This window comes from Pseudomonas sp. GL-R-19, assembly GCF_019956375.1.
GTDB lineage: Bacteria > Pseudomonadota > Gammaproteobacteria > Pseudomonadales > Pseudomonadaceae > Aquipseudomonas.
In genome coordinates this window covers 1-54,936 of record NZ_JAHBDJ010000009.1, presented here as the reverse complement: position 1 = coordinate 54,936, position 54,936 = coordinate 1, and the positions used below count along the sequence as shown (strand labels likewise).

57 protein-coding genes and 1 pseudogene (1 of these 58 only partly in view) are annotated in these 54,936 nt (G+C 60.5%); 31 read left to right on the top strand and 27 right to left on the bottom strand.

What is annotated here, in order from left to right; genetic code table 11:
* Window positions 1-369, bottom strand: the 5' portion of a protein-coding gene (locus KGA83_RS05470; RefSeq protein ID WP_108217877.1) for a GNAT family N-acetyltransferase. 57 nt of this gene lie to the left of the window's left edge; the window shows 369 of its 426 coding nt (coding positions 1-369); it begins with the start codon at window positions 367-369; the stop codon falls past the left edge of the window.
* 166 nt (window positions 370-535) lie between these two features.
* On the opposite strand from KGA83_RS05470, the gene KGA83_RS05465 reads away from it, so the two are divergent.
* Window positions 536-1,123 carry an NUDIX domain-containing protein gene (locus KGA83_RS05465; protein ID WP_108217878.1) on the top strand — a complete coding sequence of 196 codons (588 nt, stop codon included), beginning with the start codon at window positions 536-538 and terminating at the stop codon, window positions 1,121-1,123.
* 27 nt (window positions 1,124-1,150) lie between these two features.
* Here the strand turns inward: KGA83_RS05465 and KGA83_RS05460 are convergent, their stop codons facing one another.
* Entirely contained in the window at window positions 1,151-1,663 is a 513-nt protein-coding gene (locus tag KGA83_RS05460) for a methylated-DNA--[protein]-cysteine S-methyltransferase (RefSeq protein WP_223528972.1), read from the bottom strand.
* A 136-nt stretch (window positions 1,664-1,799) separates the two neighbouring features.
* Here KGA83_RS05460 and ggt point away from each other — a divergent pair, with 136 nt between their 5' ends.
* Both ggt and KGA83_RS05450 read left to right on the top strand, forming a co-directional pair.
* The gene (gene ggt / locus KGA83_RS05455; RefSeq protein WP_108217880.1) at window positions 1,800-3,527 is read left to right on the top strand and encodes a gamma-glutamyltransferase; all 1,728 of its coding nucleotides are present in this window, start codon (window positions 1,800-1,802) and stop codon (window positions 3,525-3,527) included.
* Between the two features lie 69 nt (window positions 3,528-3,596).
* The gene (locus tag KGA83_RS05450) at window positions 3,597-4,130 is read left to right on the top strand and encodes a cysteine hydrolase family protein (protein ID WP_108217881.1); all 534 of its coding nucleotides are present in this window, start codon (window positions 3,597-3,599) and stop codon (window positions 4,128-4,130) included.
* Window positions 4,131-4,224: 94 nt separating this feature from the next.
* Here KGA83_RS05450 and KGA83_RS05445 read toward each other — a convergent pair whose 3' ends face one another.
* Window positions 4,225-5,127 (bottom strand): LysR family transcriptional regulator, encoded by a 903-nt coding sequence (locus KGA83_RS05445; RefSeq protein WP_108217882.1) that lies wholly within the window; start codon window positions 5,125-5,127, stop codon window positions 4,225-4,227.
* Between the two features lie 199 nt (window positions 5,128-5,326).
* Between KGA83_RS05445 and KGA83_RS05440 the strand changes: the two genes are divergently transcribed.
* The 7 genes from KGA83_RS05440 (at window position 5,327) to KGA83_RS05410 (ending at window position 14,812) form a co-directional block, all read left to right on the top strand.
* On the top strand, window positions 5,327-6,826 hold the full coding sequence (locus KGA83_RS05440) for a purine-cytosine permease family protein (protein WP_108217883.1): 1,500 nt from the start codon (window positions 5,327-5,329) through the stop codon (window positions 6,824-6,826).
* The gene (locus tag KGA83_RS05435) at window positions 6,823-7,665 is read left to right on the top strand and encodes a nitrilase family protein (protein WP_108217884.1); all 843 of its coding nucleotides are present in this window, start codon (window positions 6,823-6,825) and stop codon (window positions 7,663-7,665) included. Before KGA83_RS05440 ends, KGA83_RS05435 begins: the two co-directional genes overlap by 4 nt.
* Window positions 7,666-7,752: 87 nt before the next feature.
* Window positions 7,753-8,772 carry a helix-turn-helix transcriptional regulator gene (locus KGA83_RS05430; RefSeq protein WP_411741902.1) on the top strand — a complete coding sequence of 340 codons (1,020 nt, stop codon included), beginning with the start codon at window positions 7,753-7,755 and terminating at the stop codon, window positions 8,770-8,772.
* A 201-nt stretch (window positions 8,773-8,973) separates the two neighbouring features.
* Window positions 8,974-10,770: an amidohydrolase gene (locus tag KGA83_RS05425; RefSeq protein ID WP_223529034.1), complete on the top strand. Its 1,797-nt coding sequence runs from the start codon at window positions 8,974-8,976 to the stop codon at window positions 10,768-10,770.
* A gap of 18 nt (window positions 10,771-10,788) precedes the next feature.
* The gene (locus KGA83_RS05420; RefSeq protein WP_223528966.1) at window positions 10,789-12,528 is read left to right on the top strand and encodes an amidohydrolase; all 1,740 of its coding nucleotides are present in this window, start codon (window positions 10,789-10,791) and stop codon (window positions 12,526-12,528) included.
* Window positions 12,529-12,636: 108 nt separating this feature from the next.
* Window positions 12,637-13,377 (top strand): TorF family putative porin, encoded by a 741-nt coding sequence (locus KGA83_RS05415; protein WP_108217888.1) that lies wholly within the window; start codon window positions 12,637-12,639, stop codon window positions 13,375-13,377.
* A gap of 46 nt (window positions 13,378-13,423) precedes the next feature.
* Window positions 13,424-14,812 (top strand): purine-cytosine permease family protein, encoded by a 1,389-nt coding sequence (locus KGA83_RS05410; protein ID WP_223528963.1) that lies wholly within the window; start codon window positions 13,424-13,426, stop codon window positions 14,810-14,812.
* Between the two features lie 120 nt (window positions 14,813-14,932).
* Here KGA83_RS05410 and KGA83_RS05405 read toward each other — a convergent pair whose 3' ends face one another.
* The 7 genes from KGA83_RS05405 to KGA83_RS05375 form a co-directional block, all read right to left on the bottom strand.
* Complete coding sequence (locus KGA83_RS05405; protein WP_223528960.1) at window positions 14,933-15,649, bottom strand: L,D-transpeptidase; 717 nt, start codon at window positions 15,647-15,649, stop codon at window positions 14,933-14,935.
* On the bottom strand, window positions 15,646-16,404 hold the full coding sequence (locus KGA83_RS05400) for a M15 family metallopeptidase (protein WP_223528958.1): 759 nt from the start codon (window positions 16,402-16,404) through the stop codon (window positions 15,646-15,648). The genes KGA83_RS05405 and KGA83_RS05400 overlap by 4 nt, the downstream gene beginning before the upstream one ends.
* Window positions 16,405-16,437: 33 nt before the next feature.
* Complete coding sequence (gene lipA / locus KGA83_RS05395; RefSeq protein ID WP_108217892.1) at window positions 16,438-17,427, bottom strand: lipoyl synthase; 990 nt, start codon at window positions 17,425-17,427, stop codon at window positions 16,438-16,440.
* A 142-nt stretch (window positions 17,428-17,569) separates the two neighbouring features.
* Entirely contained in the window at window positions 17,570-18,826 is a 1,257-nt protein-coding gene (glyA, locus tag KGA83_RS05390) for a serine hydroxymethyltransferase (protein WP_223528955.1), read from the bottom strand.
* A 30-nt stretch (window positions 18,827-18,856) separates the two neighbouring features.
* Window positions 18,857-19,240, bottom strand: a complete 384-nt coding sequence (gene gcvH / locus KGA83_RS05385) for a glycine cleavage system protein GcvH (protein ID WP_223528952.1) — start codon at window positions 19,238-19,240, stop codon at window positions 18,857-18,859.
* 387 nt (window positions 19,241-19,627) lie between these two features.
* A complete protein-coding gene (locus KGA83_RS05380) occupies window positions 19,628-21,136 on the bottom strand; it encodes a sigma-54-dependent transcriptional regulator (protein ID WP_108217896.1) in 1,509 nt (502 codons plus the stop codon).
* A 68-nt stretch (window positions 21,137-21,204) separates the two neighbouring features.
* The gene (locus KGA83_RS05375; RefSeq protein ID WP_008049321.1) at window positions 21,205-22,119 is read right to left on the bottom strand and encodes a LysR family transcriptional regulator; all 915 of its coding nucleotides are present in this window, start codon (window positions 22,117-22,119) and stop codon (window positions 21,205-21,207) included.
* 151 nt (window positions 22,120-22,270) lie between these two features.
* On the opposite strand from KGA83_RS05375, the gene speB reads away from it, so the two are divergent.
* The 5 genes from speB (at window position 22,271) to KGA83_RS05350 (ending at window position 29,087) form a co-directional block, all read left to right on the top strand.
* Window positions 22,271-23,272, top strand: coding sequence for an agmatinase (gene speB / locus KGA83_RS05370; protein WP_223528949.1), 1,002 nt, complete (start codon window positions 22,271-22,273; stop codon window positions 23,270-23,272).
* 53 nt (window positions 23,273-23,325) lie between these two features.
* A complete protein-coding gene (locus tag KGA83_RS05365; protein WP_223528946.1) occupies window positions 23,326-24,837 on the top strand; it encodes an aldehyde dehydrogenase family protein in 1,512 nt (503 codons plus the stop codon).
* Window positions 24,838-25,167: 330 nt separating this feature from the next.
* Window positions 25,168-26,742, top strand: a complete 1,575-nt coding sequence (locus KGA83_RS05360; RefSeq protein WP_108217899.1) for a purine-cytosine permease family protein — start codon at window positions 25,168-25,170, stop codon at window positions 26,740-26,742.
* A gap of 32 nt (window positions 26,743-26,774) precedes the next feature.
* Window positions 26,775-28,463 (top strand): choline dehydrogenase, encoded by a 1,689-nt coding sequence (betA, locus tag KGA83_RS05355; RefSeq protein ID WP_223529031.1) that lies wholly within the window; start codon window positions 26,775-26,777, stop codon window positions 28,461-28,463.
* A gap of 165 nt (window positions 28,464-28,628) precedes the next feature.
* Window positions 28,629-29,087 (top strand): GNAT family N-acetyltransferase, encoded by a 459-nt coding sequence (locus KGA83_RS05350; RefSeq protein ID WP_223528945.1) that lies wholly within the window; start codon window positions 28,629-28,631, stop codon window positions 29,085-29,087.
* Between the two features lies 1 nt (window position 29,088).
* Here KGA83_RS05350 and KGA83_RS05345 read toward each other — a convergent pair whose 3' ends face one another.
* The gene (locus tag KGA83_RS05345) at window positions 29,089-29,406 is read right to left on the bottom strand and encodes an NIPSNAP family protein (protein ID WP_108217901.1); all 318 of its coding nucleotides are present in this window, start codon (window positions 29,404-29,406) and stop codon (window positions 29,089-29,091) included.
* 230 nt (window positions 29,407-29,636) lie between these two features.
* Between KGA83_RS05345 and KGA83_RS05340 the strand changes: the two genes are divergently transcribed.
* Together KGA83_RS05340 and KGA83_RS05335 are read left to right on the top strand one after the other, a co-directional pair.
* A complete protein-coding gene (locus KGA83_RS05340) occupies window positions 29,637-30,299 on the top strand; it encodes an ATPase (protein WP_223528942.1) in 663 nt (220 codons plus the stop codon).
* A gap of 67 nt (window positions 30,300-30,366) precedes the next feature.
* A complete protein-coding gene (locus tag KGA83_RS05335; protein ID WP_223528939.1) occupies window positions 30,367-30,705 on the top strand; it encodes a YgdI/YgdR family lipoprotein in 339 nt (112 codons plus the stop codon).
* Window positions 30,706-31,032: 327 nt separating this feature from the next.
* On the opposite strand, the gene ppk2 is transcribed toward KGA83_RS05335, so the two are convergent.
* The gene (gene ppk2 / locus KGA83_RS05330) at window positions 31,033-31,950 is read right to left on the bottom strand and encodes a polyphosphate kinase 2 (protein WP_223528936.1); all 918 of its coding nucleotides are present in this window, start codon (window positions 31,948-31,950) and stop codon (window positions 31,033-31,035) included.
* Between the two features lie 177 nt (window positions 31,951-32,127).
* Between ppk2 and KGA83_RS05325 the strand changes: the two genes are divergently transcribed.
* The 5 genes and pseudogenes from KGA83_RS05325 to KGA83_RS05305 all read left to right on the top strand — a co-directional run.
* Window positions 32,128-33,057 carry a Ppx/GppA family phosphatase gene (locus KGA83_RS05325; RefSeq protein WP_223528933.1) on the top strand — a complete coding sequence of 310 codons (930 nt, stop codon included), beginning with the start codon at window positions 32,128-32,130 and terminating at the stop codon, window positions 33,055-33,057.
* Window positions 33,058-33,080: 23 nt separating this feature from the next.
* A complete protein-coding gene (locus KGA83_RS05320) occupies window positions 33,081-33,524 on the top strand; it encodes an arsenate reductase ArsC (protein WP_223528930.1) in 444 nt (147 codons plus the stop codon).
* Between the two features lie 62 nt (window positions 33,525-33,586).
* Complete coding sequence (locus tag KGA83_RS05315) at window positions 33,587-33,988, top strand: DUF1801 domain-containing protein (protein ID WP_223528927.1); 402 nt, start codon at window positions 33,587-33,589, stop codon at window positions 33,986-33,988.
* A 191-nt stretch (window positions 33,989-34,179) separates the two neighbouring features.
* Window positions 34,180-34,569, top strand: coding sequence for a c-type cytochrome (locus KGA83_RS05310; RefSeq protein WP_223528925.1), 390 nt, complete (start codon window positions 34,180-34,182; stop codon window positions 34,567-34,569).
* Between the two features lie 2 nt (window positions 34,570-34,571).
* Window positions 34,572-34,685: pseudogene (locus tag KGA83_RS05305) on the top strand (agmatine deiminase family protein); the annotation flags it as partial.
* A 135-nt stretch (window positions 34,686-34,820) separates the two neighbouring features.
* On the opposite strand, the gene KGA83_RS05300 reads toward KGA83_RS05305, so the two are convergent.
* From KGA83_RS05300 to KGA83_RS05255, 10 genes are all read right to left on the bottom strand, one after another.
* Window positions 34,821-35,249 carry a nuclear transport factor 2 family protein gene (locus KGA83_RS05300; protein WP_223528923.1) on the bottom strand — a complete coding sequence of 143 codons (429 nt, stop codon included), beginning with the start codon at window positions 35,247-35,249 and terminating at the stop codon, window positions 34,821-34,823.
* Window positions 35,242-35,985 (bottom strand): SGNH/GDSL hydrolase family protein, encoded by a 744-nt coding sequence (locus tag KGA83_RS05295; protein ID WP_223528921.1) that lies wholly within the window; start codon window positions 35,983-35,985, stop codon window positions 35,242-35,244. The genes KGA83_RS05300 and KGA83_RS05295 overlap by 8 nt, the downstream gene beginning before the upstream one ends.
* A 27-nt stretch (window positions 35,986-36,012) precedes the next feature.
* A complete protein-coding gene (locus tag KGA83_RS05290; RefSeq protein WP_007988375.1) occupies window positions 36,013-36,213 on the bottom strand; it encodes a helix-turn-helix transcriptional regulator in 201 nt (66 codons plus the stop codon).
* Window positions 36,210-36,584: a hypothetical protein gene (locus KGA83_RS05285; RefSeq protein ID WP_223528919.1), complete on the bottom strand. Its 375-nt coding sequence runs from the start codon at window positions 36,582-36,584 to the stop codon at window positions 36,210-36,212. Before KGA83_RS05285 ends, KGA83_RS05290 begins: the two co-directional genes overlap by 4 nt.
* A gap of 139 nt (window positions 36,585-36,723) precedes the next feature.
* Window positions 36,724-37,296: a chorismate mutase gene (locus KGA83_RS05280; RefSeq protein WP_223528917.1), complete on the bottom strand. Its 573-nt coding sequence runs from the start codon at window positions 37,294-37,296 to the stop codon at window positions 36,724-36,726.
* A gap of 80 nt (window positions 37,297-37,376) precedes the next feature.
* Complete coding sequence (locus KGA83_RS05275) at window positions 37,377-37,667, bottom strand: hypothetical protein (RefSeq protein ID WP_223528915.1); 291 nt, start codon at window positions 37,665-37,667, stop codon at window positions 37,377-37,379.
* Window positions 37,668-37,843: 176 nt separating this feature from the next.
* Window positions 37,844-39,004 (bottom strand): iron-containing alcohol dehydrogenase, encoded by a 1,161-nt coding sequence (locus KGA83_RS05270; RefSeq protein WP_223528913.1) that lies wholly within the window; start codon window positions 39,002-39,004, stop codon window positions 37,844-37,846.
* Between the two features lie 3 nt (window positions 39,005-39,007).
* On the bottom strand, window positions 39,008-40,399 hold the full coding sequence (locus KGA83_RS05265) for an aldehyde dehydrogenase family protein (protein WP_223528911.1): 1,392 nt from the start codon (window positions 40,397-40,399) through the stop codon (window positions 39,008-39,010).
* Window positions 40,400-40,406: 7 nt separating this feature from the next.
* Complete coding sequence (locus KGA83_RS05260) at window positions 40,407-41,780, bottom strand: glutamine synthetase family protein (protein WP_223528909.1); 1,374 nt, start codon at window positions 41,778-41,780, stop codon at window positions 40,407-40,409.
* 244 nt (window positions 41,781-42,024) lie between these two features.
* Window positions 42,025-43,614 (bottom strand): winged helix-turn-helix domain-containing tetratricopeptide repeat protein, encoded by a 1,590-nt coding sequence (locus tag KGA83_RS05255; RefSeq protein ID WP_223529028.1) that lies wholly within the window; start codon window positions 43,612-43,614, stop codon window positions 42,025-42,027.
* A 261-nt stretch (window positions 43,615-43,875) separates the two neighbouring features.
* On the opposite strand from KGA83_RS05255, the gene KGA83_RS05250 reads away from it, so the two are divergent.
* The 4 genes from KGA83_RS05250 to KGA83_RS05235 all read left to right on the top strand — a co-directional run bounded on the left by KGA83_RS05250 (window position 43,876) and on the right by KGA83_RS05235 (window position 47,859).
* Entirely contained in the window at window positions 43,876-44,628 is a 753-nt protein-coding gene (locus KGA83_RS05250; protein ID WP_223528907.1) for an SDR family oxidoreductase, read from the top strand.
* 44 nt (window positions 44,629-44,672) lie between these two features.
* Window positions 44,673-45,086 (top strand): cupin domain-containing protein, encoded by a 414-nt coding sequence (locus KGA83_RS05245; RefSeq protein ID WP_223528905.1) that lies wholly within the window; start codon window positions 44,673-44,675, stop codon window positions 45,084-45,086.
* Window positions 45,087-45,181: 95 nt separating this feature from the next.
* A complete protein-coding gene (locus KGA83_RS05240; protein ID WP_223528903.1) occupies window positions 45,182-46,279 on the top strand; it encodes an HlyD family secretion protein in 1,098 nt (365 codons plus the stop codon).
* Window positions 46,276-47,859: a DHA2 family efflux MFS transporter permease subunit gene (locus KGA83_RS05235; protein ID WP_223528901.1), complete on the top strand. Its 1,584-nt coding sequence runs from the start codon at window positions 46,276-46,278 to the stop codon at window positions 47,857-47,859. The genes KGA83_RS05240 and KGA83_RS05235 overlap by 4 nt, the downstream gene beginning before the upstream one ends.
* A gap of 69 nt (window positions 47,860-47,928) precedes the next feature.
* Here KGA83_RS05235 and KGA83_RS05230 read toward each other — a convergent pair whose 3' ends face one another.
* The 4 genes from KGA83_RS05230 to KGA83_RS05215 form a co-directional block, all read right to left on the bottom strand.
* On the bottom strand, window positions 47,929-48,447 hold the full coding sequence (locus tag KGA83_RS05230) for a phage infection protein (RefSeq protein ID WP_108217919.1): 519 nt from the start codon (window positions 48,445-48,447) through the stop codon (window positions 47,929-47,931).
* 248 nt (window positions 48,448-48,695) lie between these two features.
* Window positions 48,696-49,388, bottom strand: coding sequence for an RES family NAD+ phosphorylase (locus tag KGA83_RS05225; RefSeq protein WP_223528899.1), 693 nt, complete (start codon window positions 49,386-49,388; stop codon window positions 48,696-48,698).
* Window positions 49,382-49,786 (bottom strand): hypothetical protein, encoded by a 405-nt coding sequence (locus KGA83_RS05220; protein ID WP_223528897.1) that lies wholly within the window; start codon window positions 49,784-49,786, stop codon window positions 49,382-49,384. The genes KGA83_RS05225 and KGA83_RS05220 overlap by 7 nt, the downstream gene beginning before the upstream one ends.
* Window positions 49,787-50,688: 902 nt before the next feature.
* Window positions 50,689-50,826 carry a hypothetical protein gene (locus tag KGA83_RS05215; RefSeq protein ID WP_177413232.1) on the bottom strand — a complete coding sequence of 46 codons (138 nt, stop codon included), beginning with the start codon at window positions 50,824-50,826 and terminating at the stop codon, window positions 50,689-50,691.
* A 294-nt stretch (window positions 50,827-51,120) separates the two neighbouring features.
* Between KGA83_RS05215 and KGA83_RS05210 the strand changes: the two genes are divergently transcribed.
* The 4 genes from KGA83_RS05210 to KGA83_RS05195 all read left to right on the top strand — a co-directional run bounded on the left by KGA83_RS05210 (window position 51,121) and on the right by KGA83_RS05195 (window position 53,860).
* Window positions 51,121-51,315 (top strand): hypothetical protein, encoded by a 195-nt coding sequence (locus KGA83_RS05210; protein WP_108217923.1) that lies wholly within the window; start codon window positions 51,121-51,123, stop codon window positions 51,313-51,315.
* 55 nt (window positions 51,316-51,370) lie between these two features.
* On the top strand, window positions 51,371-51,556 hold the full coding sequence (locus KGA83_RS05205) for a hypothetical protein (RefSeq protein WP_108217924.1): 186 nt from the start codon (window positions 51,371-51,373) through the stop codon (window positions 51,554-51,556).
* A 259-nt stretch (window positions 51,557-51,815) separates the two neighbouring features.
* The gene (locus KGA83_RS05200) at window positions 51,816-53,588 is read left to right on the top strand and encodes an S-type pyocin domain-containing protein (protein ID WP_108217925.1); all 1,773 of its coding nucleotides are present in this window, start codon (window positions 51,816-51,818) and stop codon (window positions 53,586-53,588) included.
* On the top strand, window positions 53,588-53,860 hold the full coding sequence (locus KGA83_RS05195) for a hypothetical protein (RefSeq protein WP_108217926.1): 273 nt from the start codon (window positions 53,588-53,590) through the stop codon (window positions 53,858-53,860). Before KGA83_RS05200 ends, KGA83_RS05195 begins: the two co-directional genes overlap by 1 nt.
* Window positions 53,861-54,117: 257 nt before the next feature.
* On the opposite strand, the gene KGA83_RS05190 is transcribed toward KGA83_RS05195, so the two are convergent.
* Complete coding sequence (locus KGA83_RS05190) at window positions 54,118-54,390, bottom strand: hypothetical protein (RefSeq protein ID WP_223528894.1); 273 nt, start codon at window positions 54,388-54,390, stop codon at window positions 54,118-54,120.
* Between the two features lie 296 nt (window positions 54,391-54,686).
* On the opposite strand from KGA83_RS05190, the gene KGA83_RS05185 reads away from it, so the two are divergent.
* On the top strand, window positions 54,687-54,936 hold a 250-nt coding region (locus tag KGA83_RS05185), incomplete at its 3' end, for an MATE family efflux transporter (RefSeq protein ID WP_263292507.1).

Here is a 54,936-nt window from a genome sequence, read left to right as displayed (position 1 = left end):
AATGTGTCCGATCTCGCTGTAGCCGCATTTCTTGTAGAACTCCGGGGCCTGGAATTCAAAGGTGTCGAGCCACAGCCCGACGCAGCGTCGTTCCCGCGCCAGGTCCTCGGCCATCTGCATCAGTTTCGAACCCAGGCCCTGTCCCCGGGCCTGTTCCGGCACCACCAGCAAGTCGATGTACAGCCACTGGTAAAACAATCGGCCATGCAGACCGCCGAGAATCTCGTCGTTGTCGTTGCGCACCAGCAAGGCGATGTGCTCAGGCACGTTACCTTCGGCCTTCGAGCCGTTGTAGGCGCGCAGCGGTTTGAGGATGGCCAGGCGTTGTTCTTCCGTGGGGTTTTGCGACAGTTCGATACGCAGGTTCATGGCTATATCCATATGGCATTGAAGCCGCAGCCTATCCCGGTCGCAGCGATTGTTCCATCTCCGGAAAAGTTGAACCGTCGCCAACGCGCAGTTTGCCTGGGGGGGCAAAGGCTGTCCGTTTTCACTTAACATGTGCACCCTCAGACAAATAACAGGACGCGTTGTCATGTCGAACACAGCCGAGCGGGTGAACATCCTTGAGTCTCAGGTGTTGTCCCAAGACTGGTACCTGCTCAGGAAAATCACCTTCGATTACCAACGCAACAACGGCGAGTGGCAACGCCAGACCCGGGAGGTATACGACCGGGGCAATGGCGCGGCGATTCTCTTGTACAACCGCGAAAAGAGAACCGTGGTACTGACCCGGCAGTTTCGCTTGCCGGTGTTCGTCAACGGCCACGATGGGTTGTTGATCGAAGTGGCGGCGGGGCTGCTGGAAGGCGCGGCGCCTGAAGACCGCATCCGTGATGAAGCCGAGGAAGAAACGGGTTACCGCGTGCACCATGTGCAGAAGGTGTTCGAGGCGTACATGAGCCCCGGCTCGGTGACGGAAAAATTGCACTTCTTCATTGCCGAATACGACGCGAAGTCGAAAGTCAGCGACGGTGGTGGGCTGGAGGCGGAAACCGAAGAGCTGGAAGTGCTTGAGTGGGCGTTCGAGGACGCGCTCGAAGCGTTTTACCGTGGCGAAATCTGCGACGCCAAGACCATCATGCTGTTGCAGTATGCCGCGATGAAAAACCTCTTCAATTAAACGCAATCTCCCTACAAAATCAAAAGATCAAAAGCCTGGCAGGCGTGCCGTGCCGGGCCATTGCTCGCCCTCCAGTGTCAGCAACAACTCCTTCGCCTCAAGTCCCCCGGCAAACCCGGTGAGCTTGCCCGACGCACCAATCACCCGGTGACACGGCGCCACGATCGAAATCGGGTTCTTGCCATTCGCCGCACCCACCGCCCTGACCGCCGCCGGGTTGCCGATCTGCTCGGCGATCTGGCTGTAGCTGCGGGTCTCGCCGAACGGGATGGTCAGCAGCGCCGCCCAGACCTTCTTCTGAAATTCCGTGCCGGCAAAATCCAGATCCAGTTCGAAGCGATCGCGGGTGCCGGAAAAATATTCGCGCAACTGCGCAGCCGTGCGCATCAGGATCGGATTGTCCGGCGCTTCGCTCATCGGGCCGAGGCGCACCCGGCCGGGATTGTCGTTTTCCCAGAGGATGGCCGCCAGTCGTGAACCGTTCGCCACCAGCTTCAACAGGCCCACGGGTGAAGCCACGGTGGTGCAGGTATAGGTCATGCCAAGGCTCGCGCAAAATTGCTGAACAGGCGTTAAGGATACTGTCTCGACGGGGAGGCGCAATACGTAATCCCGACCATACTTGGCAACGGCTTTTGAAATGTTTCCCTGTTTAATGACAAGAAGAGACCGACTGATGAAGTACGAACCTTTTGCCAAATCGCTGATTGCGACCTCGTTGGCGCTCAGCTGTCTGATCGCCCATGCCGCCTCCGTGGCCCCGGCTACCGGGGAAAACGGCATGGTGGTCACGGCCCAGCACCTGGCCAGCCACGTGGGCGTGGATGTACTGAAGAAAGGCGGGAATGCCGTGGATGCGGCGGTCGCGGTCGGCTATGCGCTGGCGGTGGTGTACCCCGCGGCAGGCAACCTCGGCGGTGGCGGTTTCATGACCATTCAACTGGCGGACGGGCGCAAGACCTTCCTCGACTTCCGTGAAAAAGCCCCGCTGGCCGCTACCGCCAACATGTACCTGGACAAAGAGGGCAACGTCGTTCCCGATTTGAGTACCCGTGGCCACCTGGCCGTGGGCGTGCCGGGCACCGTTTCGGGCATGGAACTGGCGCTGTCCAAATACGGTACCAAACCGCGCAAGGAAATCATCGCCCCGGCCATCAAGCTGGCCGAAGACGGTTTCGTGCTGGAGCAGGGTGATGTCGATCTGCTGGACTACGCCACTGACATGTTCAAAAAGGACATGAAGGATTCCGGCTCGATCTTCTTGAGCAAAGGCGAGCCGATGCAGGTCGGGCAGAAACTGGTGCAAAAGGACCTGAGCAAAACCCTGCGGGAGATCTCCGAGAAAGGCGCCGATGGTTTCTATAAAGGTTGGGTGGCCGACGCCATCGTCACCTCCAGCCAGGCCAACAAGGGCATCATCACCCAGGCCGACCTCGACAAATACAAGACCCGCGAACTGGCGCCCATCGAATGCGACTACCGTGGCTACCACGTGGTCTCGGCACCGCCGCCGAGCTCCGGCGGCGTGGTGATCTGCGAGATCATGAACATCCTTGAAGGCTATCCGATGAAGGACCTGGGCTACCACTCGGCCCAGGGCATGCACTATCAGATCGAGGCGATGCGCCACGCCTATGTGGACCGCAACAGCTACCTGGGTGACCCGGATTTCGTGAAGAACCCGATCGCCCATCTGCTGGATAAAAACTACGCAACCAAGCTGCGCGAAGCGATAAAGCCACAAAAAGCCGCGGTATCCAGCGAACTCAAGCCCGGTGTAGCGCCCCATGAAGGCAACAACACCACCCATTACTCCATCGTCGACAAGTGGGGCAACGCGGTGTCGGTGACCTATACCCTCAACGACTGGTTCGGTGCCGGCGTGATGGCGAGCAAGACCGGGGTCATCCTCAACGATGAAATGGACGACTTCACCTCGAAAATCGGCGTGCCGAACATGTACGGCCTGGTGCAGGGCGAGGCCAATGCCATCGCCCCCGGCAAGGCGCCGTTGTCGTCCATGAGCCCGACCATCGTCACCAAGGACGGCAAAGTGGTGATGGTGGTCGGTACGCCGGGTGGCAGCCGGATCATCACCGCGACCTTGCAGACCATGCTCAACGTGATCGACTACGGCATGAACATCCAGGAAGCGGTGGATGCACCGCGGTTCCACCAGCAATGGCTGCCGGAGGAAACCAACCTGGAAGCCTTCACCACCAGCCCGGACACGGTGAAAATCCTCGAAAGCTGGGGGCACAAGTTCGCAGGTCCACAGGATCCCAACCACCTGGCGGCGATCCTGGTCGGCGCGCCGTCCCTGGGCGGCAAACCGGTCGGCAAGAACCGTTTCTACGGGGCGAACGACCCGCGGCGTAACACCGGGTTGTCGCTGGGTTACTGAGGGTTGTGTCTGGAGGGGGACGGGATTATGTTCGTCCCCTGATCACTCGGCATATCAAGGAAGGAAATCATGACCACTGCGTTGTTAATCATCGACGTTCAACAGGCTTTGTGTTCCGGTGAATACGAGTGTTTCGAGATCGGACGGGTTATCGACACCATCAATGACCTTTCTGCCCGGGCGCGCAAGGCGGGAGCGCCCGTGGTACTGATCCAGCACGAAGAAACCGGCAGTCCGCTGGCGCATGGCGCTGCCGGCTGGCAACTGGCCGAAGGGCTGCAAACCTCGCCCAAGGACCATCGCGTGCGCAAGACCACCGGGGATTCGTTCTACCAGACCAATCTGCAAAAACTGTTACCGGAAGAGGACTTCGAGCGCCTGGTCATCTGCGGCCTGCAGACCGACTATTGCGTCAATGCCACCGTGCGCCAGGCGCTGAAACTGGGCTACGACGTGGTGCTGGCGGGCGACGCCCATTCCACCGTCGACAACGGCAACCTCAGCGCCGAAGACATCATCGCCGAGCACAACAAGGACCTGGCGCACCTGACCGGTTCCGTGGCGCGGATCGATGTGATCCCGGCCAAAGACATCCATTTCTGAACCCACAACATCCCCCCCTGTGGGAGCGAGCCTGCTCGCGATGGCGTCATTACAGTCAGCATTGATGTCGGCTGACCCACCGCTCTCACAGGATCTACGGCGCTCCGAAAATCTCCATCAGCTCATTGAGAAACGCACTCACCAGGTCCCGCTGGCGCGATGAATGCCTTACGGCCGCATGGAAGCTCACCTCATAGCGCAACAGGTCCGGGTTCAGCGGGTGTAACTGCCCCAGCTGTTCATGGCGGGTCGCGTAATGCTGCGGCAGAAACCCCAGGTGCTGGCCGGACAGAATCAGCAGGGCCGCGCCGTCCATGCTGTCGGTGAGTACGGTCAGGCGTTCGATGGACGTGGGGGCCGGCATTTCCGGCAGCGGATGGCTCGGCCAGACCCAGTCAAACCCGCTGACATCCTCCCGGGTCAGTGCGCCGACTTGCCCGAACAGCGGATGCGAGGGCGCGCAGTAGGCGATCTGGGTTTCCGGGAACAGCGGGAAATAATCGATGCCGGGCAAGCGATGCCAGAAGTAACCGATGGCCAGGTCGATATGGCCGTTGATGATTTTTTCTTCCAGCAGCGACGACGACAGTTCGGTGAAATGGAAGTACAGCCCCTCGTGCCGCGCCCGCAAACGGGCAATGGCCTGGCCGATTTTCTTGTTCGCCACCGGATCGATTTGCCCCAGCAGGCCGATGTTGATGCTGCCCGAGACTTTGCGGTTGATGTGTTGCACCTCGACCCGGAAACCTTCGGCTGCCGCCAGCAAGCGCCGGGCCGCCTCGATGAACTGAGTGCCTTTGGGCGTTACCGAAAACCCGCCGCGCCCGCGTTCGCACAGACGGAAACCGACCCGCGCTTCCAGCGTCGCCAACTGCGCGCTGATCGTGGGTTGCGTAGTGTTGAGGGCGGTTTGCGCCGCCGAGATGCCGCCCGCCTCGACGACGGTCAGAAATACCCGGATCAGACGCAGATCCAGCTCCGTTACAGTTCCCAGCATAGGGGCTCCCGATTCTCGCTTACATAGATACTGATCTATGTGAACAGTGTGCCTGCGATATTTTATTGCCGGAACTCACGCCCTACATTGCTGTGAAACCAGCGTCATCGTCAGCTTATTCTGGAGTTTCACCTGATCTGGACGTCGTAGCGAGCGCTGTACCCACAAAAATAACAATCAACAGCATAGGAACAATCGTATGTCAGATTCCCCAGTGTCTGCGCACGCCACCGAGGCGAGCGGCGGGTTGGCCATCGAAGGCCACTCCATCGACTACATCCCGGAAAACGAACGTCACGCCAAACTCGGCAGCCAGGGGCCATTCTGGTTCCTCGGCAATTTCCACTTCTTCACCATCTCCATCGGCTTTGTCGGCCCGAGCCTCGGCTTGTCGGCGCTGTGGACCCTGCTCGCCGGTGCCCTGGGCATCATGTTCGGCACCATCTTCATGGCGTTCCACGGCTCCCAGGGCCCGGAAATGGGCCTGCCGCAGATGATCCAGTCCCGTGCCCAGTTCGGCTATCGCGGGGTGATCCTGGCGTTGATGGCGACGATGTTTGTGTTCGTCGGTTTTAACGTGGTGAACATCTCGCTGATCATGAACGGCCTTGAACATGTGTTCGGCATTGACCCGACCATCGTCGCCGTGGCCGTGGTGCTGATCGGCGCGCTGTTGTCGATCTACGGCCACGACCTGATGCACAAGGCCTTCAAGTGGGCCTTGCTGGCGACCTTGCCGTTGTACGCACTGGTGACCATTGCCCTGATGTTCGGCGCGGGCCAGGAAGGCGTTACGCCGGCGGCCGATCTGGGCTTCAACTGGGTGGCCTTCGCCACGTTGTTCGCCATCGGCGCCAGCTACAACATTTCCTACGCACCCTACGTCTCCGACTATTCCCGTTACCTGCCGAAAAATACCAGCCGGGCGAAACTGATCGCGGCGGTGTTCATCGGCGCCTCGTTGTCCGGCAGCTGGATGATCGGCCTCGGTGCCTGGCTGGCCCAGGAGCTGAAAGCCGCGGATGCGCTGGTGGCGTTGAACCAGGTTGGCTCATCGATGGTGCCGGGGCTGGGCAACCTGTTGGTGGTCGTCTCGGTGGCGGGCTTCCTGCCGATCATCGCCCTCAACACCTATAGCGCCATGCTGACGCTGCTGACCGGTGTCGACTCGATCAAAAAAATCACCCCGACCCCCCGTGCCCGGGTGCTATCGATCAGTGTGATCAGCGTCATTCTGCTGACCTGCGTGCTGTCGATCAAAGGTGACGGCATCGCGCTGTTGAACACCTTCCTGGTGTTGTTGCTGTACTTCCTCGTGCCGTGGACCGCCGTCAACCTGGTGGACTACTTCTTCGTGCGCAAGGGCCGTTATGCGATCCCGCATTTCTTCACGCCAAAAGGCATCTACGGCGCCTGGCAATTTCGCGGCATCGTTTCGTACCTGATCGGTTTCGCCGCCATGGTGCCGTTCTTCTACATCTTCGATGCGGCCGCCGGCAAAGAGGTTTTCGTCGGCCCGCTGGCACGGGTGCTGGAAGGCGTGGACATCGCCTGGCTGGTGGGCCTGGTGGTTTCGGGCCTGACCTATTACCTGCTCAGTCGCTCGCTTGATCTGGCCGCCGAACGCCGGGTGATCGATGCGCTGAGTGAAAGCGACATCGTCGCCATGACCCATTCATCTGCGGAGGCAGGGCGTTGAGCAGTGTAAAAAATACCGTGGTCGCCTGTTGCCAACTGGCACCGAAAATCGGCGACCTGGCCTACAACCGCACGCTCACCGAACGTGCGATTCGCCAGGCAGCCTTACAGGGCGCCCAGGTCGTGGTGCTGCCCGAGCTGGTGCAGAGCGGTTACCTGTTCACCGACCGCTTTGAGGCGCTGTTGCTGGCGGAAACCAGGGATGGCCCGATATTGCAGCTTTGGCAGGCCCTGGCCCGTGAGCTGAACCTGGTGATCGTCGGCGGATTCTGCGAGCGCCTGCCCGGTGATGAGCTGGCCAACAGCGCGGCGATGATCGACGCCAATGGCCTGCGCGCGGTGTACCGCAAGGCGCATCTGTGGGATGCCGAGAAGGACATCTTCACGGCCGGCGATGCGCCACCGCCGGTGGTCGAAACGCTGCATGGACGCTTCGGCATGCTGATTTGCTACGACCTGGAATTCCCCGAGTGGGTGCGTCTACCGGCGCTGGCCGGGGCCGATCTGTTGTGCGCGCCGGTCAATTGGCCCGACGGTCCGCGGCCGCAGACCGAGCGCCCGGCCGAAGTGCTGCGGGTGCAGGCCAACGCCTCGGTCAACCGCATGTTCATCGCCGCCTGCGATCGTTATGGCCATGAGCGTGGGGTCGGCTGGGTCCAGGGCTCGGTCATCGTCGATGCCGACGGTTATCCGTTGGCCGGGCCGGCGGAGCAGGGCGGCGAGCAGATGTTGCTGGCCACGCTGAACCTCGCAGAAGCGCGCAACAAGCGCATCAGCGCGCGTAATGACCTGCATCTGGACCGCAGGCCGCAGTTGTACGGGTTGCACAGCGCTTTGTAACTGTTGATGTCACGGCAGGCTGGACGCCATTCCCGGCCCTATGGCATCGTCGAAGCAACAGACCATGCAGTGAACGGGATCGCCATGATGGGGGAGGGAAAGAAGGTCGACGATACGTCGCTGGTCACGCTGAAGGCGTTCAATCATTGCGTATTGCACCTTGGCCAGCTGGCGCGGGAGAGCGGGGCGTCGCGGTTCATCGCCGATGGCTTGCGGGCATTCGGTCCTCTGGTGCCCTTCGCGTCTGCCTGGTGGGGCGAGATGTCTTCGCCAGGTCCTGATGTTCCCCCCCAGAGTTGGATGCATGGCAGCATCAATCTCCCCGAGTCCTTTGCCGCCGAATGGCATCCGGTGGCGGCCAACGATCAGTTCTCCCACACCACGCTCAACCGTCCCGGTGAGGTGGTGCGCGACAAGGGTTTCAACGACCCGTGCGAGGCGGTCAACGATTTCGCCCGGCGCTACGATCTCTACCACTTGATGAGCATCACCTATGAGTTGCCCGAAAGCGGCTTGATGTTTTTCGTCTGCCTCTACCGTGGCCAGGATGAACAGGCGTTCGAGGAGAACGAAGCCGAGCTGTTTTCGGCATTCTGCGACCACCTGTTCCAGCTGTGGCGGTTCCAGGTGCAGGACATGATTCGCTTCGACAGCGAAAACGGCGCGAGTGATTTTGGCGTCGCGCGCATGGACGGCAGTCTGCTGTATATCGGGGCCAGGTTGTGCACCGCCATTCAACGCGAACTGCCCGGCTGGAGCGGTTCAATGCTGCCGGGCGAGGTGATCGCGCAATTGCCAAAGGCGCCCTGTGTGATTCGTCTGGGCCGCTGCGCCCTGACCCTGAGCCCCAACGCCGGACACGTCATCCTGTCCCTCGATGCGCCATCAGGCGGAGATGGCCTGGCACCACGGGAACGCACCGCGGCGATGCTGTTCGCCGCCGGTCATTCCTACAAAGAAATCGCCAAATTGCTCGCCTTGAGCCCCGCGACCGTGCGCACCTATTTGCGTAACTGCTACTTGCAACTGGGTGTGAAAAGCAAGGTGGAGCTGGGTTCTGTCCTGCGTTCACCGAATGCCTTGACGGAGTCCGTGCGCCGGGATTAACCCCAGCCGTTTCAATTATTTGCCTGACCCCTCCTCATTTGCAGAGGTCCATTCGAACGCTGCGCCCTATAGGGTAGGCCCTGTCTATCAGGGGCTGGCGCAATCGCTTCGGGCCGCTTCAAAACAATAAGAACAGGGGTGAGGCATTTGAGACTTTCCAGGCTTTTTGTCGCCGTTGCGGCGACGACGGCATTTTCCGGCATGGCGTTGGCGGCGACACCCGCCGACACGGTCATGCGCAATGGCTACGTCTACACCGTCGATGGCCAGAATTCCGTGCAACAGGCCATTGCCATTTCGGGCGGCAGGATCGTCTATGTCGGCAGCGATGCCGGGGTCGACGGCTACATCGGCAAGCAAACACAACTGATCGACCTGGCCGGGCGCATGCTGATGCCGGGCTTCGTCGATGCGCACATGCACCCGGGGGATGGCGGTCGGGCCATGACCTTGTGCGACCTGAAATACCAGACCCTGACCCGCGCGCAGTTTCAGGCGAGCATCCAGGCCTGCCTCGATGCCGACAAGGACAAGGGGCCGGATGTGTGGCTGGAAGTGGGCAGCTGGGATCGCATCGGCATGACCGGGCTCGATGGCGACGCCGACAAATCGACCCTGGACGCGCTCAATACGAAGCGCCCGATCCAGGTGCGCTCCACCGACTTCCACACCGTGCTGACCAACTCTCGCGGCCTGGAGCTGGCCGGGATCAACAAAAACACTGCCGACCCCGAAGACGGCAAATACCGACGTGACAGCGCCGGCAATCCAAACGGCATCTGTGAAGACGGCGCCGCCGAATCGTTGGCCACCGTGGTGCCGGCGGCGACCGACGCGGAAAAACTCAATCAGGTTCGCGCAGCCCTCGACGCCATGCGCCAGCAAGGCATCACCAGTTTCTTCGATGCGCTGTCGGGACCTGAAAACGGCAAGGCCTTCACCCGCCTGCAACAGTCCGGCGAACTGACCGCCCGGGCCTTGCTGGCGATCAAACTGGATCCGGCCGCCGCGGCCGCCGACCCGGTGAAAACCATCGCCGAGGCCAAGGCCCTGGCCAGCACCTACGACCAGGGCGACGTGAAAGTCGCGCCGGGCGTGAACATGCGCCACGTCAAACTGTTCATGGATGGCATCATCAACGCCCCGGCGGACACCGGCGCCATGTTGACCCCGTACCTGCACAACAGCGGTACCGACAAGGCGCCGAAATGGACGCCGGGCCAGAACCTGGGCGAACTGTACTTCCCGCCGCAAGTGCTCAATCCGCTGTTGCTGCAAGCGGTCAAGGCCGGTTTCGACCCGCACCTGCACGCCACCGGCGAGCGCGCGGTACGGGACGCTCTGGACAGCGTCGCCTACGTACGCAAGGAACTGCCCGGTACTGATTTCCGCCCGGCCATCGCGCACGCCGAGTCGGTCGACCCTGCCGACTATTCACGTTTCAAGGCACTGGACGTGACCGCGACCATGTCGTTCCAGTGGGCGCAGCAGGCACCGTCCACGGTAGACGGCACCCGTGATCACCTTGGCGCCGCGCGTTTTGCGCGCATGGAACCCTCGGGCAGCATCGCCCATGCCGGCGGCCGAGTAGCGTTTGGCAGCGACTGGCCGGTCGATCCCCTCGATGAGTTCCTGGCGTTGAAAGTCGGTGTCACCCGTTCCGGCGACCCCACCAATCCGCACAGCTATGGCCCCAAGTATGCCGGGCGACTCAACACCGATCCGGCGCTGTCACGAGCTGAAGCGCTGCGCAGCATCACCCTCAGTTCCGCCTCACAGTTGAAGCTGGACGCGGTGCTGGGTTCGGTCGAAGTCGGCAAGTTCGCCGACCTGATCGTGCTCGACAAGAACTTCATGCAGGTGCCCGAGGAGGAACTGGGCCGCAACGACGTGTTACTGACGCTGGTCGGCGGCAAAGTCGTGTGGGCCCGGGCGCCGTTCCTTGGGCTGGCGCCGCAGGTTGCTTCCCAAGTCGTCACTTCCCGATCCGCCCAATAAAAACCAGAGAGCGTTCCGATGCGATTCATTCCAAACCTGTTAGCCGCCGCGCTGGCGTTGTCCTCGGTACAAGCGATGGCCGCCGCCGACCTTGTGTTGTTCAACGGCAAGGTCTTTACCGCCGAACCCGGCCAGGCGCTGGTGCAGGCTGTTGCGGTGCAAGACGGCAAGATTCTGAAAGTGGGCAGCGATGCCGAAATCAATGCCCTGGCCGATGCCAAGACCCAACGCATCGACCTGGCCGGCAAGGTGTTGATGCCAGGCATGATCGACACCCACAGCCACCCGGTGGTGGCGGCGTTCGACAGCATGAAGGCCAACCTGCTGGACGAGGTCAAACCCTTGCCGGAACTGGAGCAATGGTTGATCGAAGAAGACAAGGCCGGACGTGCCCGGTCCGGTGATGTGATCAGCGTCGCCGGGGTCAGTTCGGCCTACTGGGAGAAAAGCCGCGAACTGGGCAAGGTGTTCAACCAGGGACGCTGGGCCGATCAGCCCATCGTCTTCAGCGGCATCGACGGCCACACCGGTTGGGCCAACAACGCGATGCTCAAGCGCTTGAACATCGACGCGACATTGGTAAAAAGCCTGCCGGAAAAAGAACGCGGCTACATCGGCCATGAAGCGGACTTCACCCCTAACGGCTACTTCGCCGAATCCCGCTGGGACGTGGTGCGCAACGGTATTCCGGCGCCCAGCCCGGAAGCCATGCTCAAGGCCGCTCGCGAGGCGGTGAAGATCAACAATCAATACGGCGTCACGGCCTGGATGGATGCGGCGGCGAATGGCGGCAGTGAAGATTCGCTGTTCGACTTCCATGCCACCGCGGAAAGTGTCGGCGTGCTGCCGCTGTACAAGGAACTGGCGCAGAACGGCGAACTCAGTGCCCACGTCGCTGCGTTGATGGTCACCAATCCGAAGAGCAAACCCGCCGACCTGGAGGTGATCGCCACGGTGATGAAGCAATTCGAGGGCGTGCCTAACCTGACGTTCCCCGGCATCAAGGTGTTTGTCGACGGCATTCTCGAATTCCCGGGGCAAACCGCCGCGGTCATCGTGCCGTTCAAGAACAGCCACAAAAACGGTCAGTTGCTGACCGACCCGGCGCATTTCGGCGAACTGGTGGTGGCGGCGGAAAAGCGTGGCTGGATCGTGCACATGCATGCCGTCGGCGACCGCGCGGTGCGTGAAGCGCTCAATGGCGTGGCCTATGCGCGCAAGCTCAGCCCGACGCCCGTGCCCCACAGCATCGCGCACCTGCAACTGGTCAACCCCAAGGAGTTTCCGCGCTTCAAAGAACTGGGCGTGATCGCCTCGATGCAACTGCTGTGGGCCACCGGCGAGTCCTATACCGTCGAACTGGTCAAGCCTTACATCAGCGCCTTTGCCTACGGCTACCAGTATCCCGCGCGGTCCCTGCATAACGCCGGCGCGACGATTGCCGGTGGCAGCGACTGGCCGGTGTCGAGCGCCAATCCGTTCAACGCCATTGCCCAGGCCAGTACGCGCAAAGGGCCGTTGGGTGTACTCAATGCCAAGGAAAGCATCGACCGCCAGACCATGTTCTATGCCTACACCCTCAACGCGGCGAAAACCCTGCGCCTGGAGCAGCAGATCGGTTCGCTGGCACCGGGCAAGCAGGCCGACCTGATCATCCTCGACCGCGATGTGTTCAAGGTCAGCGATGACGACCTGTTCGAAACCAAAGTCCTGAACACCTTCTTCGCCGGCAAGCAGGTCTACGCCCCCGCGTCCTGACCTGCGTACACCCGACATACGCAAAAAACCGCCGGCCCCTCGTAGCGCGAGGGGTCGGGCATCGCCATGCCTGAAATTCACCGTACGCCATAACAACAAGAGAACTGTATGAACGCATTTTCAGCATTGACCCTCGCGACACTGGCATTGATCCCCCTGACCAGCCAGGCCCTGACCCTCAACGATGATTTCAGCCTGGACATGACCCTGGGCGTCGTCAGCGACTACCGTACCCGGGGTATCTCGCAAACCCAGGGCGATCCGGCGGTGCAGGGCGGCGCGACGCTGCTGCACAGCAGCGGCCTGTATATCGGCGCCTGGACCTCCAACGTCGATTTCGGCGGTGGTTTCGACACCCGCCAGGAGCGTGAGTACTACGCCGGTTACTACTGGCAGGCGACCGACGCAATCAGCCTCGATCTGGGCTACATCAAGTACGACTACCCGAAGAACTCCGAATTCAACCTCAGCGAGGTCTACGCCGTCCTCGACCTGTACGGCGTGAAGCTGGGTGCCTATTACTCCAAGGACACGCCGAACTTCTTCGGCGAGGACCAGGACACCCTTTACACCTACCTGGGCTACAAAATCGATTTGCCGGCCGAAGTCGGCCTGGACTTGCGCTTTGGGCGCAACGATGTCAATGACCCTGCGTTCTGGTCCGCCAATGGCGATAGCCGTGAGTCTTACTACGAGTGGGAAGCCAAGCTGACCCGCGATTTCGTCGGCGTGACCTGGGGGCTGAGCTATGTCGACACCGACTTGTCGAAAAGCGAGTGCAGCAGTTGGTACGGCTATGACGACCTCTGCTCGGCGACGGTTGTAGCCAGCGCAACCAAAGCCTTTTGAATTTCGTCCCTGACAACAAAAACAGTTCCTCAAAGGAAACACCGTCATGAGTGCGCAACGCAGTCCCCTGATCGAGACCCGCTCGATCGATTTCATTCCCGAGGCTGAGCGACACGGCAGTCTCTACAGCCAGTTCACCCTGTGGCTTGGCGCCAACCTGCAGATCACCGCCATCGTCACCGGCGCCCTGGCCGTGGTGCTGGGCGGCGATGTGTTTTGGTCGTTGATCGGCTTGCTGATCGGGCAAGTGCTCGGCGGCGCCGTAGTGGCGTTGCACGCGGCGCAAGGGCCGAAGCTCGGGCTGCCGCAGATGATCTCCAGCCGAGTGCAGTTCGGGGTGTATGGCGCGGCGATCCCGATTGTCCTGGTGTGCCTGATGTACCTGGGTTTCAGTGCCACCGGCGCGGTGTTGTCGGGGCAGGCGATCGCGCAATTGATCAGTGTCAGCGACAGCGCCGGCATCCTCATTTTCGCCGCGTGCATCGCGTTCCTGACGATCTTCGGTTATCGGGTGATTCACCTGGTCGGGCGGGTGGCCAGCGTGCTGGGCATCATCGCCTTCGCCTACCTGTTCACCCGGTTGATGACCCTCAACGACATCGGCCTGCTGCTCGACAATCGTCATTTCGGCTGGAGCACCTTCCTGCTGGCGGTGTCGCTCTCGGCGTCCTGGCAGATCGCTTTCGGCCCCTATGTGGCGGACTACTCGCGCTACCTGCCGAGCAAGACTTCGTCATGGAAAACCTTCGCCGCTGTCGGCCTCGGCACGGTGTTGGGAGCGCAGACTTCGATGGTGCTGGGGGTGTTCGCCGCCGCACTGGCCGGGGCGAATTTCCGTGGGCACGAAGTGGCGACCATTGTCGGCCTGGGCAGCACCGGGGTGATCGCGTCCTTGCTGTACCTGAGCATTGTCTTCGGCAAGGTCACGGTGTCCACCCTCAACGCCTACGGCAGTTTCATGTGCATCGCCACCATCATCAGTGGCTTTCGTCGTCGCCTGGAAATCACCGCCCGCCAGCGCATGCTGTTCGTGCTGCTGATTGTCGCGGCATCCACCACGCTGGCATTGCTGGGGCAGTACTCGTTCCTCAGCTCGTTCAAGTACTTCATCCTGTTTTTGCTGACGTTCTTCACCCCGTGGAGCGCGATCAACCTGGTGGATTACTACTTCATCAACAAGGAGCGTTACGACATCCCGGCGCTGTCCGACCCGAACGGGCGCTATGGTCGCTGGAACGTGCTGGGGATCAGCGTCTATGTGATCGGCGTGTTGATCCAGCTGCCCTTTGTCGATACCCATTTCTACTCCGGGCCGATGGTTGCGCAACTGGGCGGGGTGGATATTTCCTGGATCGTCGGGCTGTTGGTGCCGGGGATTATCTATTACGCGCTGGCCAAGCCGTCGATGAGTGCGGTGGTGGTTGAGCGGGGTTAATACCGGCTTTTGTGGCGAGGGAGCTTGCTCCCGTTGGACTGCGCAGCAGTCCCATTTTTTGGGGCCGCTTCGCGCCCCAGCGGGAGCAAGCTCCCTCGCCACAGGTTCAGCATTTACCAGTTAGCGCTTCGGCAGTTTCCAGCGCTCACGCAACTTTTCGTACTGCGCTTGCGGCAGTTGCACCAGCACCGGGGATTTGCCCGGGTCCAGCCAGTTGAACAACCGCGCGATATCCGCCGGGTCCATGGCCGTACAGCCACGGGTCGGCGCCGTGGGGCCGCGCCAGATGTGGAAGAAAATGCATGACCCGGCAGCGGGAGAGGCCGGAGTGTTGTGCTGGATGACGATGCCTCGGCGGTACAGCTCATCCGAGCGGCGCATCCGTTCGGAGCTGCTCCAGTTTTTTTCCACGACCGCTGCGTCGACCAGTTCGTTGTAACGCGTGGACTGGCTGTCATCCACGCATTCGATGGTCGGCGTCAACGGGAGATAAGGCAGACGGGTTTCGGCCGAAGGCTCGTAGCCGAACGCCGTGCCCAGCTTGAACATTCCAGCCGGTGCCTTGCCGTCGCCTTCCTGTTTGACCGGCCCTTCAGGCTGCCCGATATCGAGCAGCCCCTTGCCCCAGCCCATGCCGTTCTTGCCTAGCACCACTGCAAACGGCGCTTCGAACTTTTCAAAGGTCTTGCCGCGCCGTTCATAGCGCTGGGCAGTACCCTGGATGTCATCCCAGCCGTTACTGGTGACCACGATCAGTTGATCGCTGCCATCGAGTCCCTGGGCCATTGCGGCCAGCGGAAAAAACGCCAACCACAGGGCCTTGAGCAGAATGTTCATGGTGCAAGCGGCGTGATGGGGAAGTCCATGACGTCCGGCTTTGGCGGATTCCCGCTGTACGTGAAGTGCCACCACTCGGCCGAATAACCCACAAAGCCTTCCTTGGCCATGGCACTGGTCAGTCGCTGGCGATTGGCTTTGGCCGTGGCGTTTATCAGCGCCGAGTCGGTATGCGCCCGCTCATCGAAGCAATCGAAACCGGTGCCCATGTCGAGCGCGCCGTCGTGCCAGCGCTCGCCATAAGGCGCCGTGCAATCCATCGGTTTGACGGAAGGCGTCCAGGTATCGGCAGGCAGGGCGTCGGGACCGATCAGGGTCAGGTCGACGGTGTTGCCTCGGGAATGATTGGACACCCGGGCGACATAACCCAGGCGCCAGAAGTCCTGCTTGTCTACTCGTGGATAGAACTCGGTTTTCAGCGGGTCGCCAGGTTCGCTGGCGAAACGACCCATGTCCGCCACCGCACGCTTGGGTCGATAGCAATCGAATACTTTCAAACCGTAGCCCTCGGCTTCAAGGGCCGTTTGCACCCGGGCCAGAGCGTTGGCTGCATCCGCCGACAGCAGGCACTCCGCCGCCTGATAACCGTCGAGCGGGTGCCCGGTGAAATTGTGCGCGCTGGCGTAGCGGATGTCCTGCTCGATGCCCGGAGCGACACTGCGCACATACACCATGTGCCCGGGTTTCGACTCGTCGGCCAGGCACGGCGTTGCAAGGCTCAGGCACAGCAACAACAGACAGGGTGAACGCGACATCGGAAACGGCTCCATGCATGACCAGTCATTCCATCATGGCTTGAAACCGTCCGTACCTCCATGAAGTTGTTGATCGGCGTGATAGGACGAACGCACCAGCGGCCCGGACGCCACGTTCCTGAAACCCATGCGCGTACCTTCCTCGGCGAACCAGGCAAAGGTGTCGGGATGCACGAAACGCTGCACCGGCAAGTGACTGCGCGAGGGTTGCAGGTATTGGCCGAGGGTCAGCATGTCGATGTCGTGCTCGCGCATGCGTTGCATGACCTCGATGACTTCCTCATCGGTTTCGCCCAGGCCCAGCATCAGGCCGGATTTGGTCGGCACATGGGGCACCGCTTGCTTGAACTTTTGCAGCAAGTCCAGCGACCACTCGAAGTCCGAACCCGGCCGGGCAGCCTTGTACAGGCGCGGTACGGTTTCCAGGTTGTGATTGAACACATCCGGCGGCTCGTTGGCGGTGATCGCCAGGGCCACGTCCATGCGTCCACGATAATCCGGCACCAGGGTTTCCAGTTGCACGCCGGGCGACAGCTTGCGGATTTCCCGCAGGCAATCGACGAAGTGTTGGGCGCCGCCATCACGCAAATCGTCGCGGTCCACCGAGGTGATCACCACGTACTTCAGGCGCAGTTCGGCGATGGCCACGGCCAGGTTCATTGGCTCGTTGGTGTCCAGTGGTTTGGGCCGGCCATGGCCGACATCGCAGAACGGGCAGCGACGGGTGCAGATGTCGCCCATGATCATGAAGGTCGCGGTGCCACCGGAGAAACATTCACCGAGGTTCGGGCACGAAGCTTCTTCGCAGACGCTGTGCAGCTTGTGCTTGCGCAGCAGCTGCTTGATCCGGTCGACCTCGGGAGAGATCGGCATGCGCACGCGGATCCAGTCGGGCTTGCGCGGGAATTCATCCGTGGGAATGATCTTCACCGGGATCCGCGCGACCTTTTGCGCACCGCGCAGTTTGGTGCCGACCTCCACTTTGGCCGGGCTGTTGCCGGCCGATTCGACAATGGCATTCATCGTTATTTCCTTGTGCACAGAACCTGTAGGAGCGAGCTTGCTCGCGAAGCACCCAAAGGCACCGCGTTAATCCTGAATGCGCGCGTAATCGTTGGCGACCATCGCGAGCAAGCTCGCTCCTACAGGGGGGGGTGTGGTGTGCTTAGTCGCGGTAGACCGGGAAGTCCGCGCACATGGCGGCCGCTTGCCGTGCGACATTGGCCTCAATATGGGCATCGCCCAGGTGATCGAGGATGTCGCAGATCCAGCCGGCCAACGCAATGCTCTGCGCTTCCTTGAAGCCACGGCTGGTGATCGCTGGCGTACCGATGCGCAGACCGGACGTCACGAATGGCGATTGCGGATCGTTGGGCACGGCGTTCTTGTTCACGGTGATGCCGGCACGGCCGAGGGCGGCGTCGGCGTCCTTGCCGGTCAGGCCCTGGCGGATCAGGCTGACCAGGAACAGGTGGTTATCCGTGCCACCGGACACCACGTCGTAACCGCGCTCGATAAACACCTGCGCCATGGCCTGGGCGTTACGGATCACTTGCGCCTGATAGGTCTTGAATGCCGGCTCCAGCGCTTCCTTGAAGCACACGGCCTTGGCGGCGATCACGTGCATCAGTGGGCCACCCTGACCGCCGGGGAACACCGCGGCGTTGAGCTTTTTCTCCAATTCGGGATTGGCCTTGGCCAGAATCAGACCGCCACGCGGGCCGCGCAGGGTCTTGTGCGTGGTGGTGGTGACCACATCGGCGAAGGGCAGCGGGTTCGGGTACAGACCGGTCGCCACCAGACCGGCGACGTGGGCCATGTCGACGAAGAAGTAGGCGCCGACCTTGTCGGCGATCTGGCGGAAACGCGGGAAGTCCAGAGTCTTCGAATAGGCCGAGAACCCGGCGATGATCATCTTCGGCTGGTGCTCGACCGCCAGGCGCTCGACTTCGTCGTAGTCGATCAGGCCGGTGCTGGTGTCGATGCCGTACTGCACGGCGTTGTACAGCTTGCCGGAGAAACTCACCTTGGCGCCGTGGGTCAGGTGGCCGCCATGGGCCAGGCTCATGCCCAGCACGGTGTCGCCGGCTTGCAGCAGGGCCAGATAAACCGCCGCGTTGGCCTGGCTGCCGGAGTGCGGCTGGACGTTGGCGTAATCGGCGCCGAACAGTTGCCTGGCGCGGTCGATGGCCAGTTGCTCGACCACGTCGACGTGCTCGCAACCGCCGTAGTAACGCTTGCCCGGATACCCTTCGGCGTACTTGTTGGTCAGGCCGCTGCCTTGTGCCTCCATCACCCGCTGGCTGGTGTAGTTTTCCGAGGCGATCAGTTCGATGTGGTGTTCCTGCCGCGCATCCTCGGCGTTCATCGCCGCCAGCAGTTCGTCGTCGTAGCCTTGGATCTGGTCGTGCTTGCTGAACATGGTGTGGTCCTTGTGTGGAAGGGTTGGGCTTCAAGCGTCGGCGTGTTCTGCGGTCAGGCGTTCGTAGGCGTCTTGATCCAGCAGATCGCTCAACGCCAAGGCATCGACCGGTTTGAAGCGAAAGAACCAGCCTTCGCCCAATGGGTCTTCGTTGACCAGTTCCGGGGTGCTCTCCAGTGTCGTGTTGATCTCGACCACTTCACCGTCCAGCGGCATGCCGATACTGCTGGCGGCTTTCACCGATTCCAGCACCGACACTTCAGCGCCTGCGTCGAAAGTGCCCAATTCAGGTACCTGAACAAACACCACATCCCCCAGCGCCTGCTGGGCAAACTCGGTGATGCCGACGGTGACCAGGCCGTTGCTCTCAAGGCGCAACCATTCGTGATCGACGGTGAAACGCAATTCGCTCATATCAACTCCTTATTGTTTTAAGGCTCGTGGCGGGGCGACGAGCGGGGTTGCAGGAGTGATAGCAAGGGCGGTGCCAAGGTTGATTAGTTGTTTTAAATCAATGGTTTGGCGTGATTTTTTGAAGTGCGAGAGATTTCATCCGTATTGAAATCAGTACAGACAAGCAGGGCTGTGGGCGCAGACGCTGTAAATGCAGGGTGGGAAAGGTTTTGTCTTGATTTCGCTACGCTGTATCGATTTGCAGACGAAAAATGCAGACGCAACACAGTCCACTGTAGGAGCGAGCCTGCTCGCGATAGCGGCCTGACAGTCAACATATATTTCGACCGACACGCCCTCATCGCGAGCAGGCTCGCTCCTACAGGGGAATGTGTTCCGACAGATCACTCAGGCCTTGCCGGGAATGCCGTATTTGCGTAATCGAATCGCAATGGCGCTATGGGAAGTCTGCAACCGCGCCGCCAGCAAACGGCTGGACGGATAGCTGCGATAAAGCTGTTCCAGCAAGTTCTTCTCAAAGTCGCCCACAGCCTCTTCCAGGCTGCCGACTTCGCCGTCGTTTTGCCGCTCTACCGCCGTGCGCGCAATGTCGAGGTCATCGATGTCCACCAGCGGGTTTTCGCAAATCGCCGCCGCGCGAAAGATCACGTTTTGCAGTTGCCGCACGTTGCCCGGCCAGCGGTTGCCGAGCAGGGCGCTGAAGGTGCTCGGTGCCAAACGACACGCCGGCCGCTGGATCTGCGCGCAGGCCTGTTGCATGAAGTGATTGGCCATCAGCAGGATGTCGTGACCGCGCTCGCGCAGCGGTGGCACTTGCAGGTTGAGCACGTTGAGGCGATAGAACAGGTCTTCGCGAAAACGCCCTTCGGCGACCATTTTTTCCAGGTCACGGTGGGTGGCGCTGAGCACCCGCACATTGACCCGCACTTCCTTGTCGCCACCGACCCGACGGAAGCAGCCATCGCTCAAAAAACGCAGCAATTTGGCTTGCAGGTACGGCGACATTTCCCCCACTTCATCGAGGAACACCGTGCCCTGATCGGCCAGCTCCAGCAGGCCGAGCTTGCCGCCCCGTTGCGCGCCGGTGAAGGCGCCAGGGGCGTAGCCGAACAATTCACTTTCGGCCAGGCTCTCCGGCAGCGCCGCGCAGTTCAGGGCCAGGAACGGCGCATCGTGCCGTGGGCTGATGGCATGGCAGGCGCGGGCCACCAGCTCCTTGCCGGTGCCGGTTTCACCCTGGATCAGCAGCGGCGCATCGAGGGCCGCCACCCGTTGCGCACGGGCCTTGAGCGCACGGATCGGCGGCGATTCGCCGAGCAGCGCATCAAAGCCTTCGGCATGGTCATGGTGCAGCGCCGACAGGCGTTCGCCAATGCGATTGGGTTGATACAGGGTGAGCAGGGCGCCAGCGTCGGTGATGGGCATCGCGTCGAGCAGCAGCGTCTGGCCGCCGAGGCTGACCTCGTGCATCGGCAGGCGGAAATGCTGAGCGATCAGGGTGCGCTGCAAATCGGCATCGTCGAACAGCGTGGTCAGCGATTCACCGGCCGGTTCGCGCCCGCAGAGGGCGATCAGCGCCGGGTTGGCCAGCAGCACATGGCCGCGATCATCCACCGCCAGCACCGGATCGGAACTGGCCGCCAGCAAGGCGTCCAGTTGCAGGCGCCGGCGTTGCCCCGGAAGGATGTCGACCAGGGTCACTGCTTGCACGCCGCGCACATCGAAAAGGGCTTCGCGCAATTCTTCGAGCACCTCGGCGCCGAGGGTCGGCGCATCGATGTAGACGTTCGGCGGCACCATCTCCACGGCGTCCAGATTGAAACTGCGTCCACCGAGCAGGGCCAGCACTTCCTGGGTGATGCCGACGCGGTCGATGAAGGTGACGTGGATGCGCATGACGGGCCTGCAAGGTTGGCGAACCGAATCAGTATGCCCGGCAAAATTTGAATTTGGCGAGTGTCACATTACGGCTGACCGGTTTTACGGGCGCTGGCGGCCAGGTCCTCGAGGAACGCTTGCAGGATCGGCGGCGGTGCCGTGCCGCGCCGGGTGATCACGTCGAACGGCGATTTCAGGCGCAGGCTCGCGGGTGCCAACTGGTGCATCTCGCCGCTCTTGACCCACTGGGCGGCGAAGTGCTCAGGCAGAAAACCCAGGTAGGCACCGGAAATGATCAGGATCGCGGTGGCTTCGATGTTGTCCACGGTGGCGGCCGCCTTGCTCACGCCCAGGTGTTCGAGGTCGTATTGCTGCATGTAGCCGCGTACGACGATCCGCCCCGCAGCGACTTCTTCAAGCAGTTCTTCACCTTCGGCGTGGCTGCCGTACAACGGGTGACGCCGCCCGCAATACAAGCCCAGGGCTTCCTGGTACAGCGGCGATTGCAGCAACCCCGGCACATGGATCGGGAAGTGCCCGATGGCGAGATGAAGACGACCGTCGAGCACCCGCTCTTCAAGTTCTGCCGGGGTACCGACATACACGTTCAGGTGCACGTCATGCCCGCGGGAGACGAAGCGCTGGGTGGTACGTGGAATCGGCGAGTCCGGGTCGGTGATCGTGGTGTCGATGATCCCCAGGTTGAGCTTGCCGCTGATGTGCTGCTTGAGCACGTCGGCGTCCATGCAGAAGTTTTCCACCGCCGACAGCAGGCGCTGGGTGGCTTCATGAATCGCCACCCCTTGTTCGGTCAGGCGGAAGCCACTGCGCCCGCGCTGGCAGAGTTTGACCCCCAGCCGGGTTTCCAGGTGGGTCATCTGTTCGCTGATGGTCGATTGCCCGGCATTGAGCGCCGCCTGCGCGGCCGAGAAACCGCCGCAGCGGACAATCGTGGCGAACACCCTGAGCAGTTTCAGGTCGACATCGTGCAGCTGGATCATCTTGAACCTCCGGCCTGTGGATGCATCGGGAATGCCGATATGAGTATCTGATGTTTAGCATTTTTTCCACGAAAACCTGCGCCCATAGTCTTTCCAACGGCGGTCGCCTTGCAGTCCGTCAAGCCGATAACAAGAAGTGGAGAGGCTAGAAATGTCGAACAACGGTTATGAATCCGGTCGCCTGAACCTGCCATTCGTGGGTCATTGCACCTTTGGCAAATCCCCGGTGTGCACCGATTGGGATGCCCTGGATGCCGACGTCGCGGTGCTGGGTGTGCCCAACGACATGGGCACCCAGTGGCGCTCCGGCGCACGCTTCGGACCACGCGGGATTCGCGAAGCATCGACGCTGTTTTCCTTCGGCCACGCTGGCGCCTACGACCACGAAGATGATGTGATGTACCTCACCGCATCGGACGTGCGCATGGTCGACGTCGGTGATGCCGACATCGTCCACACCGACATGGTCACCAGCAACAAGAACACCGAATACGCCGTGCGCAAGATCCTCGATGCCGGCGTGATGCCGGTGGTGCTCGGCGGCGATCACTCGGTACACGCGCCAGTGATCAAGGCCTTCGAAGGCCGCGGCCCGATCCACATCATTCACTTCGATGCGCACCTGGACTTCGTCGACGAACGCCACGGCGTGCGTTACGGCCACGGCAACCCGCTGCGCCGCGCCTCCGAAATGAACCACATTGTCGGCATGACCCAGATGGGCATTCGTAATGTGTCGTCGTCCAACCGCGACGACTACGAAGCGGCCCACGAAGCCGGCTCGAAAATCCTCTCGGTGCGCGACGTGCGTCGTCTCGGCGTCGAGGGTGTGCTGGCGCTGATCCCGCAGAACATCAACTACTACATCACCATCGACATCGACGGTTTCGACCCGTCCATCGCCCCCGGCACTGGCACCCCGAGCCACGGCGGCTTCCTCTACTACGAAGTGCTGGAAATCATCCAGGCCCTGGCCAAGCGCAGCAAAGGCAACATCGTCGGCATGGACCTGGTGGAAGTGGCACCGGTCTACGACCCGACCGGCATGACCTCGATCCTCGCGGCGCAACTGCTGCTCAACAGCATCGGTTTCATCTTCCACGAGCGTGGCAAGGTGCGGGCGGCCGCCGAGAGCGAAACCACTTCAGCCTGATCATCGAAACCAGTGACCCGGCAGGCTCTGACTGCCGGGCAGAGAGAACAAAAATGGACACGATCGTCAAAAGTTACCTGCAAAAATTCGGCGTCAGCGAAGCCACCCAGACCTTCCTCAGCAAGGTCCAGAAAATGTTCATCGGCGGCGCCTGGGTCGAAGCCAGCGACGGCCAGACTTCCGATGTGATCGAACCCTCGACCGAAGGCCTGATCACCCGCATTCCCATGGGCACTACCGATGACCTGGACCGCGCCGTGCAAGCCGCCCGCGCCCAGTTCGACGGCGGCGCCTGGCGTCAGGCCAAACCGGCGGAACGTGAGCGCATGATGCAGCGCCTGGCCGACCTGATTGAGCAGAACGCCGCCGAGCTCGCGGAAATCGAATCCATCGACATGGGCAAATCGGTTGCCTTCGCCAAGGACGTGGACATCCAGGGCACCGTCGATACCCTGCGTTACTTCGCCGGCTGGGCCACCAAGCTCCACGGCCGTACCGTCGAGCCTTCGCTACCGGGCAATTACCTGGCCTATACCCGCAAGGAAGCAGTGGGCGTAGTCGGCGCCATCGTGCCGTGGAACTTCCCGCTGCAAACCATGGCCTGGAAGCTCGGCGCAGCGCTGGCGACCGGTTGCACCGTGGTGGTCAAGCCCGCCGAGCTGACTTCGTTGTCGGCCCTGCGTTTCGCTGAACTGGTACAGGAAGCGGGCATCCCCGACGGCGTGATCAACATCGTCACCGGGCGCGGCAGCGTGGTCGGTGCGGCCATGGCCACCCACCCCGGCATCGACAAACTGACCTTCACCGGTTCGACCCCGGTCGGCCAGACTGTCGGCCGCGCCGCGCTGGATGACATGAAGCGCCTGACCCTCGAACTCGGAGGTAAATCACCGGTCATCGTCTGCGCCGACGCCGACATCCCGGCCGCCGCCCAAGCGGTCGCCAACGGCGTGTTTTTCAACTCCGGGCAGGTATGCGACGCCGGTACACGGGCCTATATTCATAGCAGTGTCTACGACGAATTCCTGCGTGAACTGATCGCCTACACGCGCACCCTGAAAATGGCTCCTGGCCTGGATCCTGATTGCTTCATCAGCCCGTTGGTCTCGGCCTTGCAAAAGCAGCGCGTGACCGAGTACATCGAAACCGGCAAGGCCGAAGGCGCCGAACTGGTCTACGGCGGCCAACCGGTCGATGGTCCTGGCTTCTTCGTCGAGCCGACCATCTTCGCCAATTGCCGTAACGACATGCGCATTGTCCAGGAAGAGATCTTCGGCCCGGTGCTGGTCACCGCACCGTTCGACGACGAGGAAGAAGCACTGGCACTGGCCAACGACTCGCCTTACGGCTTGGCGGCGGCCCTGTATTCCAACGACCTGGGCAAGGTGCACAGCCTGATTCCACGTTTGAAGGCAGGCTCGGTCTACGTCAACGCCCACGGCACCCTCGATCCGTCGATGCCGTTCGGTGGCTACAAACAGTCCGGATTCGGCAAGGACCTGGGCGCCGAGCAGCTCGAGTACCTGCTCGAAACCAAGGCGGTGTGGATCACGCTGCCAAGCTGACGCCACCCCTTTGTAGGAGCGAGCTTGCTCGCGATGGTCGTTAACGAAAACGCGTGCTTGCCGGTTAAACGCGGCGCACCCGAATTCATCGCGAGCAAGCTCGCTCCTACAGTCCTGTTCGGTTTCAGCAACAACGCCAGGTAGGCACGCGTGAGCTCAGCTCTTGTAGGAGCGAGCTCGCTCGCGAAAGACGTCAGAGCGCCGCGCTCACCCAGGCAGCCCTCGTCATCGTTAACGTTTTTTCGCGAGCAGGCTCGCTCCCACAGGGGAGTCGTTCACCCGAAAGAACGCGGTTATCTCGTCATGATCTTCCAACAATAAGAGTCCATCATGAACACTAACGCCAAGTCCGCCACGAGCGTGTCCAGCCTCGACGAAAAATCCGTCGTCGAGGGGCATTCGATTGACTTCATCCCCGAGAACGAGCGCACCGACAAACTGGCCAGTCAGGGTCCGTTCTGGTTCCTCGGCAATTTCACCTTCTTCACCATGACCATCGGCTTCGTTGGCCCAAGCGTCGGCCTGACCGCGCTGTGGACTACGCTGGCCGGCACGCTGGGCATCATGTTCGGCACATTGTTCATGGCCTTTCACGGTTCCCAGGGCCCGCACCTTGGCCTGCCGCAAATGATCCAGTCCCGCGCGCAGTTCGGCTATCGCGGGGTGATTTTGGTACTGCTCGCAACGCTGTTCGTGTTCGCCGGCTTCAACATCGTCAACCTGGTGCTGATGATGCAGGGGTTGCACACGCTATTCGGGTTCAACCCCGCGGTGATCGCGGTGGCGGTGACCATACCGGCGGCGGTGCTGGCGATTCTCGGCCATGACTGGATGCACCGCAGCTTCAAATGGGCGCTGTACCTGTCGTTGCCGCTGTATGGCTTGGTGACCGTGGCGGTGGTGATGGGCTGGGTGCCGGATGCAGTGCTGCCGGCACTCGCGGAGGGCGAAGTGGCCCGGGAGCCGCTGGGTTTCAACTGGACCGGCTTCATCGCGCAGTTTGCGGCGGCCGCCAGCTACAACATCGCCTATGCGCCTTATGTGTCGGACTACTCGCGCTACCTGCCGAAAAACACCTCCAGCGGCAAGCTGATCGCCGTGGTGTTCCTCGGGGCGTCGCTGTCCGGTGCGTGGATGATTTCCGTGGGTGGCTGGCTGGCCGATCACCTGCACTCCACTGACGTGCTGGTGGCCCTGGGGCAAGTCGGCAACACCGTGTCGCCGCTGGTGGGCACGGCGGTAGTGGTGGTCACCATCCTGGCGTTCCTGCCGGTGATCGCGATGAACATCTACAGCGCCAAGCTGACCACGCTAACCTGCGTCGATTCGATCAAGCACATTGAGCCAACACGCAAGGCACGCATCCTGGCCATCGGCTTCGTGATCCTGCTGCAACTGGGCGTGGCCCTGAGCATCCAGAGTTCCGGCAAAGGCCTGTCGGTGCTGGGGATCTACCTGGTGGTGATGCTGTACTTCCTGGTGCCCTGGACTTCGGTCAACCTCACCGACTACTTCTTCGTGCGCAAGGGCCGATACGCCATCCCGCACTTCTTCATGCCCCACGGCAACATCTACGGCAGCTGGGGGCTGCGCGGTATCGCCGCCTACGCCATCGGTTTTGTCTCGATGATCCCGTTCTTCTACATCTTCGACGGCGTTGAACAACGCGAGGTGTATGTCGGCCCGCTCGCCAAGGCGCTGGGCAGCATCGACATCGCCTGGCTGGTCGGGCTGATCGTGTCGGGCCTGGCGTACTACTGGCTTAGCCGCTCGATCGATCTGAAACGCGAAGAAGCGGTGATCCAGCAGATCGAGAAAAACTCCCCGCAATACACCACCGGCGACACGCTGACCCACAAACAGCAGCCACCGCGGGTATTCACTGAATCGACGGTCGGGAGATAACTATGACCACGCAAAGAATGACCACGCAAAAAATGTCTACGCAAAAATACGACTACATCATCATTGGCGCAGGCTCGGCGGGTTGTGTGTTGGCCAACCGTCTGAGTGAAGACCCGGCCACCTCGGTACTGGTCCTGGAATTCGGCGGCAGTGACAAGAGCGTAGTGATCCAGATGCCGAGCGCATTCTCGATCCCGATGAACACCAAGAAGTACAACTGGCGCTACGAAACCGAGCCGGAGACCCACCTCAACGGCCGACGCATTCACTGCCCACGGGGCAAGGTGCTGGGCGGTTCGTCGTCGATCAACGGCCTGGTGTACATCCGTGGTCACGCGCTGGATTTCGACGAGTGGGAATCCCTGGGTGCCGAAGGCTGGGGCTATCGCAACTGCCTGCCGTACTTCAAGCGCGCCGAAAGCTACGAGTCGGGTGGCGACAGCTATCGCGGGCAAACCGGGCCGCTGCATACCACCAACGGCAACCACATGAAAAACCCGCTGTACGGCGCCTGGGTCGAAGCCGGCGCGGAGGCGGGCTACATCAAGACCGAAGACTGCAACGGCTACATGCAGGAAGGTTTCGGTGCCATGCACATGACCGTGAAGAACGGCGTGCGCTGCTCCACGGCCAACGCCTATCTGCGCCCGGCCATGGGCCGTCCGAACCTGACGGTGGTCACCCACGCGATGACTCGCCAGATCATTCTTGAAGGCAAGCGTGCGGTGGGGGTCATGTATGACCACGGCGGCCAGACCCACCAGGTGTATTGCAACCGCGAAGTGCTCATCTCGTCCGGCCCGATCGGTTCGCCGCACCTGCTGCAACGCTCCGGCATCGGCCCGGCGGACGTCCTGCGCAAGGCCGGGATCGGCGTACGCCATGACCTGCCGGGCGTCGGGGAGAACCTGCAGGATCACGCCGAGGTGTACATCCAGTTCGGCTGCAAGGAACCGGTGACCCTCAACAGCAAGATGGACCCGTTGAGCAAGCTGATGATCGGTCTGCGCTGGCTGCTGTTCAAGGACGGCCTGGGTGCCACCAACCATTTCGAGGCCGGTGGCTTCATCCGCTCGGAGAAGGGCCTGCGCTGGCCGGACATCCAGTTCCACTTCCTGCCGGCGGCGATGCGCTACGACGGCAACAAGCCGATCAAGGGCCACGGTTTCATGGTGCTCACAGGTCCCAACAAGCCGAAAAGTCGCGGCTATGTGCGCGTGCGCTCGGCCGACCCGTACGAGCATCCGGAAATCCGCTTCAACTACCTGGAGCGGGAAGAGGACCGTGAAGGCTTCCGTCGCTGCATCCGCCTGACCCGCGAGATCATCGGCCAGAAAGCCATGGACCGCTTCCGCGACGGCGAGATCGCCCCGGGTGCGCAGGTGACCAGTGATGAAGACCTTGACGCCTTCGTGCGCGACAACCTGGAAAGCACCTACCATCCCTGCGGTTCGTGCCGCATGGGCGAGGACGACATGGCGGTGGTCGATTCCGAACTGCGTGTGCGCGGTATCGCCGGTTTGCGGGTGATCGATTCGTCGGTGTTCCCGACCGAGCCGAATGGCAACCTCAATGCGCCGACCATCATGCTCGCCGAGCGTGCCTCGGATCTGGTGCGTGGCGTGAACATGCTGCCGGCGTCGAATGTGCCGGTGGGGTTGGTTGAAGGTTGGGAAACCAATCAGCGCACCTCGCTGCCGGGACGTAACGTGCGGGTCTGATCCAGAAGCAAAGATCGCAGCCTGCGGCAGCTCCTACAGGGAAACACATTCCAATGTAGGAGCTGCCGCAGGCTGCGATCTTTTGATCTTGCCTGGAAAAATATCCCTTCCTATTCCACACCATTGCTAGTCTGTCATTCCTTGAGACCGCAATGGAGCACCCTCATGGCTATTCAGGCCCTGCGCGCCGACGCATCGCACATCGACCAGATCGCCCCTTTGTTTGACGCCTACCGGATGTTCTACAAGCAGCCGTCGAACCTCTCGCAATCGCGCGCCTTCATCGCCGAGCGACTCGCCCGGGATGAATCGGTGATTTTTCTTGCCCGGGACACCGACGGTGAAAACCTCGGCTTCGTCCAGCTGTTCCCGACTTTTTCCTCGATCGATGCCCATCGCACCTGGCTGCTCGGTGATCTGTTCACCACGCCCGCCGCCCGGGGCAAAGGCGTCGGCACACTGCTGATGAACACCGCCCGGGATTTCGCGAAGCTGGCCGGCGGCAAAGGCATGACCCTGGAAACCGCCACCGACAACTTCACTGCCCAACGCCTGTATGAATCCCAGGGCTGGGTGCGCGACACCGGCTACTACACCTACTGCCTGGATCTGAAAAAAGACTGACTCAGCGATCCTGCTCGCCAAATACCGGCCGCATGAATGAACGCTCGTAGCTGAGGATGAATTTCCTCTCTTCGGCGTACTTGAACGCCGCGATGCACTGCGGATCGCTCATCGATTGCTGCCGGTAATGTTCGTACGCCGCCAGGCTCGGAAAGGTGAACAGCGCCAGGGCGATGTTGTTGGCGCCTTCCGAAGGCAAAAAGTAGCCGTGGTGCTGGCCGCCGAATTTTTCCACCAGGGGCATCCACAGCTTGCCGTAGTGCTCGAAGGCGTCGAGCTGGTAGGGGTCGAGTACGTATTTCAGGTAGCAGGTCACCATTGTTTCGTTCCTTGATCAGGTTTGGAGTGCAGGCGCCACTGTAATCAACCGTGGGCGCCCGGCACAGGCGCTTGTTCGACATTGACCGGTAAGTTTGCGCCAGAGGCATGCACTGGCGGCCCCGCACTATCGGTTCAGTCAATAGTCACCATCAAGAATCGCAAGTTCTGTTTTTGGCGCAAAGGCGGAAAATCGCCTGCATTGAACACGCTGCTCAAGGAACCTGCGCGATGAAAATCTTGACCCGACTGGCTGTGATTGCCCTGTTGCTCGGCAGTGTTGCATCCACCGCATCGGCCTACGCCGAGGACGCACGCGCCTGCCATATGCCGCCCATCACCGGGAGCCAGGGCGGGTTGCAATACGGGCAGACGGTCGGGGTGCTCTACAGCGAAAACACCGTGGAAAACCTGCAATACCTTGAGCAATACCACTCGGTGGCCGTGAATGGCGCGAAAAACGCACTGGATGCGCGGATTCGCCAGGCGTTCGTCAACAGCTCCGATCCGGACCTGGCCATCGACTGGCTGATGACTTCGTTGCACCACACCTTTGTGTCGGTAACGGTCTACGACAACCTCGATGCCCTGGTGCAGGCCCATCCGGATGTGGTGGTGATGCTCGACACCCACAACCAGTTGCTGACCCAGCGTAACGACCGGGTCGAGGCGCGTTTCGCCGCGCGGTTCTACGACGCCAACCTGCAGTACATCGGCAAGGCCGAAGGCGCGGTGGAAAAACAACTGCCGTCGGTGTGGGTGCATGACAAGGCCGCGCCCGAGATCGCCGCGCAAATTGAACAGCAACGTGACCTGCAACTGACCGCGCTGAAACAGTTCGATGCGTCGCTGAAGGCGCTGGTAACAGCCGGATTGACCGCAGCAACCAATTAATCAGCCCTGCGTCCATTGAACGGTGGGCAACCCAATTCACTGTTGATTTCTTTTCAGGACCTGATTCATGCGCACTTTTCTTGCCCCGACCCTGGCCTTCGCTTCACTGCTGCTGGCCGGTTGTGCCACGCCGAACGATCCGACGCTGACCTTGCAGACCAGCAAGTCGCCCGAGGAGTACACCCATTGCGTGGTGCCGAAGTTGCAGCACGATGCGCTGGCGCCCACGGTGTCACAGACTCAGCGCAGCTACCGGATCGTCGTACCGAGCAAAGTGGCGGCAGACAACGTGCTGGAAACCTACAAAGCCTCGAATGGCGGCAAGGTGTTCCTGTACGAGCGCAAGCTGCTGGCGTCGGCGTTCGTGCCGTCGACGTTCGAGCGTGCGGCGCAGGAGTGTTTGTAAGCAGAATTTCAGGCAAAAAAAAGCCACCAGAATTGGCAGCAGAAAGTTAAAGCACGCATTGAATGGCTTGAGTATGACGCCCGGTTCATGACGATTCGATGACGGCTTGATGGCCATTCATCAGGATGCCGGTAATTCGCTGACTGCCGACCAATTGTGGCGAGGGAGCTTGCTCTCGCTGGGTTGCGAAGCGACCCCAAAATCAGGCAGTGCGATTTGCCAGACAAACTGCACTGAATGATTTTACGACTGCTGCGCAGCCGAACGGGACGGTGCGGCGATCCGACAAGCTCCCTCGCCACAAGTGTGGTGTGGGTCAAACTGAATTCAGTAAATCTCCGGCACGATGATTTCCTGCGGTACAGGCCCTCGCGAATAGTTTTTCTGGCGCACCCGTTGGGGCAATTCGATCACCGGCAGCTCGACTTCTTCATAAGGCATCTGGCTGAGCAGGTGATGAATGCAGTTGAGTCGGGCCTTCTTCTTGTCGTCGGCCTGCACCACCCACCAGGGCGCTTCGTCGATGTGGGTGCGCTCGAGCATGATTTCCTTGGCCTTGGTATAGGCCTCCCAGCGGCGGCGCGACTCCAGGTCCATGGGGCTGAGCTTCCACTGTTTAAGCGGGTCGTGAATGCGGCTGAGAAAGCGCAGGTTCTGTTCCTGGTCGGAAATCGAGAACCAGTACTTGATCAACTGGATGCCGGAGCGGGCGAGCATGCGCTCGAACTCCGGCACGGTGCGGAAGAATTCTTCGTACTGGTCGTCATTGCAGAACCCCATGACCTTCTCGACCCCGGCGCGGTTGTACCAGCTGCGGTCGAACAGCACGATTTCCCCGGCGGCGGGCAAGTGCGAAACGTAGCGCTGGAAATACCACTGCGTACGCTCGCGGTCGTTGGGCGCGGGCAGGGCGGCCACCCGGCAAACCCGGGGGTTGAGGCGCTGGGTAATGCGCTTGATTACACCACCCTTGCCGGCGGCATCGCGGCCTTCGAACAGGATCACCACCTTGTGCCCGGTTTTCACCACCCAGCTCTGCAATTTCACCAGTTCGCCTTGCAGGCGAAACAGTTCGGCGAAGTAACGGCGCCGGGCTTCTTTCTCGCTGCCATCCTCGATGTGTTCATCGAACAGTGCGTCCAGGTTGTGTCCGTCTTCCGATAATTCCAGTTCCAGCTCCTCGTCACTGATATCGAGCAGCTCGCGGTGGATGCGCTGGATCAAGGTGTCCTGATTGGAAAGCATGGTGAGACACTCGCGTCATGGGTGGTACGGCCGATCCTGGTCACAGTTTGTTACGAAGTGGTGATGCCAGGCGGTGTCATCTGGGTGTCATCGAAGCCATGGCAAGATCCTCGCAATCCGTCTTGAGTGCCCGACGGCCGCCAGTCCGCCGGTAGATGAATGTGCAAGGAACCCCCTATGAAAGACGCCCCGCTGTTTGCCGCCATCGACCTGGGTTCCAATGCGTTTCGCCTGATGATTGGCCAGTCGGTGAGACGGAACCAGCAGATGGTCATCCAGGAAGTGAAGACCCTGCGTGAGCCGGTGCGTCTGGCCGAAGGCCTGCAGGGCGGGGCGCTCGATGAGTTGGCGCTGGACCGTGGCTGGCAGGCGCTGGCGCGATTCGGCAAGAAGTTGCGTGGTTTCGAGGCCGGGCGCGTGCGGGCGGTGGCCACCAGCGCCGTGCGCGAAGCGGACAACGCGCCGCTGTTCCTGGCCAGTGCCGAACGCCACTTGGGCTTTCGCATCGACGTCATTTCCGGTCACGAAGAGGCGCAACTGGTTTACGCCGGCGTGGCCCACACCTTGCCGGCGCAAACCATGCGGCTGGTGGTGGATATCGGCGGTGGCTCCACGGAGATGATCATCGGCCGTGGCGACCAGCTGCTGGTCACCGAGAGCATTGCCATCGGCAGCGGCACCTTCGGTGCGCGTTACTTCCATGGCGGACGGATCGTGACCGAAGCACTGCTGGAGGCCGAACGCGCGGCCACCGTGCAATTCGAACGCATTGCCCGCCGTTACCGCGCCATGGGCTGGCAGCAGGCGATCGGTTCTTCCGGGACGGCGCGGATGCTGGCCAAGGTCCTCAAGGCCAATGGCTTGAATGATGACGGCCAAGGCGGCATCACCTACGGCGGCTTGTTGCACCTGTCGTTGCGCCTGCTGGAAGTCAAACATGTGAAACACCTCAAGCTGGCGGGTTTGCCCACCCACCGCATGAGCATTTTGCCCGGCGGCCTGGTGTTGATGCTGGCAGCGTTCAAGGTGTTCGGCATCACACATATGATTGCGTCGGAACCGGGTTTGCGGTTCGGCGTGCTGCATGGATTGATGAGCAAACACTAAAGTCCGCCAGCCGAGGTAAACCCATGACCGACCCCCGTCGCGTGCTGTTCGTCTGCGCCAGAAACGATGTCCGCTCCCCCATGGCCGAAGCCCTGTTGCGCCATATCGATCCTGCCGATTTCCAGGCCTTCAGCGCCGGACTCGAGGCCACCGAGATCGACCCGCGCACCTTCGAATCCCTCGACCACATCGGTGTCAATGCCAGCGGCTTGCGCAGCAAGTCCCTCGAAGACTTCGAAGGCCAGGCATTCGACTACGTCATCACCCTGTGCGACAAGTCCTGCGAAGAGGCCTCACGCATGCCGTTTACCGGTGAAGTGATGGTCTGGAGCTTCGAAGATCCGACCACCAGCGAAAGACACGACCCGTTCCGCCATACCCTCCAGGAAATCGGCGACCGTATCAAAATGTTCGTCACCGTGAAAACCCGCCCCGTGCCCCAAGCGCCGTCAGTCAGCGATTCCTGAAAACTTTGGAGCACCGTCTACCCTCATCGGTCACAACCATCATGATGAGGGTCGAAACGGTGATGAAAACGGAAAAGGTTGAAACAAACGAAGCCTCGGCGCTGATCGACGAACGAATCCGGGAACTGGCCGACTGGCGCGGCGAAACCCTGGCCCACGTCCGCAAGATCATCCGCCAGGCCGACCCGCAGGTGATTGAAGAGTGGAAGTGGCGCGGCGTGCCGGTGTGGTCCCATGCCGGCATCATTTGCACCGGCGAGACCTACAAGCAGGTGGTGAAGATGACCTTCGCCAAGGGCGCTTCGCTGGACGATCCGTCGAAGCTGTTCAACGCAAGCCTGGAAGGCGATACCCGGCGTGCCATCGATATCCACGAGGGCGAGCAGATCGATGAAGCGGCGCTGAAGGCATTGATTCAGGCGGCCATGGCGCTCAATACCTCGCGCAACAAGTCAAAAAAATAAGCCACTACACAGAACCTGTGGGAGCGGGCTTGCCCGCGAAGAGGCCATCACATCCAACAGAGAAGGTGATTGATACATCGCTATCGCGAGCACGCTCGCTCCCACAGGGATTGCGTCCATTTGACCACTTGGGATATCCCCGACCACCGTGTTCCAATAGCCATCCAGCAACACCCAACTGGAAACGGAACATGAAGAAAATCGCCGCCCTGACCCTCGCCCTGGCGCTCACCGCTGGCCTGCTCAGCACTTCCACCCTTGCTGCGGGCGATGTCCAGGCCGGGGAGAAAGTGTTCAAGCGCCTCTGCAGCGGCTGCCACCAGATCGGCGAATCGGCTCGCGCCTTCTTCGGCCCGCAACTCAATGGCGTGATCGGTCGCCACTCCGCCGTCACCACGGACTACGTGTATTCCGATGCGATGAAATCCGCCAATCTGGTCTGGACCCGCGAAACCCTGATCGCCTACCTCGAAGCGCCGAAGAAAGTCGTGCCCGGCACCCGCATGATTTTCTGGGGCCTCAGCGACCCGGAAAAAATCGAAGACCTGCTCGCCTACCTACAAACCTTCCCGGCGCAATGATCGACGTGCTGTCTGTACTCTACCCGTAGCGCAAAGTGGTGCAGCTCAACATCGACGCGATCTCCGCCGGCGGAGGCGGTATTCACTGCGTGACCAGTCATCAGCCGATGGTGTGAAGTTTCCAGGTTGTACACAAAATCTGTAGGAGCGAGCCTGCTCGCGATGGCGATGGGTCAGTGAACAACATATTGACTGACACTCCGCCATCGCGAGCAGGCTCGCTCCTACAGGGATTTTGGTGAATCAGGAAGTCAGGCCTTGCTGTCCTTCAGATAAGCACCAAGGCGCCGCCCCATTTCCTCGCCCAACGCCTGCAAGCCACTCAGCGGCCGCACCATCACTTCAAACTCGACAATCTTGCCCTGTTCGTTGAAGCGGATCATGTCGATGCCCTTCAGTTCTTTCCCGCCAACCCTGGCGCTGAATTCGAGAATCACGTTCAAGCCATCCGCCGTCGCCAGTTCGCGGTGGTAGGCAAAGTCCTCGAATACGTTCATGACCGTGTTGAGGATCATCGACACCACTGGCGCCCCGGGATAGGGCGTGTGTGCCATCGGCGAGCGGAACACCGCCTGCGGATCGAGCAATTCAGGCAAGCCGCTCAAGTCGCGGTTGCCGATCATCGCATGCCACTGCTTCAGGGACGCTGCGACATTGGGGTTCAGGTTCAGCTCAGACATCTTCAACTCCTGTTTTTATTGTTGTGGTGCGAAAGCGTTGGTCGATCACCCTGGCGGCATCGTCGGCCCATTGCCGGTAAAGCATCGGCCCCGGATGAAAGCCATCGCTGGCCATCAGGCCCGGTTCGGGCGCCAGCGGGGTGGTGAGCATCGTACATCGATCCAGGCGTGCGGCCAGATCCGCCAAATGTGCATTGAAACGCCGCGCCCTGTACCCCAGGAACCAGCGCAATGGTTGCGGCAGCGCGGGGAACAAATGCATCGGTGGAAGCGGCGACACGACAATCTGCCTCACCGTGAACTTGTCGCATAGCAGCGCCATTAAACGCCGTTGCCGAGCGAGCCACTGATCCAGGGTGAGTGAACTGGTGACATCGTTGACGCCAATCGACAACAGCGCCACATCGAACGGCTCGGGGGCGTGCTGTTCGAGCAGCTCCAGCAACCCTTGGGAATCCAGACCCGAGCGTGCCCAGAGTTTCCACGACACCTGATAATCATCGGCCAGGCGCTCGACCAGCCGACGGCTGAGGGCTTCACCTTGAGTCTCCGCGCCCACCCCTGCAGCGGCGCTGTCGCCGACTATCAACAACCTCAGAATGTCGCCGCTGCCGACCTCGCCCTGACGCTCGCCCTCGGCCTCCGGCAACTTGGGCGTCATGCGCCTGGTGTAGAGACCTTGCGCCAGCAACACCGGACCGAGGAAGATTTTAGCGAGGGTCTCAGTGTGGCTCATGGGCAGGCGCCTGATTGAAGAGGGAGATTACCCAGCGAACTCATCATCGAAAATGCTCTCAATAGGCAGCGCAAATGCCCGGGCAATCTGAAACGCCAAGGGCAGGCTGGGATCATAGCGGCCATTTTCGATGGCATTGATGGTCTGCCGCGAAACATTCAGCAACGCCGCCAGATCGACCTGAGACCACTTGCGTTCGGCACGCAGTTCCTTGAGACGGTTTTTCATTGATAGCGCCGCTTGGCAAGTCTGAGCCCGATCATCCACATCAGGCCCATCACTGGCCACACACAGACCCAGGACACGTGCGGAAAGCCGACATTCTCCAGAAAACCGTAGGTGAAGGTCAGCAATGCCGAAGCGGCAAAGGCAAAACCGAGAGCTTCGTACTGAATACGCAAATGCATTTCGTCCAGCGTGCGCATATTGCGCACCACCGCCCAACACATCAGCCCCGCAGGAATCACAGGCAATAGTGTGATGATGATCTTCAGCGCCATGGCCATTTCTTGCTGGTCTTTAAGCAAGATCACCGACACCAGCAACAGCACGGTGTACAGCGTAATTGCGACGCCCATTTCGATGTAGTAGCGCTTCATTGCATCCTCCTGATGTAAAAGTCCCTTTACATACTCGCCGGAGATTTCGCGAATGTAAAGGGTGTTTTACATTGATAGGGAGATCCCATGAAAAAGCCCGGCTGATTGGGCCGGGCTCTTCGTCTGGATCACTTCACTGTCATCGACTCACAACACACAACTCGCCCGTCGCACGAATCATCGCCTGGCCATGCAGGTGATCCTTGATCAGCGCGGAGCGTTCGGTGGCCAGCCATTGCGGGCAGTTCGGGTCTTTGCGGTAGGGCAGGAACGCGGCGTACTGCTGGAGCAGCAGGTTTTGCAATTTGTCGAGCTTGGGCCGGATGTCGTTAATGAGGTCCGGCCGTGGCGTGTCCGGTGCCTTGTGCGCCGCTTGCCATTGCGCGAGCCGGCCGTATTGCACGAGTTTGCTGGCTTCGATCTGGGCGGCGATCAGGTCGGCGACATCGTCGGGGTCGAGCTGGCGCTGGGTGGCTTGCTTGCGGGCGTTGGCGATGACTTGCGCTTCCCGGGTGTTGTCCTGGACCGGTTTGCCGCTGTCCCATTTGGTCAGCGCCACCAGCTCGCTGATGTTCAACCGCTCATTCATCGTCGCCAGCAAGGGTTGCAAGGCGTCGGGCGCCGGGGTCGGCTTGTCCGCTTGCACGCCGCCAGCGAACAAGCCGAGCAGGGCACAGGCCAGCCAGTACGGCAGGCGAGTGGAACGGGGCATGGCAGAACCTCCTTGGACGCTGAAATCACTCCGGCTTGTGTATCACAAGTGCAGCTAGGGAACGACAGGTTGCGAAGGATTCAGGCCAACAGCCGTTCAATCTGCGCCAGCTCCCAGGTGCTTAGCAGACTCACCGGGTCGGTGCCGAAGCGCTGCCCGCTGTCGAACGCATACTCGCGGCCATCGGGGCTTTGGCCGTGCAGGCAGTGGCGCACGTGGCCGGCGTCGACGTCGAGTGTCAGGCGCCAGCCGTCAATGTCGATCCGTACAAGACCAGACCCGCAGGCGTCGGCGACTCGCTTGATGGTGCAAATGCCCTGGGCGGCATCGCGCAACGGCTGGTAAACCTCGCGGGCGGTGAGGGCGGGCACAGATGTCTCCGGGGTGAAATCGGGGAGGCACAGGATAATTCATCTGCGTGCAAAAAAGCCCGACTGATAAGGCCCGGACTCTGTAGGAGCGAGCCTGCTCGCGATGGACTTGAGGAAGACGCGGGGTGTCAGGCTCCCCGCGTCATCGTTGACGTTCATCGCGAGCAGGCTCGCTCCTACAGACGGCCGTGAAATGCCGCGTCGAAAATCCTTGCCACGCCGTCTCGGGTCAATGGCAGCGGGTTACCGCCGGCGCAGGGGTCGACAATCGCCATGTCCGCGATCAGGTCGGCCTGCCGGTCATCCACGCCCAGTTCAATCAGGGTATGGGGTACGCCGATGTCCTTGCGCAGCTTGAGCACGAAGGCCATGAAACTGTCGAAGCCGGGGGAGGGCAGGCGCAGGTACGCCGCCAGGCGGGTGATGCGCTCCTCGATGGCCGTGCGATTGAACTGCAGGACATAGGGCATGAAGGTGGCATTGGTCATGCCGTGATGGGTGTCGTACAGCGCGCCCACCGGATGCGAGAGCGCATGCATCCCGCCCAGGCCTTTCTGGAAGGCCGTGGCGCCCATCGCTGCCGCCGCGAGCATTTGCGCGCGGGCCTCAAGGTCCGACGGCGTGTGTACTGCCTTCACCAGAGAGTTGGCCACCAGGCGCATGCCTTCCACGGCAATGCCGTCGGCCAGTGGGTGAAAGCCGGGGGCGCAGTAGGCTTCCAGGCAATGGGATAACGCGTCCATGCCAGTGCCGGCGGTGACCTTGGCGGGCATGCCGACGGTAAGGGCCGGGTCGCTGATCACCACGCGCGGCATCATTTTCGGGTGGAAGATGATGCGTTTGGTGTGGGTGCTCTCGTCGATGATCACCGCCGCACGACCGACTTCGGAACCGGTTCCCGCCGTGGTCGGCACGGCAATGATCGGGGCGATGCGGCTGTCGTCGGCGCGGGTCCAGTAGTCGCCGATGTCCTCGAAATCCCAGACCGGGCGGGTCTGGCCGCTCATGAAGGCAATCAGCTTGCCCATGTCCAGGCCACTGCCGCCGCCGAACGCGATCACGCCGTCGTGCTGGCCGGCACGCCAGGCGTCGAGCCCGCCGGCCAGGTTGGCTTCCACCGGGTTGGGCTTGAGGTCACAAAACAGCGCCACGCCAAGACCGGCGGCGCGCAACGCATCCAGTGTCGCCGTGGTGATCGGCGCGCGCGCCAGGCCGTTGTCGGTCACCAGCAAGGGGCGCTGGACGCCCTGGCTGCGACAGACGTCGGCCAGCTCGGCGATGCGCCCGACACCGAACCGAACGCTCGTGGGGTAGTTCCAGTTTCCTGTCAGGTTCATGGTCTACACCTCGTGACGCAGATGGAAGGATTTGGCCCGGGTCAGGTGCTCGTAGCCCAATGGCGACAGGGTGACGCCGCGCCCGCTGTTTTTCACGCCGGTCCAGGCCAGAGCCGGGTCCAGGTAATCGCAGCGGTTCATGAACACCGTGCCGGTGGCGATCTCGTTGCCCAGGCGTTCGGCCGCCGCAAGGTCCCGGGTCCAGATGGAAGCGCTGAGCCCGAACTCGCTGTCGTTCATTAAGGCGATGGCTTCTTCATCGCTGGCCACCGGCATGATGCCGACCACGGGGCCAAAGCTTTCGTCGCGCATGACCGACATTTGATGGGTGACATCGACCAGGACCTGCGGCGCGAGGTAGGCGCTGCCCGGTACGTCGGCGGGAAATGCCTGCGGATCGATCAGCGCCGTCGCGCCCTGGGCCATAGCTTCGGCGATCTGGCCACGAACGAAGAAGGCGGCGCCCGGTGTCACCAGCGGGCCGAGGGTGGTGGCTTCGTCCAGCGGGTTGCCCAGCACGTACTGACGGGTCAATTCGGCGAAACGCTCGACAAACACCGGGAAGATTTTCTGGTCGACATAAATGCGTTCCACGGCACAGCAACTCTGCCCGGAATTGAAGAAGCTGCCGTCCACCAGATTTTCCACCGCCTGTTCAAGGTTGGCGTCTGCCCGGACATAGGCCGGGTCTTTTCCGCCGAGCTCCAGGCCCATGCCGAGAAATTGTCCGCTGGCGACGCTTTCCATGACTTTGCCAGCCTCCACGGAACCGGTGAAGTTCACTTGCTGCACGCGCCCGCAAGCAATGATCGCCCCGGTCGACACATGGTTGAGCAGCAGATTCTGGAACAGCCCTTCGGGCAGTTTTGCGCGACGCATGGCCTCGGCGAAACGCTCGCCCACCAGCAGGGTTTGCGACGCGTGCTTGAGGATCACGCTGTTGCCGGCCATCAGCGCCGGGATGATCGTGTTCACCGCCGTCAGGTAGGGGTAGTTCCACGGGGCGACCACCAGCACCGTGCCCAGCGGCTCGCGTTTGATGTAGCGTCGAAAACCCGCCTTGGGCGCAGGCTCTACAGCGGCCAGGGCCTGTGGAGCGATGGCGATCATGTGTCGGGCGCGTTCGGCAAAACCGCGCAGCTCGCCGGCGCCGTAACGCACCGGGCGGCCCATCTGCCAGGCCAGCTCCGGCACGATGTCCGCCTGCATCGACAGCATCGCGTCCACCGCGGCACTGCAATAAGCCGCACGCTCGCTCAGTGAGCGGCGTTGCCATGACGCCTGTGCATTGGCAGCGGCCGTCAGTGCCTGCTCGACCTGCTGCGCATCGGCCACCTCGCGTTCGACATACACCCGGCCATCGACCGGGGAGATCAGTTGTACCTTCTCAGTCATGATGTTCTCAGTAGCGCTCGAAACCGCGCTGCAATTCCCAGTCGGTGATTCGCCGGTCGTACTCCTTCTGCTCCCACTCGGCGGTGTGCACGTAATGGTCGACTACCTCATCGCCGAACGCCTCGCGCAACATACTGGAGGTTTTGAGTGCGGCGCTCGCCTCGCGCAGGGTCTTGGACACTTCCGGCAAATGCTCATCGAGGTAGGCATCGCCTTCGAACGGTGGCGCCAGGTCGAGCTTCTCGTCGATACCCGCCAGGCCCGCCGCGATCAACGCGGCGAAGGCCAGATAGGGGTTGAGGTCGGCGCCACCGATGCGGCATTCGATGCGGATGGCCTTGCTGCCTTCGGCACACAAACGGAAGCCGGCGGTGCGATTGTCGCGGCTCCACACTGCCCGCGTCGGCGCAAAGGTGCCAGCCTGGAAGCGCTTGTAGGAGTTGATATAAGGCGCGAGAAAACAGGTGATGTCGTTGGCGTACTTGAGCTGCCCGGCGACCCAGGCCCGCATCAGTTTTGACATGCCGAACTCGGCTTTTTCGTCGAAGAACAGCGGCTTTTTGGCGTTCTTGTCCCACAACGAATTATGGATGTGACTGCTGGAACCGGCGGCGTCGTAGCGCCACTTGGCCATGAACGTGATCGCCTTGCCCTGCAACTGCGCGATCTCCTTGCAGGCGTGCTTGATGATGACGTGGTGGTCGGCCATGGTCATGGCATCGGCGTAGCGGATGTTGATCTCTTCCTGCCCCGGGCCCCATTCACCCTTGGAGTTTTCCACGGGAATGCCCGAGGCCTGCAAATGCTTGCGAATCGCCCGCAGCACCGGCTCTTCGCGGGTGGTCTGCAGGATGTTGTAGTCCTCGATGTAATGGCCGGCGGTTTTCGGTTTGTGATAGTTGCGCTCGTGGATCGCCTCGTAACTCTCGTCGAACAGATAGAACTCGAGTTCCGAGGCAAACATGCCGGTATAGCCGCGCTCGCGCAGGCGCTCGACCTGCTTTTTCAGAATCGCCCGAGGGCTGTGGGGCAGGTCCTGGCGATGGTGATGATCGAGCACGTCGCACAGCACCAGCGCCGTGCATTCAAGCCAGGGCACGCGCCGCAGGGTGGACATGTCGGGCTTGAGCACGAAGTCGCCGTAGCCCTTGCTCCAACTGGCCGCAGCGTATCCCGGCACCGGCTCCATATCGATGTCATCGGCCAGCAAGTAGTTGCAGCAGTGGGTTTCTTCGTGGCCGCTGTCGATGAAAAACTCGACCTGGAAGCGCTTGCCGACCAGGCGTCCCTGCATGTCGACCATACAGACCAGCACGGTATCGATTTCGCCGGCAGCCGCGGCGCGCTTGAGTGCATCAAAGCTGAGGAGGGGCTCGGTCATCACGGCAATCCTGCGTGAAAGGTTTGGGCCAGTCTGGGATAGCTGTTGCAGACGCTCTCCAGAAAAACCCAAAACCTGCAGAACCGAGCATCGTGAGCAACAAGTTGCTCAAAGCTTAGCCTACCCTGTAGGAGCGAGCTTGCTCGCGATGGACTTGAAGACACCGCGTTTAATCAGAAAACCCGCGTCATCGTTGACGACCATCGCGAGCAAGCTCGCTCCTACAGGGTAAGGCTGGTCGTCTTCACTCGGGCAATCCCGCCAGCCGCAGTCCATCGACGAAACGGGCGAAATCCTCGGGCCGTTGAATGGGCAGCCAGTCCTTGAGGGTGCCCAGGCGCAAAGACGAATCCAGCTTTTGCAGACGCTGCATCGCCAGATTCGCTTTATCCATTCGACCGCCGAGCGCATGACTGGCCGCCACCAGTGCTGCCGCGATCAGCAGACTGGGCAGGTTGCCCAGGGCCTTTTCCGCCCAGTCCGCAGCGGCATCGAAGTCCCCGGCGAAGAAATGCGCGAGCGCCATCCCGACCTGCATCCTGAACATTTCCGGATCCAGCGGACTCAAGCGAACGGCATGCTGCAAATGCTCGATGGCAGCGTCCGTTTCACCGTGCAGCGCCCGCAGGATACCGCCCAGGAACCAGGCGGGGGCGAGGTTGGGATTGAGCAGGCGCGCCCGGTCGAGCAGTGCAATGCCTGCGTCGACTTCGCCGGCGAGATGAGCAAGGGCATGTCCGCCGCGTGTTAGTGCAACCGCATCATCGCGGCCAAGGGTTACCGCCAGACGCGCCAGCCGTATGCCCTCGGCGATTTCCGCAGGCCGGTCGGTCATCCAGCCATTGAGCTTGCGCCAGAAATGGCACCAGGCGGCCATGCCATAGGCCGAGGCAAACTCCGCATCGAGTTCGATGGCCTGGTAGAACAGCGGCAGCGCCTGCTCGATGGCTTCCCGGCTGCCGCTGTGCAGTTTTGCCATGCCGCGCAGGTAGTAGTCATAGGCGTCCAGGCTTTCCGTCGGCTTGCGCTTGGCGCGTTCGATTTCCGCCCGTTCCAGTTGCGGCGCGATCGCGCCGACGACGCTCTCGGTGATTTGGTCCTGCAGCTCGAAGATGTCGTCGAGCAGGCCTTCAAAGCGCTCCGCCCAGATGTGCGTCCCGCTCGTCGCGTCGATCAGTTGCCCGGTAATGCGCAGCCTGTTCCCGCACTTGCGCACGCTGCCTTCAAGCACGTAGCGCACGCCCAGCTCCTGGCCGACGCCCTGGGCGTCTACCGCCTGGCCCTTGTAGGTGAAGCTCGAATTGCGCGCGATGACGAACAGCCAGCGAATACGCGACAGGGCGGCGATGATGTCCTCCACGACGCCGTCGGCGAAGTATTCCTGCTCCGAATCGCCGCTCAGGTTCTGGAAGGGCAGGACGGTAATCGAGGGTTTTTCCGGCAGGACGAGCGTCGAGGAGGGGATTTGTTTCGTGTCAGCGCTCGAGCGTTCATCGATGTCAGGCTGTCGCGCTTGCCCGGTCATGTTGCCGTTGATCTGGCCAACGAAGCGGTAGCCCTTGCGGCTGACGGTGCGCACCAGGCGCTGCTCTTCACCGGTGTCACCGATGGCCTTGCGCACCGCATTGATGTGGCTGGTGATCGTCGATTCGGAAACGATCCGGCCGCTCCACACCGCCTTGAGCAATTCGTCCTTGCTGAGGACCCGATCGGGATTGTTGACGAACAGCAGCAACAGGTCGAAGACCTGCGGGCCGACGGCCACGACCTGCCCGCGCAAGGTCAGCTCCCGGCGCTCCTGATCGAGTACGTAGTCTTCAAACGCGAATGACAAGATAAGCATCCCCTGGCGAAGCGCCCTCAACTCCGTGTCCCAGGCGGCTGGCGGTTGGTAACTGGGGAGGATGATACGGCAGCTCGACACCCGCTGCACCGTCCGCGCCAGGGAATGCTGGACGAACAGCCTCTTCTTTGGACATAAATCCAAGCGTTCGCCAAGGTAAACCCAAGCCCGGCGCAAGGACTTGCCTCACCCGTGCAGGCAATCTTTCTCTACACCGACGCAATCGTTGCAGTCGACAAGTGGAGAAAAGCCATGAAAATCGTCGTCATCGGAGGCTCCGGCCTCATCGGATCGAAACTTGTGAACACCCTGCGCGAGCGCGGCCATGATGCGCTCGCCGCCAGCCCCAGCACGGGCGTGAACAGCATCACCCGCGAAGGCCTGGCTGCAGCGATGGATGGCGCTGATGTGGTGGTTGACGTGGCGAACGCGCCGTCGTGGGAGGACCAGGCCGTTCTCGAGTTCTTTGAAACGTCGAGCCGTAACCTGCTGGCCGCCGAAGCCGCGGCCGGGGTTCGTCATCACGTTGCCCTGTCGATTGTCGGCAGCGAACGGCTTCCCGATACCGGCTATTTCCGGGCCAAGGTCGCGCAGGAAGCCCTTATCAAGGCGTCCGGCATGCCTTACACCATTCTACGTGCCACGCAGTTCTGCGAGTTTGCCGGCGGCATTGTCCAGTCGTTCACCGTTGGCGATGAGATTCATGCTTCGCCGGCGCTGATCCAGCCGATTGCGTCCGACGACGTGGTGGCGGCGCTGGCCGATATCGTGCTGGCAGCACCGGTCAATGGCACGGTTGAAGTCGGCGGCCCGGAAACCATGCCGATCGACGAAATGGCCAGGCGCTTTCTGCGAGCGACCCAGGACAACCGCAAGGTCGTACCGGACGTGCATGCGCGTTACTTCGGTGCCGTGCTCAACGATCAATCGCTGGTCACCGGCAAGAACGCACGCCTGGGCGCGATCCGCTTCGACGACTGGCTGGCCCGGTCGACAGAGCAGTAACGGATCTCACCCTCGCATTTCCTTACGAATCCAGGAGAAATCCCATGGTTACCCGATTGCTAATGGCCGCTGTCTTTGCAGCACTCTCGATCAGCGCCGCATCGGCCGCCGAGCCGCCCCCCGGCAAAGTGACGGTGGTGTTCGACCGTCCCATTCCCAACATCCCTGGCAAGAGCATGAGGGGCGTGGTCGTCGAGTATGGACCGGGTGCCGCGTCGCCGGCCCACACCCATCCGAAAACGGCCTTCATCTATGCGACGGTGCTGGAGGGCGCGTTTCGCATCCAGGTCAAAGGCCAGCCGGAAAAGGTTTACAACGTCGGCGAAAACTTCGTAGAGGAACCGGGTTCCGTGCACCTGGTCAGCGCCAACGCCAGCGACACCCAACCGGCGCGCCTGTTGGCGGTGTTCGTCCTCGACACCGAGGAAAAGGTGCTCGTAACACCGATCAAACAGTGAGCCGATCAACCCGCTCATGAAGGCTCGACAGCCGGGCGGCAGATCCTGCCGCCCAGTGTCTGTCTGGTTCTTGGCACTGAACAGGAAATCAAAAAATGAACTCGCTCCAGGACAAGGCCGCCATTGCCACCGGCGCAAGTAGCGCAACGCCTGTGGTCGTGGTGCGGCGCAGCAAGCGCAAGACCATCGGCCTGTTGCTGTGCGTCGCGGCCTTGATGGTCGTGGCGGTTTGGGGAGTCATGGCGTTTTCCAGTGGTGTGACCTCGACCGACAACGCGTATGTCCGTGGTGACGTCACCTCACTGGCCGCGAAAGTCGCCGGCTATGTCACGGGGGTCGAGGTCGAAGACAACCAGGCCGTGCGTGCCGGTGATGTGCTGTTTCGTATCGATGACCGCGACTATCGCGCCAAACTCGCGCAAGCCGAGGCCAATGTCAGCGGCGCCCAGGCGCGACTGACCCATGTCGATGCGCAGATCCAGCTTCAGCATGCGCTGATCAGGCAGGCCGAAGCACAAAGGCGCTCGGCCACCGCCGACATGAGCCTGGCGGCCAAGACCCACGACCGCAGCCGCAAACTGATCATCAGCAACGCGGTGAGCCAGGCCCTGGTCGATGAAACCGGCACAGCGCAATCCAGAGCCGTGGCCTCGGTGTCGGCCGCCTCGGCCACGGTCGAGGCGCAACAGCAACGCATCGCGGTGTTTGTCGCCGAGCGCGAGGCCGCCGTGGCCGCCGTGACCCAGGCACAGGCCGCGCGCGATCTTGCCCGGATCGATCTCGATCACACCGTGGTACACGCGCCGGTGGATGGCGTGGTCGGTAACCGTCAGGTTCGCCTCGGCCGTTTCGTCACGCCGGGCGTATCCCTGCTCGATATCGTGCCGGTCAACGATGTGTGGGTGGTGGCGAACTTCAAGGAAACCCAGCTTGAACATATTCGCCCCGGTCAGTCCGTGCGCGTCACGGTCGATGGCTACCCCGATGCGGCACTCGATGGCGTGGTCGACAGCTTTGCACCGGGCAGTGGCTCGGCGTTCAGCCTGCTGCCACCCGACAACGCCACCGGGAACTTTGTGCGTGTCGTGCAGCGCGTGCCGGTGAAGATCCGCCTGGCCCACAATCCGCTGCCGGGGCGCATCGTGCCGGGCCTGTCCGCGCGGGTGGAGGTTGCGCAAGGGGCCGGTTCATGAAAAGCGCCAGACTGAGCCGCGTCAGGGCAACGAATGGCGTGCTGCTCATGGTGGGCATCGTGCTGGCGACGTTGACGGAAGCGATCGCCAGCACCGTGCTGGCCCTCGGCCGCAGCGACATCATCGGCGACACCTATGCCACGCCTGACGAGTTCGCCTGGCTGGATGTCGGCTACATCGCGTTCAAACTGATCGGGTTCATGCTTGCCCCTTGGCTGATGCAGCGATTTTCCGCGCGCAACGTGATCATCGGCGCCACCCTGGTCATGGGCCTGGCGTGCTGCGCGGCCGCCATTACCGCCTGGCTGGAGCTGCTGATCGCACTGCGCATCCTGCAAGGCTTCGCTGGCGGTACTTTGTTGGTGGCGGGTCAGGCGCTCATTTTTCGCGGTTATCCACGCGCCCTTCAGCCGATCCTGCAAGCCCTGTTCGCCATGGCGGCCGTGGTCGCGTCGGCGACCCTCGCACCGGCCCTGCAAGGGTGGTTGATCGACAGCCAGTCCTGGACCTGGATTTTCTTCAGCGTGGTGCCGCTGGCCCTGGCGGCGACGGGGCTCTTGCTCATCGCCGACCACCCCATGCCCGCCAGGGTGCGGCAACATTCGTTTGACTGGCTCGGCTGTGCATTGATCGGTGCTGCGCTGTTGTGTTTCACCTACGTGCTCAGCCAGGGCAGCCGCTGGGACTGGTTCGAGGAACCGCGCATCCTGGTGCTGACGGTGATCGGCGGCGCCGCGCTGCTGGCCTTTCTCGGCCAACAGGTCTTGGCCAACGGCCAGGGGCTGCTCGATTTCAGCCTGTTCAAAACAAGCGATTTCACCTTTGCCTTTTGCGTCAGTTTCGTCGCCGGAGCCGCGCTGTTCGGCAGCGCCTACCTGATCCCGGCGTTCGCCCTGTCGGTACTGGCGTTCACACCCACCGATGCCGGCCTGCTCCTGTTGCCCAGTGGCGGTTTTTTTATCGGCTCGTTGCTCATCGCTGCCTGGTTGATCAAGGTCCGCCGCCTGCCGCCGGTGGCGACCGTACCCTTGGGCATCCTGCTGATCATGGCGGCGATGTGGATGCTGTCCGGCGCCACCAGCGAAAGCGGCGGCGCCGACATGATGGTAGCCATCCTGTTGCGCGGCCTGGGCCTTGGCTTCCTGTTTCTGTCGATCACCCTGATCGCCTTCAGTCATCTCAACAGCCGCAACCTGGCCAGCGGCATCGGCCTGTTCAATACGGGGCGGCAACTGGGTGGCTTGATGGGCGTCGCGGGGCTGCAGACCTTGATCGACCATCAGGTTGTCAGCAATGGCGTGGTCCTCGGCGCCAACGTCACCCCGGGAGGAAATGCGCTCATCGAACGGCTGATGACCACAACCGCGATGCTGGCGGGGAAGGGCATGGATCAGGTGGCCGCTGGCCGGGCAGCCACCAACCTGCTGGGCAAGGCGGTGTCAGGTCAGGCCACGGTGATTGCCTTCGATACGGCGTTCTTCACCGTGACCCTGTTGTTCGTCTTTGCCGCGCCCATTCTGGTCGCCATCAAGATTGGTCTCTCGCGATACGCGAAAGTGCATGAACGACGGACGAATTGATGACCCGCACGAAAAAGCCCGGCGGGTGAGGCCGGGCTTCTCGTTGAGTCCTGCGGTAAAGCACTGCATTCAGACAGCGCGGCTTTCGATCAGACGGTCGGAGCCACCTTCGGCGACGCGGTTTTGCAGCAGTTTGTCGGAACCGCCTTCGGCAACGCGGTTTTCCAGCAGTTTGTCGGAACCGCCTTCAGCGACGCGGTTTTGCAGCAGTTTGTCGGAACCGCCTTCGGCAACGCGGTTTTGCAGAAGTTTGTCGGAACCGCCTTCGGCGACGCGGTTTTGCAGCAGTTTGTCGGAACCGCCTTCGGCGACGCGGTTTTCCAGCAGTTTGTCGGAACCGCCTTCGGCGACGCGGTTTTGCAGGAGCTTGTCGGAACCGCCTTCAGCGACGCGGTTTTGCAGCAGTTTGTCGGAGCCACCTTCAGCCACACGATTCTCGATCAGGCGATCGGAACCACCCTCGGCCACACGGCTTTCAATCAGACGATCCGAGCCGCCTTCAGCGACCACAGGTTGAGCAGAAGTTGCGGCGAAAGCGTTAACTGCGAAAACCGAGAAAGCGATGCTGAGGAGGGTCTGGCGTTTCATGATGGTGTGCTCCGGGGTGCTTATGGGTTGGTATGGAGCAGATGTTACGCCGGGGATTTTTTAAGAGAACTTCATTGAAGTGATGGTGACTATCGATGCAGTCAATGGATCGAACACCGTGTGTGCAAACACTGCTTTTTGTGGCGAGGGAGCTTGCTCCCGCTGGGTCGCGCAGCGGCCCCAAATCGAGGACTGCTACGCAGTCCAGCGGGAGCAAGCTCTCTCGCCACAAAGTTATCGCAAGGCAATCAGGCTTCGCTGATCTGGCTCACGCTGGTGATTTGCCCATTCCAGACCATCTCGTAATGCGCCGCCTGCACAATCGACGAAACCGGCCTCGGCGTCATCAGCGCCCAACAATGACTGCCCGGCATGCGCACCGAGTGATAACGCAGCCCCGGGCAACCTGTCTTGCGAACATCCAGGCCAAGGCGTCGGGCGTCGCTGTAATCGTCCGGCGCATACACCGGATCGGTCAGCGGCAGGGCAGTAGCATCCTTCATCCCCCCATCACCAAAGGCACACGCCAACCCCCGAAACACAAAACGCTCATAGTTCAGGCTCGGCACCTTCGACCAATACAGCGCCTGGTGATGCCGGACCTCGGCCAACGCCGCTTCCATCGAATCCGCCAGGTACAACACGCCAAAACTGCCGTCACTGAAGCGCGAACCCGCCGGGTTGACGTGGGTAAAGGGTGCAATCGCGTAAGAGCAGCCCGCAATCCCGAACGGAATCTCGCTGCGCGCAATCAACTCAAGCTGTCCCAGCTCATTCTTCAACCGCGGATTAGTCAGCGCCTGAATCTCGAACAACAGCTCGAACTCATCCGCGTCCGCCACATCATCAAACAGCGCAATCGGCGGAAACTTCGAATTGACCAGGCGATAAGCCTGCAACGACTGACCGGCAAACACCGCCAGCTCACTCGCCATCACCATTGCGCACCCCGCAGCATGTCGATGCGGCGGAAGGTTTCATACAACGCAATCATGTCGCCCTGGGCCATGATCTCCAGCGGCGAACGCCCGTTGAAAAACTCGTTGTCATTGGCCATCGAGGCAAAGCCGTAGACGTTGTCCGGGTTGTCGAACACCAGCCGCAACGTCGCGTGAATGTTCAGCACAAAACTGATGCGCTGCATCTGGTCCGCATCCAGCGCCACCGCCCAATCCGGGTCACGCTGACGAGCGCGGGTGTAGGTGCTGCAGGAAATACGCAGGATGCGACAGGCCTGGTCGCTGGTGGCTTTCCACTTTTCCAGAATACCCACGGCGGCACGCAGGCCGGTGACGCACTGGTTTTTGCTGAAGGATTGGGGTTGCAGGGGGACGGCCATGTTTGTGTCCTTAGGTTGAATCTGTAGATTCAAATGTAGATTTATTGAGTCTGTAGAGCAATATTGGTGCGACGGATGGGCTTAACATGCCAATGCAATTGGGCCGCGATCTTGCTGAAGCTATGTGTTACTGAAACCGACGATGCAGGTCTGGAAAGACATCCTGGGCAAACCAGGCGGGCAGGCCGGGGGGGAACCGGGTCCAGCCAGGATTTCGAGGTGAATAAGGACATGGCAGTTTGTATCGCCAGAATTGTCTTCACATTTTATTTCATATAAAAAATCGTTTAAAAAGCTTTATTTTGTTGGTTTTTATATGGCTTTGTGGAGCTTTTTAACTGAGCTGCCTTCACGTTTTATTTCACAATTTTATTTAAAGAACTCCAGGATTCTGGAATGCCAATCGCCAGCAAATACAAATCAGGCGCCCGTATTCAATTACTTCGCTGCGACGCCCTCAAGTAGCGCCTGCACTTGCCTGGCCTGCGGGTTGCCCGCCGTTTTTCCATTGGGAATAAACGCCGCGCCCACGACTGCATCACTGATGAAACGTCCGCCCCAGTGCATCCAGCCGAGTCGCAATAGGCGGCAAGCGCCGACTGCTCAACGCCAGCGTCCGCACATCATCCGCCGTGCTCTGCGCGATGCTCTGCACCGACTGCAAGCGCCCGACAAGCTCCCTCGCCACAGGTCTTTTAACGCTGAGCCATTTAAGCAAATCGATTGCCGGCGTGGTCGAGGTGTATTTGAGAAACCGTGGAGAGCGTAGCCCTTGGCCGTCATTCCAGGCGGGTACGACGTCGCTTGTGGAAAAACAATGTCCGATATAGAGGCAAGTAATACCGAAGTGATGGGGGAGTACGACAGACTCCATTGCAAAGTCTGTCGTACACCCGAGGCAATTACGATTTCTTCGGCGGATAGTTGCTGCGCAAGCGACCGGACTTTTTGCCGGTGGTTTTGCTCGGCAGGTTCGGCACCAACGGACGGGATCTGGGTTGGGGGTTGGAGCGGCTTTGGGGTTGAGGTTGTTTGCTCATGGTTCGCCTCCTGAATTTTCAGGGATTCGCGAAGTGGTTTACTGATGAAGTTTAGCTAATTGACTGTGGGTTGGGTCGATTGGCTCTTGGGGCGTGTGTTGTGAGCGATCGGCTTTTGTTTTCAGCCCCATTGATAGACCCCCTTACGCAATCCTCGGATTTTGCCTACAACTTCGGCAGGAGTATCCCGCTATTCCAAAGATGAAAAACGGGAAATATTGACGGCGTAGAAAGGGGGGATCACCGGCTGTTCGGAGAGAACCTTTTGAACAGCAAAGCGCGAAGGGATGAACCATGCTACAAAACGACCGCGACAATCTGGAACTCGATAAACTGCAACTCGAAATCCGAAGGTCCATGGCCGAAACCCGAAAACTCACGGCAGAAGAGCGCAAGTTCAGGCAAGAGACCTTCTGGTACCCGATTGCGGTGGGGGCTGGTAGGGTGACCGCTATCGTCGCTGCTGTCAGCCTATGGGCGAAGTTTTGAGCATTCGTACCCGCCACAACAGATACGACTCGTGACCCACACAGGAAGTAGCAGCATGTCCACACAACCTACGAATCAAGCCAGCATTGAACAACTGCACCGCGACGTTGCAGCTTTTGTCGAGGAGATGCGTAGTCCCGCCCCGAACGCGATCCGCTCTACTGTGGTGCCGTTCGGCATCGGTGCCGCCCTGGCACTGACAATCTTTGTTGTCGCCGCCCTGGTAGTCCGACTGGTCTAGTCTTTTACCCTTGCGCCGATGGTTGGGGCGTTTGGGTGAAACAGGTGTAAATCTGTTTCAGGACTAGACCAAAAGAAGAATACAGGCGCCCTCGGCGCCCATATGTAGTCACTCTCCCACCTGCGCCCGCAACTGCCGCCCATCATCTTTCGTGCGCGACGTATACAGTAAATATTGAAGTATTGAAAATGCTACGTTGTTGCGGCATAACTTTTGCTCTGTCTATTTTATGGAATTGATATTGTGCATGGAGCGCTATATGCAAGAACCAATTACACATTATTCACCTGTAATAACGCCTGAGTCTCGACAGGTTCAAGCTACAGAAGCCCAAGTTTTTCCTTCAAGCTTCGATAGTGTTTTGTTTTGGGATGGGGCTGTCCCGGCAGTTACTACGCCCCATAGTATTGAGAGTACCAAAAACCCCAGTAACGCATACCAAAAGTTGGAGGCGATAGGACTTTCGGTGCACGATCAGATAACGAGTGTTTTTTCTGGTGCTACACCGAATGTTCGAGATTATCTAGAAAGACGCATAGTCGCAGCCATTGACGGGCAGGGGTTCAATGCGTTGGAAGCTGCCTTGAAAAAGAAAGCGATCATTGTAGAGCTTCTGCAAAGGGCCAGAATCCATAGATGTTGGCTCGATGCACTACTATATAATGGTTTAGACGCATTGTCGCTAGACAGAGAAATGAGTGCCGCGGTATTTGCATCGAATGCTGATGCAGAAGACGATATGGCAGTGCGACAAAGCTTTTATGAAGAATATCTATTATCGCTAACTGCCGCCTACGTTAAACGAATCCTTGTCGAAGCCATCTCCATTCTGGAGGACGCTTCCACAACTGCAGACGCGGCAATCCATAGCGCCTTGGCAAGGGGCGAAGTCGCTTACACCTACAGGTTACACATTGGTAATGGCATAGAGGCGGGCACTGTGGCGGGTGCCATTGCCATCCATGTCGCCGAAGGTTGGACCTTCGGGGCAGTGATCCATGAAGGCATTAAGTTGTTGGCAGGGTTGGGGGAGGCACTTATCAGTCGGGCCACTGCTGTTGGGATCGGAGCCTTGTTCTATTCACCTGCTCTTGCTAACGGCGAACGCTTTCCTCAAACAGCTCTCAAACTACCCGGTACCACTTTTTTACCAAAGCTGCCGTCAAACCTGAATGAAATCGCCGCTGCCGAAGGAACCATTGACCTTCCTTATCGGATTTATGGCGACCTTAACCAATACACACTCGTTGCAACCCCGGCTGGAGGGAGCGTCTCGGAAAAAGTGCCAGTGCGAGCATTGGCATTCGATCCAGCGACCAGCGCCTACAGTTTCACGTCAAACGATACACCGCCCATTATCCTCAGTTTTCCAATTATTCACTTGGGAAACGGCTCGACAACTTCGCCTGCCCGCCCTGCGCAAGTACCGACTTACACTGGAGTTACGCTGTCGCCATTGCTTGTGCAGCCTGAAACCTTGCCCGCGGTCGAATTGCCTGATTTCAGGGATTGCATTTACTGCTTTCCGATTGAAAGCGGTCTGCCGCCAATCTACGTTGTTTTTAATAGTCCTTATGAAGGAGCAACCACAAGGGGAAAATACAGCGGTCGACTTTTCAATCCCGCCAAAGCTGGAGGCCCAATCCTCGATCTCGATTGGACAAGTGCTACCGTGAGCCAAGCGGGTATTGACCTGGTAAAATTACATACGGGACGCTTTGGGCCTTCGGACGCCAATGCCATTATGATTTTTCGCTTGAAAAAAATTCTGCTGGGTGAATTGGTAATCACAGATGTGGACAAACGCTTCTATACTCATGAAATCAGAGAGCTGGAACGTTTCAGAGCATTAGGTGTGGTTGACGGTGTAGACCCGAATGACGACGGTATTATTTGGAATAACACTCACGCCGCGACGCTGGAGGACTACAAGGTCAAGGATGCTTTTGAACTGCTCTATACACCTGATGCTTTAGAAGCGGATGAAAAACAAAGGGGACGAGAGTACAAGAAACTTGGAGGGGTAAAATAATGAGCGTCATTGCAACCATCGTACTTAACGAAAAACCTGAAGAGGTAATTCTGTTTGTAACCAAAAATCAATTAGGTATTTCCTTTCCTCAGCTTGATGGTCTTTATAATCGGGCTAACTGGGCGCATGTGGAGAACAACATTGGTCTATTGAAACTTGTCAAAAAAATGTGTGATGCCGGTTTTATAAAAAATAATGGGATCAGAGTTGTGAGAGGGCCCAACTGGAGAGAGCCGGCATTCATGCTCGAAGGCAAATATACCTTTGATTGACAGCACCAAGTGCCTGAACGCAGGCGCCAGAGAACGGTGACAGTAGCTATCATTTCGTAGTCGTCCGGTTCCCTTGTCCAGTCGTTTAGATCATCGAAGGTTTCCCGGGTTGAGCCGCTGCTGCAGCGGCTCTTCTCTTTGTTTCGGGCATATTGAGTATCTTCGCCTGATTGGTTTTTCGCGGTCTCGAATCAAGCTGACGGGTAACCCCTTTTCTGGACCAGCATTAAAACGGGTGCCGAGACACCCGTTTTCATTTACTCCGCAGCCTGCGCCCGCAGCCGGCGACCAATCACATCCATCAAATCACAACCATCGCGCAACGGAATGACCAGCAGTTTGCAGAAGTCCTCCAGCACCACCGTGTCGCAACCGAGTTCGGAGCGATAGGCGATGTTTTCCAACACCTGCGTAACCGCCCGAATACGGTAGTCGGCCATGGCTTGCAGGACGTCGAGTGGGGCTTGGGTGTCGATGAGCAGGGAGGCCGGAACCATGTTGATTCCGGTGAGGGGCATGTATCGGTTCATTTTGAATGATCTCTGTTTGTTGGGCTCAAGGCCGTCAGTCGGTCATTCTCTGTTGTCAGGTCGCCAAACCCGAATCGCCATATTGGGCGACGGCGCCGACTATAAGCCGCACGGGATCAGCGCGTAAGGTGAGACATTCTGAGCTTCATGTAGGACCCGCGACGATGAAACTTCAGACCTTTCCCCTCACGTCGCTGGAAATATAAACACAGACCTGAGATGTTCACCGCCCCTTGGTTTCAGCCACCAACGCTATCCTTAATCATCGCTCCTGCCGTCAAGATGGACCTTCCCGAATGCAAACCCCAACCCCCCAACGCCCCCTCTGGAAAACCTACCTGCTGTTCCTCGCCCCAATGGTCCTGTCGAACTTCCTGCAATCCATGTCCGGCACGGTCAACAGCATCTACATCGGCCAGATGCTCGGCACCCAGGCCTTGGCCGCCGTGTCGGGGATGTTCCCCATCGTGTTTTTCTTCATCGCCCTGGTCATCGGCCTCGGCGCCGGCGCGGGTGTGTTGATCGGGCAGGCGTGGGGTGCGCGGG

Coding starts and splice junctions, on each gene's coding strand:
- KGA83_RS05465 (WP_108217878.1), top strand. CDS start 536: ATGTCGAACACAGCCGAGCGGGTGAACATCCTTGAGTCTCAGGTGTTG.
- KGA83_RS05460 (WP_223528972.1), bottom strand. CDS start 1,663: ATGACCTATACCTGCACCACCGTGGCTTCACCCGTGGGCCTGTTGAAG.
- ggt (WP_108217880.1), top strand. CDS start 1,800: ATGAAGTACGAACCTTTTGCCAAATCGCTGATTGCGACCTCGTTGGCG.
- KGA83_RS05450 (WP_108217881.1), top strand. CDS start 3,597: ATGACCACTGCGTTGTTAATCATCGACGTTCAACAGGCTTTGTGTTCC.
- KGA83_RS05445 (WP_108217882.1), bottom strand. CDS start 5,127: ATGCTGGGAACTGTAACGGAGCTGGATCTGCGTCTGATCCGGGTATTT.
- KGA83_RS05440 (WP_108217883.1), top strand. CDS start 5,327: ATGTCAGATTCCCCAGTGTCTGCGCACGCCACCGAGGCGAGCGGCGGG.
- KGA83_RS05430 (WP_411741902.1), top strand. CDS start 7,753: ATGGGGGAGGGAAAGAAGGTCGACGATACGTCGCTGGTCACGCTGAAG.
- KGA83_RS05425 (WP_223529034.1), top strand. CDS start 8,974: ATGGCGTTGGCGGCGACACCCGCCGACACGGTCATGCGCAATGGCTAC.
- KGA83_RS05420 (WP_223528966.1), top strand. CDS start 10,789: ATGCGATTCATTCCAAACCTGTTAGCCGCCGCGCTGGCGTTGTCCTCG.
- KGA83_RS05415 (WP_108217888.1), top strand. CDS start 12,637: ATGAACGCATTTTCAGCATTGACCCTCGCGACACTGGCATTGATCCCC.
- KGA83_RS05410 (WP_223528963.1), top strand. CDS start 13,424: ATGAGTGCGCAACGCAGTCCCCTGATCGAGACCCGCTCGATCGATTTC.
- KGA83_RS05405 (WP_223528960.1), bottom strand. CDS start 15,649: ATGAACATTCTGCTCAAGGCCCTGTGGTTGGCGTTTTTTCCGCTGGCC.
- KGA83_RS05400 (WP_223528958.1), bottom strand. CDS start 16,404: ATGTCGCGTTCACCCTGTCTGTTGTTGCTGTGCCTGAGCCTTGCAACG.
- lipA (WP_108217892.1), bottom strand. CDS start 17,427: ATGAATGCCATTGTCGAATCGGCCGGCAACAGCCCGGCCAAAGTGGAG.
- glyA (WP_223528955.1), bottom strand. CDS start 18,826: ATGTTCAGCAAGCACGACCAGATCCAAGGCTACGACGACGAACTGCTG.
- gcvH (WP_223528952.1), bottom strand. CDS start 19,240: ATGAGCGAATTGCGTTTCACCGTCGATCACGAATGGTTGCGCCTTGAG.
- KGA83_RS05380 (WP_108217896.1), bottom strand. CDS start 21,136: ATGCGCATCCACGTCACCTTCATCGACCGCGTCGGCATCACCCAGGAA.
- KGA83_RS05375 (WP_008049321.1), bottom strand. CDS start 22,119: ATGATCCAGCTGCACGATGTCGACCTGAAACTGCTCAGGGTGTTCGCC.
- speB (WP_223528949.1), top strand. CDS start 22,271: ATGTCGAACAACGGTTATGAATCCGGTCGCCTGAACCTGCCATTCGTG.
- KGA83_RS05365 (WP_223528946.1), top strand. CDS start 23,326: ATGGACACGATCGTCAAAAGTTACCTGCAAAAATTCGGCGTCAGCGAA.
- KGA83_RS05360 (WP_108217899.1), top strand. CDS start 25,168: ATGAACACTAACGCCAAGTCCGCCACGAGCGTGTCCAGCCTCGACGAA.
- betA (WP_223529031.1), top strand. CDS start 26,775: ATGTCTACGCAAAAATACGACTACATCATCATTGGCGCAGGCTCGGCG.
- KGA83_RS05350 (WP_223528945.1), top strand. CDS start 28,629: ATGGCTATTCAGGCCCTGCGCGCCGACGCATCGCACATCGACCAGATC.
- KGA83_RS05345 (WP_108217901.1), bottom strand. CDS start 29,406: ATGGTGACCTGCTACCTGAAATACGTACTCGACCCCTACCAGCTCGAC.
- KGA83_RS05340 (WP_223528942.1), top strand. CDS start 29,637: ATGAAAATCTTGACCCGACTGGCTGTGATTGCCCTGTTGCTCGGCAGT.
- KGA83_RS05335 (WP_223528939.1), top strand. CDS start 30,367: ATGCGCACTTTTCTTGCCCCGACCCTGGCCTTCGCTTCACTGCTGCTG.
- ppk2 (WP_223528936.1), bottom strand. CDS start 31,950: ATGCTTTCCAATCAGGACACCTTGATCCAGCGCATCCACCGCGAGCTG.
- KGA83_RS05325 (WP_223528933.1), top strand. CDS start 32,128: ATGAAAGACGCCCCGCTGTTTGCCGCCATCGACCTGGGTTCCAATGCG.
- KGA83_RS05320 (WP_223528930.1), top strand. CDS start 33,081: ATGACCGACCCCCGTCGCGTGCTGTTCGTCTGCGCCAGAAACGATGTC.
- KGA83_RS05315 (WP_223528927.1), top strand. CDS start 33,587: ATGAAAACGGAAAAGGTTGAAACAAACGAAGCCTCGGCGCTGATCGAC.
- KGA83_RS05310 (WP_223528925.1), top strand. CDS start 34,180: ATGAAGAAAATCGCCGCCCTGACCCTCGCCCTGGCGCTCACCGCTGGC.
- KGA83_RS05300 (WP_223528923.1), bottom strand. CDS start 35,249: ATGTCTGAGCTGAACCTGAACCCCAATGTCGCAGCGTCCCTGAAGCAG.
- KGA83_RS05295 (WP_223528921.1), bottom strand. CDS start 35,985: ATGAGCCACACTGAGACCCTCGCTAAAATCTTCCTCGGTCCGGTGTTG.
- KGA83_RS05290 (WP_007988375.1), bottom strand. CDS start 36,213: ATGAAAAACCGTCTCAAGGAACTGCGTGCCGAACGCAAGTGGTCTCAG.
- KGA83_RS05285 (WP_223528919.1), bottom strand. CDS start 36,584: ATGAAGCGCTACTACATCGAAATGGGCGTCGCAATTACGCTGTACACC.
- KGA83_RS05280 (WP_223528917.1), bottom strand. CDS start 37,296: ATGCCCCGTTCCACTCGCCTGCCGTACTGGCTGGCCTGTGCCCTGCTC.
- KGA83_RS05270 (WP_223528913.1), bottom strand. CDS start 39,004: ATGAACCTGACAGGAAACTGGAACTACCCCACGAGCGTTCGGTTCGGT.
- KGA83_RS05265 (WP_223528911.1), bottom strand. CDS start 40,399: ATGACTGAGAAGGTACAACTGATCTCCCCGGTCGATGGCCGGGTGTAT.
- KGA83_RS05260 (WP_223528909.1), bottom strand. CDS start 41,780: ATGACCGAGCCCCTCCTCAGCTTTGATGCACTCAAGCGCGCCGCGGCT.
- KGA83_RS05250 (WP_223528907.1), top strand. CDS start 43,876: ATGAAAATCGTCGTCATCGGAGGCTCCGGCCTCATCGGATCGAAACTT.
- KGA83_RS05245 (WP_223528905.1), top strand. CDS start 44,673: ATGGTTACCCGATTGCTAATGGCCGCTGTCTTTGCAGCACTCTCGATC.
- KGA83_RS05240 (WP_223528903.1), top strand. CDS start 45,182: ATGAACTCGCTCCAGGACAAGGCCGCCATTGCCACCGGCGCAAGTAGC.
- KGA83_RS05235 (WP_223528901.1), top strand. CDS start 46,276: ATGAAAAGCGCCAGACTGAGCCGCGTCAGGGCAACGAATGGCGTGCTG.
- KGA83_RS05230 (WP_108217919.1), bottom strand. CDS start 48,447: ATGAAACGCCAGACCCTCCTCAGCATCGCTTTCTCGGTTTTCGCAGTT.
- KGA83_RS05225 (WP_223528899.1), bottom strand. CDS start 49,388: ATGGTGATGGCGAGTGAGCTGGCGGTGTTTGCCGGTCAGTCGTTGCAG.
- KGA83_RS05220 (WP_223528897.1), bottom strand. CDS start 49,786: ATGGCCGTCCCCCTGCAACCCCAATCCTTCAGCAAAAACCAGTGCGTC.
- KGA83_RS05215 (WP_177413232.1), bottom strand. CDS start 50,826: ATGAGCAAACAACCTCAACCCCAAAGCCGCTCCAACCCCCAACCCAGA.
- KGA83_RS05210 (WP_108217923.1), top strand. CDS start 51,121: ATGCTACAAAACGACCGCGACAATCTGGAACTCGATAAACTGCAACTC.
- KGA83_RS05205 (WP_108217924.1), top strand. CDS start 51,371: ATGTCCACACAACCTACGAATCAAGCCAGCATTGAACAACTGCACCGC.
- KGA83_RS05200 (WP_108217925.1), top strand. CDS start 51,816: ATGCAAGAACCAATTACACATTATTCACCTGTAATAACGCCTGAGTCT.
- KGA83_RS05195 (WP_108217926.1), top strand. CDS start 53,588: ATGAGCGTCATTGCAACCATCGTACTTAACGAAAAACCTGAAGAGGTA.
- KGA83_RS05190 (WP_223528894.1), bottom strand. CDS start 54,390: ATGAACCGATACATGCCCCTCACCGGAATCAACATGGTTCCGGCCTCC.